A 56670-nucleotide genomic window follows, 5' to 3' on the forward strand; every position below is an offset into this window, starting at 1 on the left:
AAGACCCGGCGCATGACCGGTCGCGCGCGTGACGGACGTCTGGTGCACTTCGCTCCCGGCGACGTCGCGTCCGGTATCCGTCCCGGCGACGTGGTCCACACCGTCGTGACCGCGGCCGCGCCGCACCACCTGATCGCCGACGCCGGGGTGCTCTCGCACCGCCGCACGCGCGCCGGCGACGCCTACGAGCAGAGCCGCACGCCGACCACGGCGCCCGTGGGGGTGGGCCTCGGTCTGCCGACTGTTGGTCCCCCCGGACCCACCCCCGCACCCGCCGACGCCGGATGCGGCAGCGCGTGCGGTGGCTGAGCGTGCACGAACTCGAGATAGAAACAAAGTGAGGCGATGACGATGTCCGAGGACCCGTTCAAGGAGTATGAGAGCGATCTCCGCAAGGCGGAGCGTCGTGTGGCCGGTGAGATCGACCCCGGAGCCCGCGCGGTCGTCGTGGCCGTCGCCGTGTTGCTCGCCATGGTGTCGCTGGTCCTGCCGCACACGGGCTCCGTGACCGGTCTCGAGGTGCTGTCCTTGACACCCGAGGCAGCGGCCGAACGGGTCACCATCGTGTCGAAGATCTTCGTCTACCTGGTGGCGATCTTCGGCATCGCGATGTCGATGCTCGCGCTGCTGACCCGCCGATGGGTTCTGGCGTGGATCGCGTTGTGCGGCTGTGCGATCGCCTGCGTGGCGGGCATGCTCGCGTGGTGGTCGCGCAACACCCCCGGCGTCGGTGGCGTCGAACCCCCGTCGGGTGTGGGCGTCGGTCTGATCCTCGGCTGGATCGCGGTCTTCGTCCTCACCTTCCACTGGTCGCGCGTGGTGTGGGCGCGTTCGTCCTACCACCTGGCGATGGAGGCCGAGCGTCGCAGGCAGGCCGCCGAGCAGGAGGCCTACGCCTCCGCGCTCTACCGCAAGGACCCCGACGACCAGTCCTGAACGATCGACTCCGCAAGCTCCGTTCCCTGAGGAGGCCCGGAGCCTGCGGAGGGCCGTAAGCTCCGTTCCCTGAGGAGGCCCGGAGCCTGCGAGGCCGTAAGCTCCGCTCCCTGAGGAGGCCCGGAGCCTGCGGAGGGCCGTAAGCTCCGCTCCCTGAGGAGGCCCGGAGCCTGCGGAGGGCCGTCTCGAAGGGTCAGCGGTCGGTCACGGCGCTCTGGGCGGCCACGGCCCACTCGCGCCACTGTGCGGCCTGTTCCCGCAGTGACGCCGCATCGCGGTCCTTGCCGCGTTCGGCTGCCTTGCGGGCCTGCTCCTCGAACTGTGCGGCGCGATCCGCGAACTGTGCGGCACGTGCCTGGGCCTCGGGGTCGGTGCGCTGCCATTGCGCGTCCTCGGCGTCGCGGATGCGCTTCTCGAGAGCACGCGCGCGTGCCTCCAGCGAGTGCATCTGATCGCGCGGCACCTTGCCGATCTCATCCCACTTGTCTCGGAACGCCCGGAACTCACGGCGTGCGCCGTCCAGGTCGGCGGACGGGTTGATGGCGCGCTCGGCGGCGTCGAGCAGCGCGATCTTGGCGGTCGCATTGGCGGTGAACTCGGCGTCGCGTTCGGAGGTCGCGGCGTTGCGGGCGTTGAAGAAGACGTCCTGGGCGGCCTTGAATCGCTGCCACAGGGCTTCGTCGGTGTCGCGGGGGGCGCGGCCGGCGGCCTTCCACTCACCCAGGAGTTCGCGGAACTTCGCCGAGGTGGGTCCCCATTCGGTCGACGAGGACAGTTCCTCGGCGCGGGCGATCAGCGCCTCTTTTCGTTCCTTGGCGCCCGCTCGTTCGCGGTCGAGTTCGGCGAAGTGCGCACCGCGGCGGCGATTGAAGGCATCGCGTGCCTTCGCGTAGCGCTTCCACAGGACGTCGTCGGTCTTGCGATCGATGCCCTTGATCGCCTTCCACTCGTCGAGGATCTCGCGGAGCCGGTCGCCGGCGCTCTTCCAGTTGGTGGCCTCGGCGCCGATCTGTTCGGCCTCGGTGGCGAGGGTCTCCTTGCGGGCGATGGCGGCGGCGCGGGTCTTCTCGCGCTCGGCGCGCAGCGACTCGGCGACCTCGTCGGCGCTGCCCACGATCGCCTCCAGCCGCCGCTGCAGCGCGGCGACGTCGCCGATGACATGAGCGTTGGGCAGATCGTCGAGCAGGTGCTTGGCCGCCGCCTGCGCCTTGCGCGGATCACCTGACCGTGCGCTGAGGCGTTCCTCGAGGATCTCGACCTCGGTGGCGAGATCGTCGAAACGGCGCGCGAAGTGGGCGAGACCCTCTTCGATCGTGCCGGCCTGCCACTGGCCGATCTCACGTTCACCGTCGGCGGTCTTGAGCCAGACCACACCCGAGGAGTCGATCCGGCCGTAGCGGTGCGGGTCGCCGGCGCTGATGTGCGGAACGACAGGTTCGTGGGCTCCCGGCCGCGGGCCCGGCTTGGGGCGCGGGCCGGGTTTGGGTCCGGGCTTCGGCCCCGGCGCGCCCGTCTGGGGTGCCTGGGTGGCCGCGGAGGGATCGGTCGGGTGGGTCATGTGCACAAGTCCTGCCGCTCATTGGTGCCGCGCGTCACGGCTGCCGGTCGCTGGGTCGGTTCTCGCCGGGCATCGTAACGCCGCGGCGACAGCCGACAGTACGGATCCATTCAAGCAGTTCAGGCGCGTGCATGTGGCGTGCGTGCCGACTTGCCGACATCCGTGTCGGGGTTCGGCCGTCGGCGGCCGCGCCCGGTTCGACTAGCGTCGTGGTGTGCTTGCGGCCGTCGTCTTCGTACCGAGTGCCCCGTTGCTGGTACCCGAGTTGACCGGTCCGTCGGCGTTCGACACCGAACCCGTGCGATCGGCGGTCGGTGATGCCCTCGCCGACGCCGCGGCGACCGGGATCGACAGGTGGGTCGTGGTCGGTGCGACCGACGAGCCGATGACCGGGCCGGTCGACGAGGCGGAATCGGGCAGTTTCGCCCGGTTCGGGGTCGATCTCCGGGTGAGCCTGAGCGGTGTCGGGCCGGACGCCGAGACCGGCCCCCGGATGAGCCTGTCGGGGCTGATCGGTGCCTGGCTGCGCGAGTCGGCGTCGCTGGGCCCGACGACCGCGTTCATCGTCGGCCGGGAGACGACGCCTCGTGAGTGCGCCGCGATCGGTGCGGATCTCGCCGCGCTGCTGGGCGATTCGCCCGAGCGGGTCGGACTCCTGGTGGTCGGCGACGGCTCGACCGCGCTGACGCCCAAGGCGCCGGGCGGTGGTCGACGGGACTCCGCGGTCGCCCTCAACGACGCGATCGTCGCCGCGATCGGCGGCGCCGACACGGCAACGCTGGCCGCACTCGAAGCCGGACCCTGTGACACCGAGGGAGTCGGCGGCCGGGTGGCGTGGCAGGTCGTCGCGGCCGCAGTCGAGAACTCCGGCTCCACCCTCGTCGCGAAGACGGGCTACGCCGACGCGCCGTTCGGTGTCGGCTACGTCGTCGCGACGTGGACCGTCACCGGTGATCCGGCATGAGCGATCACTCGGCGCCGCGGCCGATCATGGTCGTCGGTCCGACGGCGTGCGGGAAATCCGACCTCGCCCTCGACCTGGCCGAGCGGCTGGACGGGGAGATCATCAACATCGACGCCATGCAGCAGTACCGCGGCATGGACATCGGGACCGCCAAGGTGCCCGTCGCCGACCGCCGCGGCATCGTGCATCACCAGATCGACGTCCTCGACGTGACCGAGGTGGCCACCGTCGCCCGGTATCAGCAGGCTGCCTCCGCCGACGTGGAGCGTCTTCTCCACGCGGGGCGCATACCGGTGATCGTCGGCGGATCGATGATGTACATCCAGGGACTGCTCGACAACTGGCAGTTCCCGGCGACCGATCCCGAGGTTCGCGGCCGCTACGAGGAGATGCTCGCCGAGCGCGGTGTCGCCGAGATGCACCGGTTGCTCGCCTCGGTCGATCCGGCGGCGGCCGCCACCATTCTCGACACCGACGGTCGGCGCATCGTCCGTGCTCTCGAGGTGGTCGAACTGACCGGGCAGCCTTTTGCGGCATCGCAGCCGACGATCGGTGAACCCCGTTGGGGTACCACGATTCTCGCGCTCGACCGGGAGACCGCGGAACTCGACGACCGGATCGCGCGGCGTACCCGGCTGATGTTCGAGACCGGTCTGACCGACGAGGTCGAGGCCCTGTGCGCCGCCGGACTGCGGGAAGGGCGCACGGCGTCGCAGGCGATCGGGTACAAACAGGTCCTCGCGGCACTCGACGGTGAGTACGACATGGCGCAGGCCGAGGAACTCACCTTCATCGGCACCCGCCGGTACGTGCGCAGGCAGCGGTCGTGGTTCCGGCGCGATCACCGCGCCGTCTGGCTCGACGCCGCCGCCCCCGATCTCGCCGACCGTGCTCTCGCGGCCGCCGCCGTGTGAGATCACCGGCAGCTGACGCTCTGCGGGACAAGTAGTCTGGTGCCCGTGAGTTCCCACCAGACCGGTCTGCGCTTCGTGAAGGGGCACGGCACCCAGAACGATTTCGTCGTGCTCGCCGACCCGGCCGCCGAACTGACCCTCGACACCGAGATGGTCGCGGCGCTGTGCGATCGTCAGCGGGGCATCGGGGCCGACGGTCTGCTGCGCGTGGCGCGCACGGGTGCGCTCGTCGAACGCGGCGTCCTCGCCGCCCTTCCCGACGGGGTCGCGGCCGACGACTGGTTCATGGATTACCGCAACGGGGACGGCTCGATCGCCGAGATGTGCGGCAACGGGGTCCGGGTCTTCGCCCACTTCGTCCGCGCCACCGGACTCACCGCCACCGACGCCTTCACCGTGGGATCGCGCGCCGGTGCGCGGCCGGTGATCATCCACCACTTCGACGACGTGCACGCCGAGGTCACCGTGGAGATGGGCGTCGCGCGCCTCGACGGCACCTCGGTGGTGCGGATCGGCGACGACGTCTACCCGGGCGCCAAGGTCGACGTCGGCAACCCGCACCTGGCGTGCGTGGTCGCCGATCTCACCGCCGACGACCTCGCGGCCGTCGACTTCACCGCCGGAGTGGTCATCGAACCGGGCGACTTCCCGAACGGAGCCAATGTCGAGCTGCTGACCCCGCCGGTCGAGGACGTCGACGGGCGGCTGTATGCACGGATGCGGGTCTTCGAACGCGGCGTCGGCGAGACGCGCAGTTGCGGAACGGGCCTGGTCGCGGCCACGCGAGCCGCTCTCGATGCACGCGGTCGGGACACCGGTGAACTGCGCATCGGCATCCCGGGCGGCGAGGTCACCGTGACCATCCGGCCCGACGGCTCCACCCTGCGCGGCCCCTCCATGCTGGTCGCCGACGGTGTCCTGCGACCCGGTTGGGACCGCTGAGCCGATAATCACGTGCTGAGCAGGGGTCGGGCGTGAGACGATGGATCCCGTATGACCGAATCATCAGCACAGATCCTTTCCTCAGCGGACCTCGACGATCGCACCGGTGACATCCGGGACGACGATCCGACGGTCGGCGAACTCCAACTCTCCGAGCGCGCGTCACTGCAGCGCGTCGCCGGACTCTCCACCGAACTCACCGACGTCACCGAGGTCGAGTACCGGCAGCTCCGTCTCGAGAGGGTGGTCCTCGTCGGTGTCTGGACCGAGGGCAGCGCCGCCTCGGCCAAGGCCAACATGACCGAACTCGCGGCCCTGGCCGAGACCGCCGGCTCGCAGGTCCTCGACGCGGTGATCCAGCGTCGTTCCAAACCGGACTCGGCCACCTACATCGGCAGCGGCAAGGCCGACGAACTCCGCGAGATCGTCCTCTCGACCGGCGCCGACACCGTCATCTGCGACGGTGAGCTCACCCCGGCGCAGCTCACCGCGCTGGAGAAGGTCGTCAAGGTCAAGGTCATCGACCGCACCGCGCTGATCCTCGACATCTTCGCCCAGCACGCCACATCCCGGGAGGGCAAGGCGCAGGTCTCGCTCGCGCAGATGGAGTACATGCTCCCGCGCCTGCGTGGTTGGGGTGAGTCGATGTCCCGCCAGGCCGGCGGCCGTGCCGGCAGCAACGGCGGCGTGGGCCTGCGTGGTCCCGGTGAGACCAAGATCGAGACCGACCGTCGCCGCATCCGTGAGCGGATGGCCAAGCTGCGGCGCGAGATCCGCGACATGAAGAAGGCGCGCACCACCAAGCGTGCGGCGCGCCATCGTTCGTCGATCCCGTCGATCACGGTCGCCGGCTACACCAACGCCGGCAAGTCGAGTCTCGTCAACGCCATGACCGGCGCCGGTGTCCTCGTCCAGGACGCGCTGTTCGCGACGCTCGACCCGACAACCCGGCGCGCCACCCTCGACGACGGCCGGGCCGTGGTCTTCACCGACACCGTCGGTTTCGTCCGCCACCTGCCGACCCAACTCGTCGAGGCGTTCCGGTCGACGCTCGAAGAGGTCGTCGACGCCGATCTCCTCCTGCATGTGGTCGACGGATCGGATCCGTTCCCGATGGAACAGATCTCGGCCGTCCGTCAGGTCATCGGCGAGATCGTCGCCGAGGAGAAGGTCGAGGCGCCACCGGAACTGTTGGTCATCAACAAGATCGACGCGATCGACGGCAACCGGCTCACCGAGCTGCGCGGTGCGGTGGGTGTCGACGCGGTCTTCGTCTCGGCACGCACAGGTGAAGGACTGCCCGAACTGTTCGACCGGGTCCGCGAGTTCGTGGGCCGCGAGGACGTCGAACTCACCATCGAGGTGCCGTTCTCGCGCGGCGACATCGTCTCGCGGATCCACAGCGAGGGCGAGGTCCTCGACTCCGAGCACACCGAGTCGGGCACCACCATGAAGGTCCGCGTCCCGGCCGCTTTCGCGGGCGAGATCGCGGACCTCACGGTGTAGACCTGCTCAGCCGGCGTCCGTTCAGTCGGCATCCAGATCGGTCTCGACGAGGGTGACGATCTTGTCGAGCGCTGCCTGATCCTCGGCGGTGACCACGACCTTGGCGCCCTTCTCGGCGCCGAGGGTCATGATCATCAGTGCCGAACCGGCGTCGACCGGGTCGCCGCCCTCGAGTTCGAGGGTCACGGTGCTGCCGGAGTCGGCGACGGCCTCGGCGATGATCGTGGCCGGCCGGGCGTGCAGGCCGACGGCCGATCCGACGGTGGCGGTGGTGCTGGGCATGGTGCCTCCTGTGTTGCTGGGGTATTCGGTTGTCGTGCTGGATGAAACGTCGGGTATGAGTGGGTCTGGGATCAGGCTGCCACGGCCTCGAGGTCGGCCGCTGCCACCTCCCTGGTCCTGCCGAATTGCTTCGCCGCGGTCACCGCGACCGCGCTGAGCACGGTGCCGGCGACGAGGGCCACGAGGAACAGCACCCAGTTGTTCATGGCGAAGAAGACGAAGATGCCGCCGTGTGGGGCGCGGAGCTCCACACCGAACGCCATGATGAGCGCACCGGACAGTGCGCCGCCGGCCATCATCGACGGGATGACGCGGAACGGGTCGACCGCGGCGAACGGGATGGCACCCTCGGAGATGAACGATGCGCCGAGAAGCCAGGCGGCCTTGCCGTTCTCGCGTTCGGGTTCGGTGAACAGCCCGGGACGCAGCACCGTGGCGAGGGCCAGGGCGAGCGGCGGGACCATGCCGGCGCACATCACCGCGGCCATGATCTGGAACTGTGCGGGACCGGCGGTCGCCGCGTCGGCGATACCGGCGGTTGCGAACAGGTAGGCGGTCTTGTTGACCGGACCGCCGAGGTCGAAGCACATCATCAGGCCCAGCACGATGCCGAGGACGACGGCCGATCCGCCGGACATGCTCTCCAGTCCGGAGTTCATCTGCTCGGTCAGCCAGGCGAGCGGCTTGCCGAGCACCATGTAGAGCAGTCCGCCGACGATCATGCTGCCGAACAGTGGGATGACGACCACCGGCATCAGTCCGCGAGCCCACTGCGGGACCGGGAGCCGCGAGATCCACAGACACGCGGCGCCGGCGATGAGACCGCCGATGAGTGCGCCGATGAAGCTGGCGCCGACGGAGAGGGACACGATGCCCGCGACGAAACCGGGGGCGATGCCGGGGCGGTCGGCGATGGCGAAGGAGATGTAACCGGCGAGGACCGGGACGGCGAGTCCCATCACCCCCGATCCGATCGCGAAACTCACCGCGCCGAGGTACTGCAGGAGCCCGCCGGACGGCAGATCCCAGACGCTGTTGTTGAGCGCGATGTAGACGGCGTCGTTCAGGGACCCGGCGCTGTCGAGGGTGCTGTTGGCGATCTCGTACCCGGCGAGCAGGAAGCCGAGCGCGATGAGCAGGCCGCCCGCCGCGACGAACGGGATCATGTAGCTGACACCGGTCATGAGTGCCTGACGAGTGCGCGCACCGAGTCCGACACCCGACGACGCGCCGGTCTCGGCGCCCTCGGTGCCGCCGTCGTCGGTCACCCGCGCCGCGTCCGGGTTCCGTCCGGCCGCAACGGCTTCGGCGATCATCGCATCGGGTTCGTTGATGGCTCGTTTGACGCCCGAGGCGATCACCGGCTTGCCGTGGAAGCGACCCTTGCCCTTCACCCCGATGTCGGTGGCGAAGATGACGGCGTCCGCGTTCGCGATGACCTCGGGGTCGAACGGCGTGGTGGCCGACGAGCCCTGGGTCTCCACCGCGAAGTCGACATCGGCACGGTCCGCGGCGTACCTGAGCGCGTCCGCGGCCATGTAGGTGTGCGCTATTCCGGTGGGGCAGGCGGTGATCGCGACGATGTGCGGCCGGTTCTGCGCCGGCGTCCGGGCGGTGACCGGGGTGTCCGTGGCCGGCGCCATCGGCGCTGCCGGGGAAGTGGTTGCGGTCGTGGTCTCGGTCTTCTTGGCGTCGGGATCGATGGCCTCGGTGACCAGTTCGATGATGCGTTCGTCGTTCTCGGCGGCGCGGAGGGACGCGACGAAGTCGGGGCGGACCAGCGAACGCGCCAGGGAGCTCAGCACTTTCATGTGCGCCGCCGCACCGCCCTCGGGGGCGGCGATGAGGAAGACGAGGTCGGCCGGCCCGTCGGGTGCCCCGAAGTCGACCTGGCGCGACAGTCGCGCCATGGCAAGGCTCGCCGTCGTCACCGATGCGGTGCGCGCGTGAGGGATGGCGATGCCGCCGGGGAGCCCGGTGGCCGACTTGGCTTCCCGCTCGAGTGCCGCGCGGGCCAGATCGGCGGGGTCGGTGGTCCGTCCGGCAGCGGCCAGGGCGTCGGCGAGGGTGGTGATGACGGCGGCGGGGTCTGCACCGGCGTCGACGTCGAGACTCACCGTCTGGGCGGTGATGATCTGCTCGGTCATGGGATGTCCTTCGGCATGGAGAGGGGCGGAGTGGTCGGGTGCCCGGTGGGGGATTCGGTTCAGTTCATCGGGGCGGCCCCGGAGAGTTCCGTGACCGTGACCCCGGACAGGTCGAGGTGGTGGGGGGTGGGGGAGGAGGTGCCCGCCAGTGCGGCGGCGGCCGAACCGTAGGCGACGGCGGACCGCAGACAGTCGGGAGCCGACGCGCCACGCGTCTGCGCGACGAGGAATCCGGCGAGGGAGGAATCACCCGCGCCGACGGTGCTGCGCGGAACGGTGGGTGGCGGCGTCGCGCACCAGACGCCCGCCGCGGTGGCGAGGACCGCGCCCCGTGCCCCGAGCGTGGCCAGCACGGCGCCGCCGATCTGCTCGACGAGCGCCGTGGACGCGGCGACGATGGGACGGAGGTCGTTGCGGGAGAGCGATTCCCGCAACTCTGCCGGATCGGTGCCGGTGAGTTCGGCGAGTTCGTCCTCGTTCGGCTTGATCAGGTCGACTCGTCCGGCGGCGGCCGCACGCAGCGGTGCTCCCGAGGTGTCCACCGCCACGCGGCAACCGGCGGTGACCAGGGCGTCGGCGACGGTCCGATACCAGTCCTCCGGTACGCCGGGCGGCAGTGATCCGCACAGCGTGACCCAGTCCGCGCCGTCCGCGTAGGTGCGGATCAGTGCGCTCAGCGCGGCCAGTTGAGCCGCCGTCAGGCTGACGCCCGGGGCATTGATCTTGGTGGTGGTGCCGTCGGCTTCGGCAATGGTCACGTTCGAGCGCACCTCGCCGTCCACGGGGACCGCGTCGTAGGGGAGTCCGAGCTCGTCGAGGGCGGCGAGCAGCGGGTCGCCCGCACGCGCCGGGAGCAGTGCCCGGGTCGGTAGTCCGGCGGCGGCGACGGTGCGGGCCACGTTGACGCCCTTGCCGCCCGGTTGGGCGCGGACCACACCGGCTCGCTGGACCTCGCCGCGCCGGAGCGGGGTGTCGAGTTCGAGGGTGCGGTCGACGCTGGGATTGGCTGTGACGGTGAGGATCATGCGATCACGACCTCGACGCCGCGGGCGGACAGGGCGGCCGAGAACCTCGGATCGATACCGGAGTCGGTGATCAGGACGTCGATGTCGTCGATGCCGGCGAATCCCGACAGCTCCTCGCGCTCCATCTTCGAACTGTCGGCGAGGACGACGACGCGTCGGGCCGCGGCAACCATCGCCGCCTTCACCGCCGCCTCGTCGGGGTCGGGCGTCGACAGACCGTGCGCTTCGCTGAGGCCGTTGGTGCCGATGAATGCGGTCGTCACGCGCAGCCGTCCCAGTGCGGCGACCGTCTCGGCGCCCACCGTGGCCTGGGTGAGTCCGCGGACGCGACCGCCCAGGGCGTGCAGACCGTCCGCATGGCGGCCGGCGAGCAACCCGGCGATCGGCAGGCTGTTGGTGATCAGCGTCAGATCGCGGTCCCGCGGCATGACCTCCGCGGCACGGAACGTGGTGGTGCCGGCGTCGAAGAGCACCGATCCGCCGTCGGGCGGCAGGAAACGGAGGGCGGCGCGGCCGATGGCGGCCTTCTCCTCGATCTGTTCGGTCTCCCGTTCGGCGATGCCGAGTTCACCGATCACCCGCATCACCTCGGGGCGGACGGCACCGCCGTGGACGCGCTGCAGGTGCCCGCCGCGTTCGAGAACGGCCAGGTCGCGCCGAACCGTCTCGCTGGTCACGTCGAACTTCGCGGCGAGCTCGGCGACCGAGGCGCGCCCTGCGACGCGAACCTCCTCGGCGATGGCCTGCTGTCTCTCCTCGGCGTACACACCGGCTCCGTTCTGATCGTTCCTGCTCACTCGGCCACCGCGAAATGTGGGAATATGTGGCTTTGAATGTTGTAGTAACTGTGTTTACGCCTTTTTATGTTGACAAGTCAAGCCAAATTTGTAACCGTGGTCACATGACGCAGATTCTGACGGGGACGCCGGTCGTCGGTGGTGTGGCTCATGGACCCGCACTGTGGCCGGGACGCCGTCCCGACCACAGTGCGGAGGCGCTCGGCGCCGGTGTCGAGATCTCCGAGGACCAGCGCCCGGAGGAGGTCGCACGATTCACTGCGGCGGCAGGCGTCGTCGCCGCGCGACTCCGTGAGCGCGCGTCGCAGAACACCGGCGTCGCCGCGGAAGTACTCGCCGCCACCGCCGGACTCGCGGAAGACCGCGGCTGGATCGGTGCGGCGTCGGCCCTGATCGCCAGGGGTACGCCGGCACCGTCGGCCGCCGTTGCCGCCACCGAACAGTTCGCCGCGGTGTTCACCAAGCTGGGCGGCCTGATGGCCGAGCGGGTCACGGACCTCAACGACGTCCGCGACCGCGTGCTCGCCGAGCTCCTGGGACTGCCCGAACCCGGGTTGTCCACGCCGGAGGTGCCCTCGATCCTGCTGGCCGACGACCTCGCACCCGCCGACACGGCCGGCCTCGACCCCACCACCACGATTGCCCTCGTGACGCGACTGGGTGGGCCCACCAGCCACACCGCGATCATCGCCCGTCAGCTCGGCATCCCGTGCGTCGTCGCGGTGTCCGGACTCGTCGGGATCGATGCGGGTACGGCGATCCTCGTCGACGGCACCACGGGTGAGATCGCCGTCGACCCCGATGACACCGCCGCGCGAGCCCGAGTCGAGGAGTATCGGCGTCACGCCGCTCGCGTCGCCGGATGGTCGGGTCCGGGTCGCACCGGCGACGGGGTGGAGGTGGCGATCCTGGCCAACGTCGCCGACGGGTCGTCGGCCCGCGCAGCAACCGATCACCCGGTGGAGGGTGTCGGACTGTTCCGTACCGAATTGGCCTTCCTCGAGCGCGCCGAGGAGCCTTCGGTCGACGAGCAGGCGGGCATCTATCGCGAGGTGCTGGACGCTTTCGACGGCCGCAAGGTGGTCATCCGCACCCTCGACGCCGGCTCGGACAAGCCGCTGCGCTTCGTGACCCATCCCGACGAGGCCAACCCGGCACTCGGTGTGCGCGGCGATCGAATCGCCTTGGCGCACCCCGAGATCCGCGCGCGCCAGCTCGACGCGATCGCCCGGGCGGCGCTGGAGGCCGACGCGCAGCCGTGGGTCATGGCCCCGATGATCGCCTCACCCGCCGAGGCGGCGACATTCGCCGCGCAGGTGCGCGAGCGTGGACTCGTCGCCGGTGTGATGATCGAGGTTCCCGCCGCGGCGATCCTGGCCCCGGCGATCCTGGCCGAGGTGGACTTCGTCTCGATCGGCACCAATGACCTCACGCAGTACACGATGGCCGCTGACCGAATGTCCGCCGAGCTCGCATCGCTGACCGATCCGTGGCAGCCGGCCGTGCTGCATCTCGTCGCAACGGTCGCCCGGGCCGGACGTGATCAGGGCAAACCGGTGGGCGTCTGCGGAGAGGCCGCGGCCGATCCGCATCTCGCCTGCGTGCTGGTCGGACTCGGGGTGACCTCGTTGTCGAGCGCTCCCGTCGCGGCGCCCGCGGTCGGCGCCCGGCTCGGCGCGGTCACCCTGGCAACCTGCGAAAACGCGGCGGCGGCCGCGCTGGCCGCCACCGATCCGGCTGCAGCTCGCGCGGCGGTCGCCGCGGTACTCGACAGTGACGAGGTCAGACTCGCCTCATCACGGTGACGACCTTGCCGAGGATGACGGCCTCGTCGCCCGGGATCGGGTCGAACAACTCGTTGTGCGGCATCAGCCAGACATGACCCTTCTGGCGTTTGAAGGTCTTGACCGTGGCCTCGCCGTCGATCATCGCGGCCACGATGTCGCCGTTGTCGGCCACGTTCTGCTGGCGGACGACGACCCAGTCGCCGTCGCAGATCGCGGCGTCGATCATCGACTCGCCGACGACCTTCAGCAGGAACAGCGATCCCTCGCCGACGAGCTCCCGGGGGAGTGGGAACACGTCCTCGACGGCTTCCTCGGCGAGGATCGGTCCGCCTGCGGCGATCCGGCCGAGCACCGGTACGAAAGTGGGTTCGGGCAGTGCTCCGCCGGTCGGCGAGGTCGGCGTCGGGGGTTCGCTCGGCGCGATGTTCACCGCCCGCGGACGGTTGGCATCACGTTTGAGAAGGCCCTTGCGTTCGAGCGTCCGCAGCTGATGGGCGACCGAGGAGGTCGAGGTGAGACCCACCTCGTCACCGATCTCGCGGATGCTCGGCGGGTAACCGCGTTCTCGCACGGATTTGCGGATCACCTCGAGAACTCCGCGCTGCCGCGGCGTCAGCGACGCCTCGGCAGCCGCCATGTCCGCCGGGGTGACGGGCTCGTCGGCGCCCCGCGCTCCGGTGCGCTTACCGCCGTCATCGCTCATGATCGGGTTCCTCTCGATTCCGAACGTGCTGGTAGATCGCTTGTCTTTCGACGAGCCTAGCCGAGAACGCCGACCGCATCAAACATTTGTTCGACGTGTCGCGAGACAATTGTCGGAGTGCCGTGCTACAAATCGAACATCAGTTCATCGAACGGATGATCGACATTCGAACAGTTCGACCGGGACGACGCGGTCCCACTCACGAACACCGTTCGACCGGATACACGGAGGGCACCATGCGCACCGCCACTCTCATCGACCCCGTCCACCTCGACCCCGCCCGGCACGACCCCGCCCGGCACGGCGGTCCCGTCCGCGGCGACGTCCTGGAGCGTCCGCGCCCGACACGTCGGGGAGACGCCCGGCGGCCCGTCGACAACCGTCCGGTGCCGGAATCGGCGGTCCGGGTCCGCCGCGTCGCGTCCACCCAGTGCGCGTCGCCGGTGGGTATGCGCGGTCGTGGACCGGTGGTCCCGGCGTGGCGTCCCGCCGAGGCGGCTCCCGCGGCCGTCATCCGCCGGCGTCGCCGCACGGCGACCGCTGTCCTCGCCGGCGTCGCGCTCGCCCTGGCCGTGTGGGTCATCGCGGTCGTCGGCCAGAACTACGCCGCGTCGGTCACGCCTGCCGCGGTCGGCACCGAGGTCGTGCACGTTCGGTCGGGTGACTCGCTGAGCACGATCGCCTCGCGGGTCGCCCCCGAGATGCCGCGTGAGGCCGTCGTCGACGAGATCATCCAGCTGAATGACCTCGCGTCGAGCGGGCTGCGCGTCGGCCAGCCGCTCCTCACCCCCCGGTACCACTGAGGCCGGGCGGTATCCTCGATGCCACAGGGACCAGCCGAGCACCGGCCCGGCATGCGGCGCGGCTGCATCAGAGCGTCCCGTGACCTGCGTGAGGATACGATGCGCTGCCCCTTCTGCAAGAACGACGACACCAAGGTCATCGACTCGCGTGTCGCTGATGAGGGGCAGGCCATCCGGCGCCGCCGCTCCTGCGTGGAGTGTGGGCGACGCTTCTCGACCGTGGAGAGTGCGGTCCTCTCGGTGGTGAAACGCAACGGCGTCACCGAACCGTTCAGTCGCGAGAAGGTGATGCGAGGTGTCCGGCGCGCATGCCAGGGGCGCCACGTCGCCGAGGACGCTCTCGCCCAGCTCGCCCAGCAGGTCGAGGACACCGTCCGCGCCAGTGGTTCGGCCGAGATCCCCAGCAATGAGGTGGGACTCGCGATCCTGAAGCCGCTGCGGGACCTCGACGAGGTCGCCTACCTGCGCTTCGCGTCGGTGTACCGGTCCTTCGACTCCCTCGAGGACTTCCAGCGCGAGATCGACGACCTCCGGGCCGCTTCAGCCGAGTCGGTCAAGAGTTCGTAGGACCCGCTTCTCCGACACCGGGAACGCGGTGCCCAGCCGTTCGGCGAACAATCCGACCCGCAGCTCCTCGACGAGCCACTGCGCCTCGTCGTTGACGTGCGCTTTCCGGTGTTCGGGTACCTGGGCCAGCCGCTGCGCCCACCGTTCGGTCACGCGGTCGATCACGGCGACTCCGGCCTGATCTCGCGCGGCGGAAGCCGGGAGTGCCGTCAACCGTGCCTCGGCGGCCGCGAGGTAGCGCGGCACGTTCTCCAGATGATGTCGCGGAGTGGCGGCCACGAATCCGTCGAAGACGAGGTTGTCGAGTTGTTCGGCGACGTCGTCGGCGGCGAGCGAACCCGCATGACGGTCGATCGCGGCGCGTACCGGCGCCACCGAGCCGAGCGACTCCACCGCGAGAGAGAAATACTCCGGAGCCGACTCGGTGATCCGTGGACGGATCTTCTCCGTCAGGGTGCGGAACGCCTCGGGTGAACGCACGGCGGACGCGGTCCCGGCGTGAAGGCCGGCGACGACGTCGCGGATCGCCCGGCGTGTGCAGTCGGCCAGCAATGTATCGAGATCCGCATAGGGACTCTGGCTCAACGCCAGCCGGCCGGCGGCGCCGAGCGAACTCGCCACGCGCCGGTGCAGTGGCGGGATCGCCAGGTCGAGGAGCGCGACGATCCCCCTCTCCGCCAGGCGATCTCGGGCCTGCTCCGACACCGCGTCGATCACGACCACCCCGCGTGTACGTCCGGCGTCGTCGGTGATCGCGTCGACGGTCGGGTACCTGGTGAGGCGCTGACCGGCGATGTCGACGGTCCGCTGCGCGGCGAGAGTGCCGATGCCGTCGTCGGTCCAGCTGCGATACAGCGTGCGTTTCACCGTCTTCGACGCCGCGGGCGTCGTCGCACGCTGAAGCTCGTCGATCGAGTCGGCACGCGCGGTGATCCGTCCGTCGTCGTCGGCGACCGCGAAATGCATCCGCAGATGGAGGGGAATCCGGTCGAGGTCGAAATCGGCGGCGGTGACCGTCATCTGGGTGATCGTGGTGAGTTCGCGGGCGAGCCCGACCGCGAGCGGTTCGCTGCGAGGCGTGAGACGGGCCAGCGCCAGGTCGGCGAACCGCTGGGCGGGGGACATCGACTTGCGCAACCTCTTGGGCAGCGATTTCACCAGTGCGGTGGCCAGTTCCGACCGCATCCCGGGCACGGACCAGTCGAAGCCCGCCGACCGGACGTGGGGCAGCAGTGCGCGCGGGATGATCACGGTGACACCGTCATCGGGTGCGCCGGGTTCGAACCGGTAGCGGAGCTCGAGTCGGGTGTCGCCCTGCTGCCACGCACCCGGATAGTCGGTCGGTGCGGCCTCGGCGGTTGCCGTGACATCCTCGGGCTTGAGGTCCAGAAGGGCAGGATCGCTGCGCCGTGCCTTCTTCCACCACGTGTCGAAGTGACGTGCGGAGGTGACCTCGGCGCCGACCCGGTTGTCGTAGAACTCGAAGAGCTGATCCTCGGTGATCACGAGTCCGCGTTCGCGCCTACGGTTCTCGACGTCGGCGGCGGCCTCGAGGAGGGCGCGGTTGCGTTCGAAGAACGGGTGCTGGGTACGCCAGTCTCCCTCGACGAGGGCATGGCGGATGAACAGCTCGCGCGAGACGACCGGGTCGATGGGACCGTAGTCGACGCGGCGACGGGCGACGAGGGTGACGCCGTAGAGGGTGACCCGCTCGTACGCCATCGCGGCGCCACGTTTCGACGACCAGTGCGGCTCGCTGTGCGTGCGTTTGACCAGATCCCCGGCCAGTTTCTCCGCCCACAACGGATCGATCCCGGCGACCGTGTGCGCGAACAGCCGGGAGGTCTCCAGGACCTCCGCGGCCATGATGAACGCCGGCGGTTTCTTGGCCAGCGGCGACGCCGGGAAGATCATGAGCGTCGTGTTCCGCGCCCCGGTGAATTCACGACCCTCGGTGTTGCGGACCGCGATGTTGCTGAGCAGACCCGACAGGATCGCGCGGTGGACGGCATCGGCGTCGACCTGCGGCAACTCCTCGCCGGCCGGACGCACGGGCCAGTCGAGATCCTTGACGATCTCGGTGAGCTGACGGTGCAGGTCCCGCCACTCCCGGATGCGCAGGAAGTGCAGGAACTCCCGCTCGCACATCCGCCGGAACCTGCTGCCGGACAACTCCTTGCGCTGTTCGTCCAGGTATCGCCACAGTTCGACGTAGGACAGGAAGTCCGACTGCGGCACGACGAATCGACGATGGGAGGCGTCGGCCGCCTCGCGATGTTCGGCCGGCCGTTCGCGCGGATCGGGCAGCGACATCGCGGACGCGATGACCAGCAGGTGGTCGAGGCAGCCGAGTTCGCGACCCGCGATCAGCATGCGGGCGATCCGCGGGTCGACCGGTATCCGCGACATCGAACGGCCGACGGGGGTGAGGCGCGGCGGGCCGCCTTCGCGGCTCACGGTGATCGCGCCGAGTTCGGTCAGCACGCCCATACCGTCGCGGATCGCGCGCTCGTCGGGCGGCTGGACGAACGGGAAATCCGCGATCTCACCGAGTTTGAGCGAGGTCATCTGCAGGATGACCGCGGCCAGGTTGGTGCGCAGGATCTCCGGGTCGGTGAACGCCGGCCGCGAGTCGAAGTCGTTCTCGCTGTAGAGCCGGATACAGACACCCGGCGCGACGCGACCGCATCGGCCGGCGCGCTGGCGGGCGCTGGCCTGCGAGACCGGTTCGATGGGAAGACGATTCACCTTGGTGCGGGTCGAGTACCGGCTGATGCGAGCGGTGCCGGTGTCGATGACGTAGCGGATGCCGGGCACCGTGACCGATGTCTCGGCGACATTGGTGGCCAGGACGATCCGTCGACCGTTCGACGGAGCGAAGACCTTCTGTTGGTCGGCGATCGACAGACGTGCGAACAGCGGGACGATCTCCGCACCGCCATCGCGGCCGGTTCCGGTGCGGCGCCGCAACGCATCCGCGGTCTCGCGGATGTCGCGCTCGGTGGGTAGGAACACCAGGATGTCGCCCCGGCCGCCGGCCCACAACTCGTCGATCGCGGCGTCGATGCCCTGGATCTGGTCGAGGTCGGCGTGCTCGCCGCCCCCGGTGTCGTCGCCGCTGTCCGGGCGTTCCTGGAGGCTCAGGGGCCGGTAACGGATCTCGACGGGGTAGGTGCGACCGGACACCTCGATGACCGGCACCGAGGCGTCGGGTGTGCTGAAATGCCGTGCGAAACGGGCGGGTTCGATGGTGGCCGAGGTGATGATCACCTTCAGGTCCGGTCGTTGCGGCAGCAGCCGGCGCAGATAGCCGAGGATGAAGTCGATGTTGAGGCTGCGCTCGTGGGCTTCGTCGATGATCAGCGTGTCGTAGCGCCGCAGCATCGGATCGGTGGCGATCTCGCGGAGCAGGATGCCGTCGGTCATCACGCGGATCAGGGTGTCGGCCCCCGAACGGTCGGTGAACCGGACCGAGTAGCCGACCGCGTCACCGAGTTCGGTGTCGGTCTCGTCGGCGATGCGTTTGGCCACCGAGCTCGCCGCGATACGACGCGGCTGGGTGTGCCCGATCGTGCCGCGGATGCCGCGCCCGAGTTCGAGGCAGATCTTCGGTAGCTGTGTTGTCTTACCCGAGCCGGTCTCGCCGGCCACCACCACGACCTGATGGTCCCGGATGGCGTCGGCGATCTCCTCACGAGCTGCCGACACGGGGAGTTCGTCCGGGAAGCGCAGCACCGGCACGCCTGCCCGGCGCCGTTCGAGGCGGTTGCGTGCCTTGGCCACGTCGGCGACGAGCTGCTCCCACTTGCGTGGGTCGGGGGTGCGGCCCAGCTTGTCGACCCGGCGGCGGAGTCGGTGAGCGTCGAGGATCCCCACCTCGTCGAGCGAGCGCAACAGCTGGGATCGGGAGATGCCGGGCTGAGGATCTCGCGGGGCTGGATCTGGGGACTCGACCGACATGATGTCTCCAGGATATGGGTCGCTGCCGGGGGTGTTCACCTCGCCCGGCATCATGGGGGCCATGGCTGATTCTTCGAGGGCACTGTCCGATACTCCTGGCGCTCTGTGGCACGGTTTCGCCGACATGGGTGCGGTGACCGCGAGTGGCCCGTTCGTCGTGACCAAGGGTGAGGGAACCCGCATCTGGGACCGCGACGGCAAGTCCTATCTCGACGCGACGGCCGGTCTCTGGTTCACCAACGTGGGCCACGGCCGCACCGAGATCGCCGACGCGGTGGCGCGTCAGCTCGGCACCATCGCGCACTATTCCAACTTCGGGGACATCGCGAGCGACGTCACGCTGCAGCTCGCCGACGAGCTGGCCGCGATCGCACCGGTGCCCGGTTCCAAGATCTTCTTCACCTCGGGCGGCAGCGACTCGATCGACACCGCGGTCAAGCTCGCCCGCCGGTACTGGGTGGAGCAGGGCAAGCCCGGCAAGCGCGTCGTCGTCAGCCGCACGAAGGCGTATCACGGCATGCACGTCGCCGGTACGTCGCTGGCGGGCATCCCCCTCAATCACGACGGCTACGGCGAGCTCATGCACGACGTGCAGAACGTCGACTGGGATGACGCGAAGAGCCTGCTCGGCCTCATCGAGCGGGTCGGTGCGGACAACATCGCCGCGTTCTTCTGCGAGCCGATCATCGGTGCCGGTGGCATCTACCTGCCGCCGGCCGGATACCTGGACGAGGTTCGCGCGATCTGCCGCGACCACGACGTCCTGTTCGTCGTCGACGAGGTCGTCACCGGCTTCGGTCGTATCGCCGGCGACTCGTGGTTCGCCTCGGCGCGCTTCGACCTGCAGCCGGACATGATCACCACTGCCAAGGGCCTCACCTCGGGCTATGTGCCGATGGGTGCGGTCTTCATCGCGCCGCGCGTCGCCGAACCGTTCTTCGCCGGCGGCGTCTGGTGGCGCCACGGCTACACCTACGGCGGTCACGCCGCCGCGGCGGCCGCCGCGCTGGCCAATCTCGAGATCATCCGCCGCGAGAACCTGCTCGCGGAGGCGACGCGGCTCGAGGGGGATCTCGCCACGGCGTTGTCCCCGCTGGCCGACCTCGATTCGGTCGCCGAGGTGCGCACCGGCCTCGGTGCGGTCACCGCGGTCCAGCTCGCCGACCCGGCATCGGCTCCGGCGGCGGTGGTGAAGCTGCGTGAGCACGGTGTCAGCACGCGCGCCGCGGGACAGGGCGCGCTGCAGATCTCGCCGGCCTTCGTGATGACGACCGACGAGGTCGGCGAACTCGCCGACCGTATGCGGGCCGCGCTGAGCTGAGCACAAGCGCCCCCTGATCCGAAAGTAGCGACCCGACCCCTCGCTCCCTGAGGTGCGAGGAGCGTAAGCGACGAGCCTCGAAGGGCTGGTGAGGATTTCGGACGCATCTCGCCAGGGCCTTCGTGGCTCGCTTCGCTCGCGCCTCAGGCAGCAGAGGGGCCGCCCGCGCGGCAGTGGATACAACAAGGCCCGGTTACCGAATCGATAACCGGGCCTTGTTGTCTGGACGCGCTATCAGGCGTTCGCGAGCACCTCGGTGGTGGCGATGGCCTGGGCCACGCCGGTCACGATCGAGGCGACCTTGAGGGCTTCGAAGATCGCCTCCCGGTCGACGCCGGCCTCGCGCAGGGTGTTCTCGTGGGCGGCGACGCAGTGCCCGCAGCCGTTGACCGAGGATACGGCGAACGACCACAGCTCGAATGCGGCCTTGTCCACGCCCGGGTTGCCGATGATGTTCATCCGCAGGCCGGGACGCAGGTCGTCGTACTTGCCGTCGAGAAAGCCGCGGCCACGGTAGAACACGTTGTTCATGCCCATGATCGACGCGGCGCCCAGGGCGGCGTTGTACGCCTCGGCCGACAGGATGTCGGCGGCCTCGTCGGCGATCTCGCTGAGCACCTTGGCGTTCTTGGTGGCGGCGGCGGTCGACAGCAGCGTGCCCCACAGCTGCTCTTCATTCAGCGCGGTGGTCCGGCTGATCGAGCCCAGGTTGAGCTTGAGGTCCTTCGCGTACTCCGGAAGGGCTTCCTTGAGGTTGTCGATACTCATCTGATCCCCTCTAGACGCCCGAGGACATGAGCTCGCCGGCGTTGATCGTCGGGTCGCCCTTCTTCCAGTTGCAGGCGCACAACTCGTCGGACTGCAGGGCGTCGAGGACACGAAGGACCTCGTCGACGTTGCGTCCCACCGAGCCCGCGGTGACCGACACGAACTGGATCTCGTTGTTCGGATCGACGATGAAGGTGGCGCGGTCGGCGACCCCGTCGGCGTTGAGAACGCCTGCAGCGGTGGCCAGTTCGCGCTTGAGGTCGCTCATCATCGGGAAGGGGAGGGTCTTCAGGTCCTCGTGCTGTGCACGCCACTGGAAGTGGACGAACTCGTTGTCGACCGAGGCGCCGAGCACCTGGGTGTCGCGATCGGCGAACTCGTCGTTCAGCTTGCCGAATGCGGCGATCTCCGTCGGGCACACGAACGTGAAGTCCTTGGGCCAGAAGAAGACGACGCGCCACTGACCGGGGTGGTCGTCGGAGGTGACGGTGGTGAAGTAGTCATCGGGCTGCTGGGCGTTGACCTTGCTGAGGTCGCCGCCGATCACGGCGGTGAGGTTGTAGGCGGGGAACTGGTCACCGATGGTGAGCAGGGCCATGTATCGCTCCTTCAGCTGAGTGAGTGAGTGTACGGAAACTGCGCGCGAACGAATTTCGCGACGTACGAGTACCATCGTGCCGGATTTTGCGCGAAAGCGAAACGTGATTAGTAGCACTACACTGATAGCCATGCCCGATAAAACTTATCAGCCGACCGTCGCCGGACTGCGCGCCTTCGTCGCCCTGGCCCAGCGCAGACACTTCGGTGCCGCCGCAACGGATTTGGGCGTGAGTCAGCCCTCGCTCTCGCAGGCCTTGTCGGCGCTCGAGGCGGGCCTCGGGGTGACGCTCGTGGAGCGCACCACGCGCCGCGTCCTGCTGACCCCGGACGGAGAGGAACTGCTGCCGCGGGCGATCGCGGCCGTCGACGCCGTCGACGAGTTCACGGCGGCGGCCGCGGGTGCCGGACGGCCGTTGCACGGGACGATCCGTCTCGGTGTCATCCCGACCGTCGCGCCCTATGTGCTGCCGGCCGTGCTGCGCGGTCTCGGTGAGAGACTTCCCGACCTGCGCCCTCGAGTCGTCGAGGAGCAGACCGCCCGTCTCGTCGAGCAACTGCGGGGCGGGACGCTCGACGTGGCGCTCCTCGCGCTGCCGCTCGAGATCCCAGGGATCGTCGAGGTGCCGCTCTACACTGAGGATTTCGTCCTCGCCCTGCCGGCCGGGCACGCTCTCGCCGGAAAGCGCCGAGTGGATCCCAGCGCCCTGGCCGACCTGCCGTTGCTGCTCCTCGACGAGGGGCATTGCCTGCGGGACCAGGCGCTGGAGGTGTGCGCGCTCGCGGGTGTGCGTCCTGATCTGGGACAGACCCGCGCGGCGTCGCTGACGACGGCCGTGCACTGCGTCGTCGGCGGTCTCGGGGTGACCCTCATCCCGCAGACCGCGGTCGCCTCGGAGACCGCATCGGGGGACCTGGCGATCGCCACGTTCGCCTCGCCGCGTCCGGGGCGCCGGATCGGGCTGGTGTTCCGGCGGTCCGCACGCCACGACGAGTCGTATCGGGAACTCGGGTCGATCATCGGTGAGCTCGTCGCCGAGACGGGCGCCGTCACGTCGGTCTAGGCGGTCAGGCCTCCGCAGCCTCGGCGGCGAGTGCCTCCCACTCGTCGACGAGGCTCGAATCGACCTCGCGGACCATGGTGCCGAGGTCGACGACGATCTGTTCGATCTCCGGCGTCACGGCGCTGGTCGGAACACCTTGGCGCAGAACCCGATAGCAGTCGGACAGGTAACGCAGCACGACGCCCTCGCTCCGGGCCAGCCCGTACGCGGAGATCAGCTCGGTGAAGGTCATGGCCTTCTCCAGCATCTCGCGGAGTACCGACTTCGGGTTGGGCGGGAACGACGCCACCCAGGGGTGGCCGCGCCGATAGATCTCGAACGCGCCGAAGATCTCCTCGAAGAGGGGTTGCGGCCAGGAGATGTCCTCCAGGCGCGACATCCGTTCCTCGTACTCGATCCCGTCGGCCTTCATCTCGGCGATCGCCGCGTCCCGGGCCACCTTGCGCTGGGCCAGCAGCAACGGCCGCGGGTTCTCCAGCGTCGACTCGAGAATCGAGATCACATCCAGTGCGTACGTGGAGGACTCCGGGTCGAGGATCTCGAACGTGGCCATCGCGAAGGCCGACAGCGGATTGGTCAGCGCGAAGTTCTCCGGCATGTCCACGCTCATCGCGATGTGCCGTCCGGTCTCATCGGGGGCGTCGAGCTGCACGACGATCCCGGCATCGCGCAGACCGCGGTACAACTCGATGGTGTGCTTGATGTGGCGCAGTTGACGATCACGCGGTTCGTGGTTGTCCTCGAGCAGGTGCCGGACGGCGGCGAAACAATCGCCGGGCCGACCCAGGACCTCGAGCAGCATCGCGGTGGTCATCTGGAAATGCGACCGCAACGGCTCGTCGGGTGCGTCGATCAGCTGGGTGAAGGTCTTCTCACCCCAGGATACGAAGCCTTCGGGAGGCTTGCGGCGCACCAGCTTCCGCAGCTTCTTGGGATCGTCGCCGGCCTTGGCGACGGCGCGGGCGTTCTCCACGTCGTGCTCGGGTGCCTGGGCCACCACATAGCCGACGGTGTCGAAGCCGGCCCGGCCGGCGCGGCCCGCGATCTGATGGAACTCCCGCGCCCGGAGGCGGCGGACGCGACGGCCGTCGTATTTGCTCAGCCCGGCGAACAACACCGTCCGGATCGGCACGTTGATGCCCACGCCGAGGGTGTCGGTGCCGGCGATGACCTTCAGCAGTCCCTGCTGCGCAAGACGTTCGACGAGCCGCCGGTATCGGGGGAGCATCCCGGCGTGATGGACGCCGATGCCCGAGCGCAGCAGCTTCGACAAGGTGTTGCCGAAGCCGGTGGAGAACCGGAAGTCGCCGATGGCCTCCGCGATCGCGGCCTTCTGCTCCTTGTCGCAGATCTTGACGCTCAGTAGTGCCTGCGCGCGTTCGACGGCAGCGGCCTGGGTGAAGTGCACCACGTAGATCGGTGCACGTCCGCGCTCGACGAGATCGGCGATCGTCTCGTGGATGGGCGTCATCGCATAGTCGTGTTCGAGGGGCACGGGACGCTGGGCGCCGGTGACCTCGACCGTGTCCCTGCCGGTCCGGCGGGTGAGGTCGTCGACGAAGAAGGAGACGTCGCCGAGCGTCGCCGACATCAGCAGGAACTGGGTGGAGGGCAGCTCGATGAGCGGCACCTGCCACGCCCAGCCACGGTCGGGTTCGCCGTAATAGTGGAACTCGTCGGCGACGAGCGTGCCGATGTCGCTGTCGCCACCGGCCGCCAGGGCGAGGTTCGCGACGATCTCGGCGGTGGCGCAGATGATCGGCGCGTCCGGGTTGACCGTCGCGTCACCGGTCAGCAGGCCGACCTGGTCGGCGCCGAACATCGCGCACAGCTCGAAGAACTTCTCGCTGACGAGGGCCTTGATCGGCGCGGTGTAGAAGGCGCGCTCACCCCGGCAGCGCGCGAAATACAGGGCGCCGGCGGCCACGAGCGACTTCCCCGAGCCGGTCGGGGTCGCCAGGATGACCTGGCTGCCGGCGAGCAGCTCGAGGAGTGCCTCTTCCTGGTGCTCGTACAGGTCGAGGCCGCGATCGGTCCACCACTGCGTGTAGGTGTCGAGCGCCTGGTCCTCGTCGTCGACGGGCGCCAGGGCCGCCGCGCTCGCGGTCAGATCGACGATTGCGGTCCCTCGTCTCCGGGCTCGTCGTCCTTCGAACTCTGCTCGGCGGCCTGTTCGGCGAGGAATCGTTCGAGTTCGGCACCGAGCTCGTCACCGCTGGGCAGCGACTCCTCGGCGGCCAACAGCGACGCGCGCTCCTCGGCGGCCTGCGTGAAGGTGTCGTACTGGGTCTCCAGTGCGGTGACGACCGACTCGATCTCGCTGTTGCCCTCGACCTCGGTGTCCACCTGTGCGCGCACCTTCGCGGCGGCGCTCTCCAGCGCGGCGAGCGGCAGGTCCAGACCGGCCAGCTCGGCGACTGCGCCGAGCAGTCGCGCGGACGCGGCCGGGTAGTTGGTCTGCGCCAGGTAGTGCGGCACGTGGACTGACAGGCCCGAGGCCCGGTAGTCGTGCTCGCTCATCCGCAGTTCGAGCAGCATCGAGGCACTGGCCGGCAGCTTCATCGCCGAACCCCAGCGGGGGAGGTTCCCCAGGGCGTCGGGGTCGCTGCCGTGTGCGGTGATCGACGGCGGGCGCGTATGCGGCACCGCCATCGGGATCGCGTTGAGACCGATGACATCCGTGACTCCGAGTCGGTCGGACAGGCGGCGCACCGCGTCGACGAACTGTTCCCAGCGCAGGTCGGGTTCGGCGCCCGCCAACAGCAGGAAGCCCTTGCCCGCGTTGTCGCGGATCGCGTGCAGCGTCAGTGCCGGCATCTCGACCTCGGTGAAGGTCTCCCCGCTGAACGAGATCGTCGGGCGCCGGGAGCGGTAGTCCATCAGTTCGTCGGAGGAGAACGTCGCGACCAGTTCCGACTCCAGGCTGTCCCGGAGATGGGTGGCCGCCAGCGCGACGGCGTGGCCGGCGTCGGCGAACCCCTCGAGCGCATGGATCAGAACCGGGCCCGTGCCATCGGCACGGGTGACCTGCGGAGCGGGAAAGGCGAGTTCGTACAGCGCGTCGTTCCGCGCAGGTTGCTCGTCCACGTCATCCCTCCTTGTACGTGGCAGCCGTGGCACAGCACGGCTGGATTCTCGTCATATGTCTCATTGTCTCGCACCGGGGTCGCGGGTGAGCACGGGCATCCGGCGAAACACCAACAGTGCAACGACATCGTCGCGCCGGGGATTCCCGAATTGGGTGTGTCACCCGCGTGGGTGAGCGGTCGCGGTGGCACAGTAGATCGCTGTGACCCCGGCAACCGTTACGCCCCGTACGTCTTGTGGCCGCCGCCTGCGCGTGTTCGTGCTGGCCGCTGCCTGCACCGTTCTCGCCGGTGGCGTCCTGTCGGCGTGCTCGATCCAGGGCGACGCCCAGTCGTCGAATCCGGACCTGTCGTCGAGGTCGGTGGCCGCCTCGGATTTCCCGGGTGGTCCGGCGAGCCCGATCCCGCCTCAGGCGGTGGCCAACGCGCTCGCCGACGTCACCGGTGGTCCGGCACCCGGACAGGGGAGCAACACCGAGGTGTCACCGGCCGAGTGCGCACCCTCACCGGTGTCCGCCGACGGCGCGGTCGCCCTTCTCGGTCCCGGGACCGCGGAACGATCGACCCTGACCACCGTCGTCGCACACGTCGACACGTCGCTCGCCGAGGTCGTGGGCCGCGCCGAGAAATGCCCGGAACTGACCACGACGACCTTCGGTGCGTCGTCGACAGTGACCACTGAGGTCCTGCCCGCACCGCCGGCACCCGACGGCGTCGCGACCGCGACCATCCGTCGCACGATCGTCACCGGTGGTGGTACCGCGCCGGTGACCACCAGCTCGCTCGCCCTGATCGGCGAGCGCGACGGGGTTCGCGTGTATGCCGAATATCGTTGGCCCGCAGCAGGTCCGGTACCCGCAGAGGATTCGGCGGCGCTCGACGAGCTGTTCACGAAGGCGGTGTCGGCGGCCTTCGGCTGAGACCCGCCGGCCTGTGGACGGGCCGCGGAGGTTGTCCACAGGTCTCCCGGCTCGCCGTCGTGGGGGCCGGGCACGACAGATGCTCTCGTGCATGCCCAGATTCTCGGCGTCCTCGCGCCTCTACCGTGACCCCATCGATCCGACGACGCTGCTCACGGCGATCCCGGCGCTGCTCGGCTTCCTGCCGGAGCGCTCGATCATCGTCGTCGCCTTCGCGCCCGACCGTGGGATCTCGGCCACCATGCGACACGACCTGGCCCTCGACGACACCGGGAACCCGACACCCGAGCTGTCCACGGTGCTGGCCGGCCTCGGGTCGATCACAGATTCCTATGGCGCCGAGGAGGTCGTGGCGATAGTCGCCGACGACCGTTTTCCGGCCGACAGTGCGCAATATCGGCGGGTGCTCGCGATCGCCGACCGGCACTTCGGCGCGATCGGGGGCGTCGCTGCCGGATTCGCGGTGGCCGCGTTCGATCCCGGGGCGCCGTGGTCGGTCATCTGGTGTCCCGACGGGCAGGCGTGGTCGATCGACGTCGTCGACGACCACGGTGGAGTTCTCGACGATCCGCAGACCTGTCCGACCGCCATCGCCGAGGCCGTGAAATCGGGCCGTCGAATCCTGCCGCGCCGGTCGGAGATGCGGGCGATGCTCGAACCCGTCGACGGCGAATGCAGCGCCTCACGGCCGGGCCCGGACTGCGACGACTGTCGGGTCCTCCCGGTCGGGTCGCTGTCCGACGCACACCTGCTGGACCTGGTGATGGACTCGATCGCCGACGCCGGGGAGTCGCTGGACTGCACCGAGGTCGCGCTGCTGGAACAGGCCGTCGTACGACCCCGCACCCGCGATGCGCTGCTCGTCCTCGCGGTCACCGACCTACGGGAGGACGCTGAGCTGGTCTGGCGGGAACTCACCCGGCGACTCGCCGGGCCCGGACGGGCCGGGGCCGCGACCCTGCTCGCGCACCTGCACTACATCGGTGGGGAAGGGGCCTACGCGGGCGTCGCACTCGACGTCGCCCTCGAATCCGACCCGGACGCGAAGCTCGCCGGACTCCTCGACGGCTGCCTGCGCTCGGGAGTCCGACCCGGCAAACTGTGGGAGATGATCGACGGTTCGTACGCCACCGCCCTGGCGCTCGGGGTGCGGATGCCGGAGATCACCCGGCGCGCCGCCGGGTGATCTCCGGATGTGACGGCCTCAGACCTTCACTGCCTCAGACTTCTACTGCCTCAGACCTTCACTGCCTCAGACCTTCTCGACGACCTTCTCGACGAACACCGAGTGCGCCATGTCCGGGGAGAGCTCCAGACCCTCGTGCCCGGGCGTGTTGATCGTGATGATGCCCGCGGAGTTGGTCACCGTCACCCGGGCATTCGGCACCACCCCGGCCTCCCGCAGCTGCGAGATGAGACCCACGTCGGACTGTGCGTGCTCCGACAGGCGCCGCACGATGACGGCCACGGTGTCGCCGGCGGGCAGATCTGCGAGACGGGTCGCGCCGTCGTCGGTAGTGGGCACCTCGACGCCGAGCAGTTCCAGACCCGGGATCGGGTTGCCGTAGGGCGAGGTCGTCGGGTACTCGAGCACGGCGAGCAGACGACGTTCGACGTTCTCGCTCATGACGTGCTCCCAGCGGCAGGCCTCCTCGTGGACCTGATCCCAGGGCATGCCGATCACATCGACCAGGAGCCGCTCGGCGAGGCGATGCTTGCGCATCACCGCGACGGCCAGCGAACGGCCGCGCTCGGTCAGCTCGAGGTGGCGGTCGCCCGCGACGCGCAGAAGTCCGTCGCGCTCCATCCGGGCAACGGTCTGGGACACGGTCGGACCGCTTTGGTCGAGGCGCTCGGCGATGCGCGCCCGCAGCGGCACGATCCCCTCTTCCTCGAGGTCGTAGATCGTCCGCAGATACATCTCGGTGGTGTCAACCAGATCGTTCACTGTGCCCAATCCCTTTCGTCCCCGCCAAGATTACCCTGTTTACCCACGGTGACCGCCCTCTCAGGGGCCGTCGTCTCGTCACCACGACCCTGACGGTACGCACGTGTGGTCGAACCGACATCGCTCACCCGGCCGCGAGTTGAACCACTAGCCTGAACGTGTGACCGACACTTCTGCGACGGCCGTCATCTGGAGCGAGGACTTCCTGTCCTACCGGTGGGCCCACACCCACCCGATGAACCCCGTGAGGCTCGCGCTGACGATGACCCTCGCCCAGAGCCTCGGCGTGCTCGACGACGTCGAGACCGTCCCGCCGCAGGCCATCGACGACGACGCGCTCACCGTGGTGCACAGCCGCGACTACATCGACGCCGTCCGCGCGGTGGGTTCCGGCACCGCGTCGCTGTCCGGTCCGCTCCTCGAGCGGCTGTTCGGACTCGGCGACGCCGACAACCCGGTGTTCGCCGGGATGCACGAGGCCGCCCGGCTCCTCGTCGGCGGCACCCTCGCCGCCGCGCAGACCGTGGCCTCCGGCGCTGCGACCCGCGCGGTCAACATCGGCGGCGGCATGCATCACGCGATGCGGGCACGCGCCGCGGGCTTCTGCATCTACAACGACTGCGCGATCGCGATCAGATATCTGCTGGACAAGGGATTCGACCGGATCGCCTACATCGACGTCGACGCCCATCACGGCGACGGCGTCCAGGTGGAGTTCGCGGCGGATCCGCGGGTGATGACGGTCTCGCTGCACCAGCATCCGGCGACGCTGTGGCCGGGGACCGGCTGGCCGACCGAGGTCGGCGACGGCGACGCGCAGGGGAGTGCGGTCAACCTCGCGCTGATGCCCAACACCGAGGATCGGCTGTGGCTGCGGGCCTTCCACGCCGTCGTGCCGTCGCTGATCGCCGGGTTCAAACCGCAGATCATCGTCAGCCAGTGCGGCGCCGACAGTCATCGCGCCGACCCGCTCACCGACCTGTCGCTCACCGTCGACGGTCAGCGCGCGGCGATGATCGCGATGCGTGAGCTCGCCGACAAGTACTGCGAGGGGCGCTGGATCGCGGTCGGCGGCGGCGGATACGGCGTGGTCAACGTGGTGCCGCGCAGCTGGACCCACCTGCTGGGCGTGGCGCTCGACCGCGAGGTGGACGTCACCGCGACCATCGACGAATCCTGGTGCGCCACAGCCGAACAGATCTCGACGCAGGTGCATTCCGACTACGCCCGGCCGCCGGTCGGGGTGATGGGTGACGGCGGTGACGTCGATTATCAGCCGTGGGACGGCGACGCCGGCCAGGAGCCGCCCGAGGGGGTGAGCGCGACGGCACAGCGACAGACCGATCGCGCCATCCTCGCGACCCGCCGCGCGGTGTACCCTCTGCACGGTCTCGACCCGGAGGATCCCCGTGACTGATCAGGACGTGTCGTCCACCCCAGAACACTCCACGACCGCGCCGCAGGCGTTGGCCGATCAGCCCGAACCCCGTGGCGCCTGGGACTATCCGCGGCACTGGATAGCCGACGTGCTGGCCTCCGACGGCGGTGTCGTGCACCTGCGGCCCATCGTGCCCGACGACGCCGACCGGATCGTCGCCTTCCATTCCAAGCTCTCCGAACGAACCCGCTACATGCGGTACTTCGGTCCGACGCCCACCCTGCCGCCCCGTGAGGTGGCGCGGATGACGACCGTCGACCACCAGCAGCGCGTCGCGATCGTGGCGGTGCTCGGTGGCGAGATCATCGCCGTCGGCATCTACGAGGGGCTCGCCTTCGACGGCAAGCCGGAGTCGGCCGAGGTCGCCTTCGTCGTCGCCGACGAACACCAGGGCCGCGGCCTCGGACCGGTCCTGCTCGAACATCTCGCCGGCGCCGCGGCCGAGAACGGTTTCACCCGCTTCGAGGCCGAGGTGCTCAGCGAGAACCCGAACATGGTCGCCGTGTTCCGGGACGCCGGCTACCAGCTGGCCCGCAGCTTCGACGGCTCGACGGTGCATGTGGAGTTCCTGATCGACGCCACCGAGGCACTGCTGTCGGTGCGCAACGCCCGCGAGAACGCGTCGGAAGCCCGCAGCGTCGCGAACCTGCTGCGCCCGACCTCGGTCGCGGTGATCGGCGCGTCGACCGACCCGAACAAGGTCGGAAACGCGCTGCTGGCCAACATCATCGCCGGGGGGTTCACCGGTCCGGTCTTCCCGGTGAACGGGCCCGCCCGAGTCGAGGAGGAACCGCCGAGCCCCGGGTCACAGCGCCCGGGCCGCCCGACGTCGCCGAACCGGCGGCGCACTCACGAACGTCCGCCGTCGGTGCGCGGCATCCGCGCCTACGAGACGGTGCGCGACATCCCGGATCCGGTGGACCTCGCGGTGGTCGCGGTCCCGGCGTCCCGGGTCAACGACGTCCTCGACGACTGCCTGGTGAAGGGCGTGCGGACCCTCGTCGTCGTGTCGTCCGGTTTCGGTGACTCCGGCGAGGAGGAGGGTCTGGAGAACGAGCGACGCCTCGTCGCGCAGGTCCGCGAACACGGCATGCGGCTCGTCGGCCCGAACGCGCTGGGCGTGGCCAACAACGACGCCGGTATCGCGCTGAACGCCACGCTCGCGCCGCGCATCCCCGCCGCCGGCCGGGTCGGGTTCTTCTGCCAGTCCGGCGCATTGGGCATCGCGATCCTCGACACCGCCGCCCGGCGCCAGATCGGGTTGTCGACCTTCGTCTCCGCCGGGAATCGCGCGGACGTCTCCGGCAACGACCTGCTGCAGTACTGGGACAGCGACGCCTCGACCGATGTGATCCTGCTCTACCTCGAGAGCTTCGGTAACCCGCGGAAGTTCTCCCGCATCTCCCGCCGGGTGTCGCGGGCCAAGCCGATCGTGGCGGTGAAGTCGGGCAGGGGAGCGATGAGCCCGGTGCGCGCGGCCCGGTCCGCGGCCAACTTCGACGACCAGATCGCGCGCATGATGCTCGAGCAGGCCGGTGTCATCCAGGTCGACACGATCCCCGAACTGTTCGACTGCGCGGCGTTGTTCGCCTATCAGCCGCTGCCGCGCGGACCCCGCGTCCGCATCATCGGCAACTCGTCGGTGTTGGGCAGCCTCGCCGCCGACCAGGCCCGCAACGGCGGCCTGGAGGTGGTCGACAACATCGATCTCGGCGCGGGGGCGACGGAGGAACTGTTCGAGGACGCCGTGTCGGCGGCGATGACCGACACCGGCGTCGACGCGATCGTCGTCGTCTTCGTGCCGCCGGTGGCCGTCGACGCCGACTGGCACGCCCGCGCGCTCATGGCCGCGGCCAACACCCCCGGTGCCGACGGTGCCAAACCGATCGTCACCACGTTCCTCGCCGTCGAGGGTATCCCGCCGGGCCTCACGAAACCCGGCCCGAACGGTCTGCCCGAACGCGGCTCCATCCCGTCCTATGCCAGCCCGGAGCGCGCCGCAGCAGCTCTCGCGCGCGCCTGGCAGTACGCCAAGTGGCGGATGCGGCCGGAGTCGGTCGTCCATCGGGCCGAGGGCACCGATCCGGAGGCGGCCCGCATGTACGTCCGCGAGGCGATGGACTCCGACGGCTCGTCGTCGGACCGTCTTCTCGGCCAGGTCGAGTCGGCGAGGCTGCTGCGGTGGTACGGCATCTCGGTCGTCCCGTTCCGTGAGGTCACGACGATGCACGAGGCGTCGGCGGCGGCCCGCGAACTCGGCTTCCCGGTCGCGGTGAAGGCGACCTCGTCGAAGTGGCGGGGACGTCTCGACCGCGAGGGCGCCCGGCTCGACCTGCCCGACGCGACCGCCGTCGTGAACGCCTTCGCCGAGCTGAGCGAGCTGACCGGCGACCACGTCCTCCACGTCCAGAAGATGGCACCGAAGGGCGTCGGCACGGTCATCCGAGTCCGCGACGACGAGTCCTTCGGTTCGGTGATCTCGTTCGGGCTGTCGGGACGGACCTTCGACCTGCTGGGCGATCACGGGTATCGCGCGATCCCGCTCGCCGAACTCGACGCGCGAGAACTGATCGACGAGCCGCGATCGGCGCCGCTCCTCAACGGCTACCGCGGTGAGGAGCCAGCCGACAAGGAGGCGCTCGTCGACCTGCTCCTGCGGATCTCCACCCTGGTCGACGACATCCCCGAGGTGCGCGAGGTGCTGTGCGACCCCATCCTCGTCTCGGTGGACGGCGCATCGGTACTCAATGCCCAGATACGCGTCGGCCCGGTGCCCGACAGGCGGGACACCGGACCGAGGCGGTTGAGCTAGGAGGCTCTCGAACCAGAGGACGTCAGCTGGCGTAGGCGCGCAGACGCTCGGCACGATCGCCGGCGCGGAGCTTGCCCATGACCTCGCGCTCGATCTGTCGCACGCGCTCGCGCGACAGCCCGAACATGCGGCCGATCTGATCGAGGGTGCGCGGCTGACCGTCATCGAGGCCGTAGCGCATCCGGATGACCTGCTGTTCGCGCTCGTCCAGGGTCGCCAGTACCGCACGGATGTCCGAGTGCAGCAGACCGGCGATGACGGCGTTCTCGGCGGAAGTGGCCTCGGCGTCCTCGATGAAGTCGCCGAGCGGGGCCTCCTCGTCGCTGCCGACCGGCATGTCCAGGCTCACCGGGTCGCGGCTGTGGTCGAGCAGATCGGCGATCTTCTCGGCCGGGATGCCCGACTCGCTGGCCAGTTCATCGTCGGTGGCCTCGCGACCGAGCTGCTGATGAAGCTCCCGCTTGATGCGGGCGAGCTTGTTCACCTGCTCGACGAGATGGACGGGGAGCCGGATGGTGCGGCTCTGGTCGGCCATGCCGCGGGTGATCGCCTGGCGGATCCACCACGTCGCGTAGGTCGAGAACTTGAAGCCCTTCGCGTAGTCGAACTTCTCCATGGCGCGGATCAGACCCAGGTTGCCCTCCTGGATGAGGTCGAGGAGCGGCATTCCGCGACCGGTGTAGCGCTTGGCCAGCGAGACGACGAGACGGAGATTCGCCTCGAGCAGATGGGACCGTGCGGCCTCACCCTCGCGGACGATGGTCGCCAGGTCGCGCTTCTTGGTTGCCGAGAGGCGCTTCTTGGTTGCCAGGACGTGCTTGGCGTAGAGGCCGGCCTCGATCTGCTTGGCGAGTTCGACCTCCTGCTCTGCGTTGAGGAGAGCGGTGCGTCCGATCCCGTTGAGGTAGACGCGGACGAGGTCCGCGGCGGGCGACTGGGCGTCGAGATCCTGTTCCGTCATCGCCGGGCGGGTGCCCGGGGCGGACGGATCCGCGAAACCTGTGGTCGGGGTCGAACGTGCAACTGTCGAGCGTGACATGCGGCCTCCTGACTTGAATACGTTCACTGGGTCCAACGTCCATGCGTTGGCGATAGTTCCCGAAAGTGATTCGTCGCAAACCCGGAGGAGGCTTGGTGACCTGCGAAGACTTTCACCGATTCGCAGGGACGGCTGAGAAGTTGCTGAGATGTCGGGCCGCGGGGGAACCCGCTGCGGTCCCGCCCCGTCGGTCGTCGGGATCGACGGTGACTCAGTCGTCGTCGGGGTCGACCACGTGACCGTCGACGGTGCGGTGGGGGAGTTGCTGTTCGGTGCGCGAGAGGGCGGGAGGGCCGACGACGTGATGATCGGCGCCGTACTTGTAGAGAGGTACCTCCCCCCGCTTGCGCGGCGGCCGGTCGTTGGCGATGAGCACCGCCATCCAGGGCAGCGGGATGGAGACGGCGACGATGGCCAGCGCAAGAAGCCCCGAACCGGTGAGCGAGTAGGCGACGCCGGCGATGATCAGCGCGGGGACGCGGAACGCCATCATGATCAGGTACTTGCGGACACGGGCCTTCTGCTGCGCCTCGAGGGAGTCCTGGGCGTCGGTGATCAGGAAGGTCTCGGCGGGCACGGCCGGATGTTCCGACCTGCCGAAGCGCTTCGAGTCCTCGTGGTGGCCGTGCGGCTCATTGCCGTTCGCGCCCATGGAATCCCTTTGTTCGAACACCCTCTCCACTGTCCCACTTTCGGTTGCTCTTTGCACTCACGGATTCCGGGCCCGGGCGCCGCCCTGTGCCGGATGCGCAGCGGCCTCTCTGTGCCCCGGGTGCCCCGGTGACGCACAATAGAGCAATGGCAACTGAAACCATCGAACGCCCCGATCTCGACGAGTGGACCGACACCGAGACCGACGAGCGGTCCGAAGCCGACGCCACCGACAGCAGTGACGACGACCGGCCCAAGTTCTTCCACTACGTCAAGAAGGACAAGATCGCGGAGAGCGCCGTGATGGGCAGCCACGTGGTCGCGCTCTGCGGCGAGACCTTCCCGGTGACCCGGGCGGCCAAGCCGGGTTCGCCGGTGTGCCCGAAGTGCAAGAAGATCTACACCAAACTGCGCAAATAGCCGAGCGGGCGCCGGGACCGGTCAGTCGCTCCCGCGGTCACGCGTGGGCCGGCGGATCGGTCCCGACGACAGCCGGTCGGGGATCGTCTTGAGCTGACCGGTGATGTCGGAGGTCTGCGAGTTGACCCAATGCCGGACCTGGGTCGTCGTGGACGCCTTGGCCGGCCAGAACTGCTGCACCGCCGCGTTGAACTCGGCGCCGATGACGATGCCGAAGCCGAGCGAGAAGGTGAACAGCAGGAAGGCGATGGGCGTCGCCAGCGCACCGTAGGACACGCCGGCCTCGGTGATCTTCGTCAGGTAGATGCGCAAGACGTAGCTGGCGACCCAGAAGAAGACGCCCGCGACGATCGCGCCGCCGATGAGCCGGTGCCACGGGAGCGGATTGGGCAGTGCCAGGTGGTAGAGCGTCGTGAGGACGAACAGCAGCAGGACGGCGACGAACGGGAAGTAGCCGTAGTCGATGAGTGTGGTCACGAACGATCCCCAGGACGCGGGCACGATGGCCCGCAGATAGTTCGGTCCGAGGGCGACCAGCGGCAGCAGGAAGACCGCCACGAAGAGGAAGCCGACATAGAGGAACAGCGCGAAGAAGCGCTGCCACACCGGATGTCGGACCTCGTGCTGGTCGTGCGCCTTCGCGATCGAGGCGATGAAGCACGACATCGCCGAGGAGCCCGCCCACAGCGACAGGATGAAACCCACCGACATGAGTCCGATGCGGCCCCGGCCCAGCACGCTGTCGACGGTCGGGGTGATCAGGTCGTCGACGACGGTCTCGGTGAAGGTGCGCTGCGCGAATTCGATGATGCGGTCGTAGACGATGTCGACGGTGCCGGGACCGAACCAGCCCGCGACGTAACCGACCGAGCCGAGGAGCCCGAGCAGTAGCGGGGGCAGGGAGAGCGCCTGCCAGAACGCGGCCTGCGCCGCCCAACCGATGATCCCGTCGTCCCAGGATTTCACGATCGTGCGCCACACCACCCGGTGGATGTTGGGTAGTACCGGGGGGCCGGGTTCGTCCTCGGTGCCGTCGGAGTCGGGCGCCTTCGCGCGGCTCGCGGGGACGGGTTCGTCGACGCCTTCGGGCTTCGCCTCCTTCTCGGCGTCCTCGGGCTCCGCCCGCTTCTCCGCTCCGGTCGTCGTCCTGGGGGATTCGGGCATGACGGGGACGTCTCGTGATGCAGGAGCGGTGTCGCCGGACGCCGAGGTGTCCCCGACGAACGGGGCGGGCCGGCGAGGAGTCCGAAACGTGGTGTCGAGTGGACTGGTGTCGCGTTGACCGGCGTCGAGCGGCGCGGTCACGGCGTTCGACGGATTCGGACACACGGCAGCCACCGGCGACGTCGCGTCGCCGGCCAGCGGTACCGGGTTCCTCTTTCGCGTTGTGATGAGTTCAATATCCCCGATCAAGGGCCCGGAAGGGTACCCGGGTCACCAGGCGCGTCGTTCGGAGTGACCACGCGGGGATGCGCACGCGGCTGTCGGCGAGCCGCGACGAGGGGGTGTCGCGATGCGGGGGCGGGGCGGCCCCGGCGGTACGATTGCCGGGTCCCCTTCGGCGCGGGTCCTCCCAACGCGAGGGGTCATTTCATGCCCGGTAGGGAATCCGTACGCCGTCAGGAGCAGCACACACGTGACGTCAGCCGAACCCTCCACCAGCGCCGGGACCGATGCCGCGGCCCCCAACCGGCCTCAGCTGCGTGCGTGGCAGCGCCGTGCACTCACCAAGTACCTGACGCGCAAGCCGAAGGACTTCCTCGCGGTGGCGACCCCCGGTGCCGGTAAGACGACGTTCGGTCTACGGGTCGCCCGCGAGTTGCTCGACGACCGCACCGTCGAGCAGATCACCGTCGTCGCGCCGACCGAGCACCTCAAGCACCAGTGGGCGGAGGCGGCCGCGCGCGTGGGTATCGCACTGGATTCGCGTTTCTCCAACTCGGCCGGTCAGACCAGCTCCGACTACCACGGCGTGGTCCTCACCTACGCCCAGGTCGCGGCACACCCGACCAAGCACCGGGTCCGCACCGAGAACCGGCGGACCCTCGTGATCCTCGACGAGATCCACCACGGCGGCGACGCCAAGTCGTGGGGCGAAGCGATCCGCGAGGCCTTCGACGACGCCGAACGCCGACTGCTGCTCACCGGTACGCCGTTCCGCTCCGACGACTCGCCGATCCCGTTCGTCGTCTACGAGCCCGAACCCGGCGGAAACCAGCGTTCCAAGGCCGACCACACCTACGGCTACGCCGACGCCCTGAAGGACGGCGTCGTCCGTCCGGTGGTGTTCCTCGCGTACTCGGGTGAGGCGAGCTGGCGGACCAGCGCCGGTGAGGAGTTCACCGCTCGGCTTGGTGAGCCGCTGTCGGCCGAGCACACCGCCCGGGCCTGGCGGACCGCCCTGGATCCCCACGGCGACTGGATCCCCGCGGTCCTCACCGCCGCTCACACCCGACTCGGCCAGCTGCGTGCCAGCGGCATGCCCGACGCCGGCGGTCTGGTCATCGCGACCGACCAGTCGACCGCCCGCGACTATGCCGAACTGCTTACCGCCATCACCGGCAAGCAGCCGACCCTGGTCCTCTCCGACGACCCCAAGTCGTCGTCGCGGATCGCTGAGTTCTCCGCGTCGAAGGACGAGTGGATGATCGCGGTGCGCATGGTGTCCGAGGGCGTCGACGTGCCGCGGCTCGCGGTCGGCGTCTACGCCACCAGCTCGTCGACGCCGCTGTTCTTCGCGCAGGCGATCGGTCGATTCGTGCGGTCGCGGCGCCCCGGCGAGACCGCGAGCGTGTTCCTGCCGTCCGTCCCGGTGCTGCTCGACCTCGCGAGCCAGATGGAGGCCCAGCGCGACCACGTCCTCGGCAAGCCGCACCGCGAGAGCGACGGTCTCGACGATCAGCTGTTGATCGATGCGAACAAACAGAAGGACGAACCGGGGGAGGACGAGCCGGCGTTCCAGTCGCTGCACGCCGACGCCGAACTCGACCAGGTCATCTTCGACGGCGCGTCGTTCGGCACGGCGACCTTCGCCGGCAGCGACGAGGAATCGGACTATCTCGGCCTGCCGGGGCTCCTCGACGCCGATCAGGTGCGGGCACTCCTGCAGAAGCGTCAGGCCGAGCAGGTCGTGTCCCGGACGTCGGCCCCCGCGGCGGAGTCCGCGTCCGAACAACCGGAGCCCGGGCGCGGTCCCGGCACCACCGGGGAGAACCTGCACGCGCTGCGCAAGGAACTCAACACCCTGGTCGCCATGCACCATCACCGCACCGGCAAGCCGCACGGCATGGTGCACAACGAGCTCCGAACCAGGTTGGGTGGTCCGCCGACGGCGATGGCCAGCGCCGAGCAGCTCAAGGAACGCATTGCCGCTCTGCGGACGTGGCGCTGACCGGCACCGGACCCGAACACGAGAGAACCCGGCCGGATGATCCGGCCGGGTTCTTCTTCGTCTGTGGCTGTCGCCCGTCAGGCCATGACGAGTGTCAGACCAGTTCGCCCGCGGCTTCGACCACGGTGGCGCTGAGCTCCACCAGGCGCGCTTCGTGCTCGTTGAAGTGATGACGGCAGAAGAGAAGCTCGCCGCCCTTGGGCAGGACGGCACGTACCTTGGCTGCTGCGCCGCAGCGATCACAGCGATCGGCGGCGGTGAGCGGCAGGTAGATCGGGGCTGTGGTGGCGATGTCAGTCATGGTTCCTCCGTCCCGGTCCGGCGCCGGTGTCCGGTCGCCTTCCCTTCGAGCCGACACATCCGGGCGATGCGTCAACCTCACTCTGTCAGACGTTCGGCGGGTTCGTATTGTTCCGGCAGGTGCCATCGGTGTGTCGTCACTCACCGTTTACCTCGGGCAACAATGTGACAACGTCTGCCGGAAACCGTTTCAGGCTGCTGTCAGCCGGCTGGGGTCGGCGACTGGGAGCCGGCGACATCGGAGTCCGCATCCGGCACCTGCGCATCGGTGTCGGCGCCGACGAGCGCCACCTCCTGCTCCTCGCGGAAGTGGGTGATCGCGTCGGAGGACTCGTTCTCGCGGTCGCGCAGGTATTCGCGGAGCGAGTAGGCGAAGGCGGCCGCCCACCCGACGGCGATGACGACATAGAAGATGTTCCGCACACCGCCGGGGGCGTCGATGAAGTCGCTCTTGAGCAGGCTGCGCGTGTTGGTCAGGACGATGAGGCCGCCGACCGAGGCGCCGAGCAGGCGCGGCGGGATGTGGCGGACCAGCCAGGCGGCGATCGGGGCCGCGATGACACCGCCGACGAGAATGGCACCGACCCACGCGAAGTTGATGCCCTGGGAGCCGAGGCTGAACAGGAAGCCGAGGCTGGCAGCGACGGCGATGATGAACTCACTGGTGTCGATCGAACCGATCACCTTGCGGGGCTCGAGCCGGCCACTGGCCAGGATCGCCGGGGTACCGACCGGCCCCCAGCCGCCGCCACCGGTGGCGTCGACGAAGCCGGCGACGAAGCCCAGCGGGCTCAGGAAGCGCTTGCGCAGCGGCTTGCCGAGGTTGTGTCGGGGGATGCCCTGGAAGGTGAAACGGATCAGGATGTAGAGCCCGAGCAGCAGCAGGATGACGGCCATGAGGGGTGCGGCCGCCTCGGTCGACAGATTGGCGAGAATCGTCGCACCGAGGAAGGCGCCGATGGCACCCGGGATGGCGATGCGGCGGACCACGCGCCGGTCGACGTTGCCGAACTTCCAGTGGGAGACACCGGACACCAGCGTGGTGCCGATCTCGGCGAGGTGGACGGTGGCCGACGCCGCGGCCGGGTTGGTGCCGATCGCGAGGAGCAGCGTGGTGGTGGTGACGCCGTAGGCCATACCGAGGCTGCCGTCGACGAGTTGGGCGGCGAGGCCGACGAGGCCGATCAGGACAATCGTTCTCATGGAGGATCTTTCGGGGCTGGCACGCGGTCAGGGCGCGCCGAGGCTGGGACGAGCGCACGAAGGGCTCGCGATGACGGGTGGGGACAGGACGGTCCCGGGTGGGGTCGGTCGCATCAGCGACACAGCATCGAGGCCACCCGCAGCAGATCGACGGCGGGGCGGGTCACCAGAAGGGGACCACTCGCCGAGAGGGGACCATGGGGGCTGCTCCCGGACGACGTCAACGCATACGGCACCGGGTCAGCGTACGCAGCAACCTGCGGAAACAGAATCTGTCGGCCCGTCTCGGAATCTCTCCGCGTACAACCCTTGACAGAAGTCGACATGCCCTGCTCGATCTGCGAACCCGGAATTCGGCCCCGACAACGCGTTCGCCCCCGTCGCCGAGTGACGGCAACGGGGGCGACGGAGAGTGCGTGACTAGTCCAGGTAGTCCCGGAGGACCTGCGACCGCGACGGGTGGCGCAGCTTGGACATCGTCTTCGACTCGATCTGGCGGATGCGCTCACGCGTGACGCCGTAGACCTGGCCGATCTCGTCGAGGGTGCGCGGCTGGCCGTCGGTGAGACCGAAGCGCAGACGCACGACACCCGCCTCGCGCTCGGAGAGCGTCTCGAGCACCGACTGCAGCTGGTCCTGGAGGAGAGTGAAGCTCACCGCGTCGACCGCGACGACTGCCTCGGAGTCCTCGATGAAGTCGCCGAGCTGGCTGTCGCCTTCGTCGCCGATGGTCTGGTCGAGAGAGATGGGCTCCCGGGCGTACTGCTGGATCTCCAGCACCTTCTCCGGGGTGATGTCCATCTCCTTGGCGAGCTCCTCGGGCGTCGGCTCGCGGCCGAGGTCCTGGAGGAGTTCACGCTGGATCCGGCCCAGCTTGTTGATGACCTCGACCATGTGCACCGGGATGCGGATGGTGCGGGCCTGGTCGGCCATCGCGCGGGTGATGGCCTGGCGGATCCACCACGTGGCGTAGGTCGAGAACTTGTAACCCTTTGTGTAGTCGAACTTCTCGACCGCGCGGATCAGACCGAGGTTGCCCTCCTGGATGAGATCCAGGAACGCCATGCCGCGGCCGGTGTAGCGCTTGGCGAGCGAGACGACCAGTCGGAGGTTGGCCTCGAGCAGGTGGTTCTTCGCACGGTTGCCGTCACGGGAGATCCAGTTCAGGTCGCGCTTCTGCGCGGTGCTGATCTTCTCGCCGGAGTCCATCATGCGGCGAAGACGTTCGGTGGCGAACAGGCCGGCTTCGATGCGCTTGGCCAGCTCGACCTCTTCCTCGGCGTTGAGGAGGGCGACCTTGCCGATCTGCTTGAGGTAGGCACGCACGCTGTCGGCCGACGCGGTGAGCTCGGCGTCCTTGCGGGCCTGGCGAAGTGCCTCCGACTCCTCTTCGTCCCAGACGAAGTCGCCGGACTTGGCGGCGGGTTCGGTCTTCGCCGACTCCTTGGCCGGGGTCTTGGCGCCGGCGGGTGCCGTTTCGGCTTCCTCGTCCTCGTCGTCGGAGTCTTCGGCGTCGTCCTCGTCGTCGACCTCGAGGTCGTCGTCGATCTCCACGTCCTCGAGATCGGCGTCGGGACCGTCGATGTCGTCGATCGAGTCCGGATCGTCGGGCTCGGCGTCGGTGTTGTCCACACCCTCGGCGGAGGTGGCCTTCTTGGCAGCCTTCTTGGGGGCTGCCTTCTTGGTGGCCTTCTTCGCTGCTGCCTTCTTCGCAGGCGCCTTACGGGCAGCGGTCTTCTTCGCAGCCTTCTTGGCGGTCCGCTTGGCCGGGGCTTCGGTCGAGGCGGTGGTCGACTGGGTCTCGTCGGCCTCGGCGTCCCCCTGGCGGGTCTTGATGGCTGCCACGTACAACCTTTCGAACTTCTCTTCTGCGGTGTCTTTGTCGAGTCTTGTGAGACGTGACACGGCAGCACGAGCCGCCGTGGACAAGGGCTTGGTTTCTCGGTTCAGATGACCGGTGACGACCATTGTAACGACATCGGCCGGTCCGATGTGACAAAGCCCTGGTCAATCCAGGCGCGGCCTAGGTTTTGAGGCCTTGTGAGACGGCCATCGCCGCGCCGACGATCCCGGCGGTGTTCAACAGCGTGGCCGCCACGACCGGGGTCTGGTTGGTGAGCAGCGGGATCCACTTGTCGGCCTTGCGGCTGATGCCGCCGCCGGCGATGAACACCTTGGGCCAGAACAGTGCCTCGTAGGCCTTCAGCACGTCGGAGACCTTCTCGGTCCACTTCTCGTAGGACCAACCCTTCTCCTCCTTGATCCGCGAGGACGCCTGGTGCTCGGCCTCTTTCTTGCCGACCTGCATATGGCCCAGCTCGGTGTTGGGCACGAGGTTGCCGTTGATGAGGATCGCCGACCCGATGCCGGTGCCGAACGTCAGCAACATCACCACGCCGTCGACACCTTTGCCGGCGCCGTAGGCGTCCTCCGCCATCCCGGCCGCGTCGGCGTCGTTGAGCACCGACACCGCGCGACCCCCGAGGTGCCGGCTGAACAGTTCGTAGACGTCGGTACCGATCCACCCCTTGTCGATGTTGGCGGCGGTCCGCATGATGCCCTCGGTGACCACGCCCGGCAGGGTGATGCCGACGGGACCCGCCCAGTCGAAATGGGCGACGACCTCGGCGACGGCGGCTGCGACCGCCTCCGGGGTGGCCGGCTGCGGGGTGAGCACCTTGAATCGATCGCCGACGAGTTCACCGGAGTCGAGATCGACGATGCCGCCCTTGATTCCGGAGCCGCCGACGTCGACGCCGAAGCCCAGATGAGTGGGTGACGGCGAATCGTCGGTGGCGGGCGTTTCGGTCATGGCGGAGTCCCCTTCCGGGCCGGCGGTGATCGACACCAGGCTATCGGCGCCCGCAGCCGCCCGCGCGGCATCCTCCGGATGCGGCACTTCACGTCACCGGTGAGCGGCCCCGGCCGCCGATGTGCTGACATGGAACACGTGGATCAGACAATTCCGGTGGACGAACTGGCCGCCATCGCGGTGGACGTGGCGCAGGAGGCGGCCGCCCACGTGCGCCGCCGCCGACCCGAATTGTTCGGTGCGACAACGCCGCCGACAGCGGACGCGGCACCCGTCGATTCGGCCGCCGTGAACCCCGTCTCGACGAAGTCGACGGAAACCGACCCGGTCACCGTCGCCGACACCGAGACCGAACGGCTGATCCGGCAGCGCCTGCACGAGTCCCGGCCCACCGACGAGGTCCTGGGGGAGGAGCACGGTGGGAGTCGCGCCGTCCCGTCCGGAGTGCGCTGGGTGGTCGACCCCATCGACGGCACGGTCAACTTCATGTACGGGGTCCCGGCCTACGCGGTGTCGGTCGCCGCGCAGGTCGACGGCCGCTCGGTCGCCGGTGTCGTCGTCGACGTGGCGCGCGAGGTGGTCTATGGCGCCACTCTCGGTGGCGGTGCCTGGGTGGCCGACGGCGACGGCCTGCGCGTACCGCTGCGGTGCAACCCCGTCGATCGTGCGGAACTCGCCCTCGTGGCAACCGGTTTCGGCTATGCCGCGGACCGTCGGCGCGCGCAGGGACGGATCGTCGCGGACCTGCTCCCGCGGGTGCGGGACATCCGGCGGATCGGTGCCGCGGCACTCGACCTGTGCATGGTGGCCTCCGGCGCCGTCGACGCTCATTACGAGCACGGTCTCAGTCCCTGGGACTGGGCGGCCGGTGGTCTCATCGCCGCCGAGGCGGGTGCGGTCGTGGTGACGCCGCCACCGGACTCGCGCGCGGACGAGGGGCACATCACCGTGGCGGTGGCGCCGGGGATCGCCGACGAGTTCCTCGCCCTGCTCGATGGGGCCGGGGCCCGGGAACCGCTGACCTAGCGGGGTCGGTGGGGCCGATTCAGCACGGAGCCGAGTGGACCGCCTTCACCAACGCGGGATCGGCGCCGGTCTCGGGGTTCTTGGGGTCGGCCGACCGCAGCGCCTCGAGTGCCGCCTGCGCGTCCTGGGAGAGCTCGCCGCCCGAGTGATAGGTGCCGAGGGCGACATCGACCCCGGTGCCACGGCGTCCGTCGTCGACGAGCTGGGCGCAGGGGAACGCGAGCCAGGTCGCCGCCGCGGCGGCACGGCCGGCGGGCCCGAACCGGATCTGCGCCACGCAGTTGAGATCTCGGTTCGCGTAGACGGGATCGTCGGCGAACGGGGTGTCGGCGGCCGGCGTGAATCCCTGCGCCGCGAGGTCCTCGGACACCGACCGGGCAGCGCCCCGTTCCTCGGATGCGTTGAGGACCCGGACCTGGAAGGTCGACAGTGCGGCCGGAGCGACCTCCAGCATCTCGTCGCGCGGGACCTGGGTGAGGACGGGCGGTTCGGCCGGCTGTTGTGCGCCGGGTTCGACCGCGGTCGACGGAGTGGGCTGATTGCATGCGGTGGGGACCGATTCGCTGTTGTCGCCGCCGAGGACGATCGCCCAGACGACGACGCCGAGGACCAGCAGGACCACCACCGTGATGATCGCCGGGGCGTACCGGCGCCGCGGATACGGGCGGCCCTGTTCGTCGGTCGGGTAGCCGGTCGTAATCTTCGAGACCACCGTGGAACGACTCCTCACTGGGATTTCCCACTCGACCACGCCGTGGGCGCACTGCTCGAGCGGATGTACTTCACCGGGAGCGACGCCCCGCGCAATCTCCGCAACACTCTAGAGGGTCGATCCCACGGTGGGTGCGAGCCTCGCCGCGGGAGCCGTGTCTCGCCGTCTCCGAGGCGTCCGACCTGCCTGAATCGCGAGATTCCGGACGAGTTCGCGTTGCCACATTGACGATTGACCGGGCATGGTCTATTCTTCGGGCGCCCGCGCTTCCAGCCTCGGGGTGCAGCCGACATCAAATCGTGACCGAAGTCACACAATACGCCGGATTCTTGGGTACGAATCGTGCTCGAGACGACGTTGTAGTGACCCCACCGGCAAGACAATCCCGGCGGAGTCGTGCGCACACCCTCAGGTGACGGCCACGAGCCGGAACCGAGAGCGCCCCCTCACTCTCTGAACAAGTAAGGCACACAATGGCTACTGATTACGATGCGCCACGACGCACCGAGGCCGAGGACCTCAACGAAGACTCGCTCGAGGAACTGAAGGCCCGCCGCAGCGAGGCGCAGTCCGCGGCGGTCGACGTGGATGAAAGCGACACCGCGGAGTCCTTCGAGCTGCCCGGTGCGGACCTCTCCGGCGAAGAGCTGTCGGTTCGGGTCGTCCCGAAGCAGGCCGACGAATTCACTTGTACCAGCTGCTTTCTCGTCTACCACCGCAGCCGGCTGGCGGAGGAGAACGGCAACTCGCTGATCTGCGTCGACTGCGCATGAGATCCGCGGGACACCCGCGGAAGTGAACGACGACTCCCTGACCCACAGGGCCTGACGACGAAGGGGCCGCGCCATCAGGCGCGGCCCCTTCGTCGTATGGGGGTGCGGGTCGATCGGTCAGGCGCCTGCCGACGGGCGGTCGGCCGCGGCATCCGGGAGGTCGAGGGCGGCCAGCAGTTCGGCGGGGCGCCGGGTGGACACCAGCCAGTAGGGGGTCGGGTCGTCGGGGTCGTCGAGTACGACGAGGACCATCGTCTTCACCCAGAAGCGGTGCACCAGATAGGCGGCGGGGTCGAGCTGACGGCCGAGGGCGGCACTCTTGGCGGTCGCCGGGATGGAGGCCCCGCGGGCGACGACGGCCCGCGGCAGGCGGGCGCGATGTGCCTGGAGTTCGCGGTCGGCGGTCACCCGGACGCGGGTACGGCTCATCGACCACAGCACCAGGACGCTGAGGATCGCGGTGACGACGTAGCCGATCACGCTCCACTTGCTGCCGTGGGCGGACAACTGGATCTCGTAGCCCACCACACCGGTCACGACGGCGGCGGCCAGCCACCACCACCACGGCACGGTGAGACGCTCGTCGAAGAGGTCCGCGGAACCAGCGTCCCGGCGAGCCGCCGGATTCTCCGACGTGCCGCCGGTGTTGTCAGGCGATTGGGGTGCGGTCACGGTGACCAGCGTAGTCTGCGTGCGTGACCACAGCTCTTCCCCCTCTGCCGCCCATCGCGGTACGTCGACTCGACCCCGATCTGCCGTTGCCCACCCGAGCACATCCCGGGGATGCGGGCGTGGACCTGTGCTCGGCGATCGACCTGGAACTGCCGGCGGGACGACGTCAGTTGGTCGGTACCGGGATCGCGATCGCGTTGCCGTTCGGCACCGTCGGCCTGATCCACCCGCGCTCCGGACTGGCCGCGCGCGCCGGCCTCTCCATCGTCAACACCCCGGGCACCGTCGACGCGGGCTACCGCGGGGAGATCAAGGTGTGCCTGATCAACCTCGACCCCGAGCAGTCCATCACCATCTCGCGCGGTGACCGGATCGCGCAGCTGATCGTGCAGCGCGTCGAGCTTCCCGATTTCGTCGAGGTCGAGGAACTCGACGACACCAGCCGCGGCGACGGCGGATACGGATCCAGCGGCGGCCACGCCATCCTGAGCTGAGCACGACACGCCGAGGTCGGTCCGACGCCGCGTCGATTACTGTTCACACGGAACGCGGATTGACGAGGAGTAGACGATGACGAAGAACGGTTCGGATGAACTGCGGGTCGGTCAGGCGCTGGGCCCCTACGACATCGACGCCCTCGCGACGGAACCCCACGAGCTGGAGAACTCCCACCTCGACCTGGGGTCGGTGCTCGTCCCGGTGGTCGAGGGCGGGCAGGTCACCGTCGAGATGTCGGAGGCGCACCAGCCGCAGAACGTCTATCTGGTCACCCCGATCGGCCGGATCTCGGTGAGTGCGTTCGCGGCGCCCAAGTCGCCGGGTACGTGGCGCGAGGTGGTCCGCGAACTGGCCGAGTCGTTGCGTGACGGCGGCGCTACGACCAGCATCGAGGACGGCCACTGGGGCCGGGAGGTCGTGGCCGAGGTCGAGGGCGCCACGCATCGCTTCATCGGCGTCGACGGCCCCCGGTGGCTGGTGCGCTGTGTCGGTAGCGGGCCGTCGGAGAGCGCCGAGGACCTCGCGCGCCTGAGTCGTGCCGTGCTGGCCGAGACCGTCGTGCGTCGCGGTTCGGATCCGCACCCGCCGCGGGAACCGCTTCCGATCGTCCTGCCGCCGGTCCTCGCCCATCAGGTGGCCGCCGCCCAGCAGCAGATCTTCGCCGAGGCGGAGGCGGGCGCGGAGGCCCCGGGCGGACCCCAGACACCTACCGGCGAGGTGGCCGGCTCCGACGACGAGTCGGAGGCCGTCGCCGGGGGAGCGCTGGACCAGGTGGCGCACGCCGCGGTCTACGGCGAGAACACTTATACCGACGCCCCGGCCGAGGGCGGTTCGGGCGGCCACGACGATCCGTCGGTCACCGCCGACCCGGACCCCGAGGACGACGCCCCGCTGCCGCCGTCGTCGGGCTCGGCGATGCAGCGCTTCTTCCGTCGTCGCTGAATCCGCTGCGGACGGGGTCTCACCTCGACAGGCGCGTGTATGCGGCGAGGCAACTGTCGCCGAGGAGCGCGGGATCGCGGCCCCACCCCTCGAGGGTGACCTCGACCAGTGCCGAACGCGGCGCGGCGTCATGCCAGGTGCGGGCGACCGCGATCGGGTGGATGGCGTCGTCCGGGGCCGCGACGAGTGCCAGTGGAACGGTGAGTCGGGTGATCTGCTCCGGTGTGGGCGCCGAGTAGTCCGCGGCATCGCGTAGCTGTCCGATGACCTCGGGGTGCAGGCGTCCCCAGGAGCGGGAGAGTTCGGCGGCCAGCCAGTCCGGGCTGCTCGCGGCCATCGCGGTGACCGTTGCGTCGAGCCCGTCGCGTTCCATCGCATCGGCCGTCGCCCGTGCGCTCGCCGCGGCGAGCGCGGAATCGGCGTCGCCGCTCCAGGCGGGCAGGGCCGCGAACACGCCCGCACATCGGTCGCCGGTGTCGGCGAGTGCCCATTCGAGGGCGATGGCGGCGCCGATCGACACCCCGCCGACCAGAACCGAGTCGTGTTCGACGGCCGCACGTTCGAGACCACGCCGATGGCCGGCGACCAGATCCGGCGTCGGCTCGAGCGCCACGAGCTCGACTCCGAGCATCGCCGCGGCGTGACCGAAGGCACGTGTGACGTGGTCGGCATCGGAGCCGGTCCCGGGAATCACCACCAGCGCGGTGGGTGTTCGTGTGGACGGACGGTCCATGTGGGGCATCAAAAGTTCATCCGGATGCAGGGCACCTGGAGATCATCCCCTAGGGTGTCCCGGGACTGCGGGTGAGCCCCGGTCGTCCACGTTGTCACCGGCCGATGCCGGGTCTACGCTGGCGGACAGTCACCGATCAATCGTTCGGTGGCCACGGACGCTGACGCGAAAGCCTGGTGCCCGGCTGAAATCCATTGGGAGGTTGGGATGCCCACCACTGCTGGTTATCTCAAGCGTCTGACCCGCCGACTCACCGAAGATCTCGGGAACGTCGAAGCGGAGCGAATCGCGGAGGAGTCGAAGGCGACGGGCGCACAACGCGCGTCGGACTGCACTCGCGGCGAGGAGGTCACCATGCACGGTGAGCTGCGTGCGGTGGAGACGTGTTCACGCGCGGCCAAGGCCGGCGTGAAGGCGGAGTTCTTCGACGGCTCCGACATCGTCATGCTCAAGTGGCTGGGCCGCAATCGCATCGCGGGTATCGAACCCGGCCGCAAGGTGACCGTGCGGGGACGTCTCGCCCTGCAGGACGGTCACAAGGTGATCTACAACCCCTACTACGAGCTGCAGGGCAGCGACGACGAGTGACACCCACGAGCGACACCGGCGAGCCGGGTGACGAGTCCATCGGCCACGACGTCGAACCGGATTCGGGTCCCGCCCCGACCCCGACGGTGCTCGAACAGATCGGCGGCGTCTCCGGGCTGATCTACTCCACGGTTCCGGTCGTGGTGTTCGTACCGGTGAACTCGTTCCTCGGCCTCCGGGCCGCCATCGTCGCCGCGCTCGCCGCCGCAGCCCTCGTCTTCGGCGTGCGGATCATCCGCCGCGAAGGTCTCACCCCGGCGATCTCCGGCCTCCTCGGCGTCGCGATCTGCGTGTTCATCGCCAGTCGCGTGGGGGACGCGAAGGGGTACTTCCTGTTCGGGATCTGGACCACTCTCGTCTACGCGGTGCTGTTCGTGGTCTCCATCCTGGTGCGCTGGCCCCTGATCGGCGTCGCCTGGCATCTGGTGAACGGGCAGGGGACCGCCTGGCGAAGGCATGGCCGGACGCTGCGCGCCTATGACATCGCCACCGCCCTGTGGGCACTGGTCTTCGCGGCACGCTATCTCACCCAGTCCGAGCTCTACGACCTCGGCGCCACCGGATGGCTGGCCTTCGCGCGGATCGCGATGGGATGGCCGCTGACGGCCCTGGCGGTGCTCGCGACCGTCCTGCTCGTCCGCCGCGCGGTCCGCGAGGAGGAGACCGTCAGCGCGTGATCCGCATGGCGTCGTAGAGCGCGGGTTCCGCCTCGGCCGGCGCGATGAAGACCAGTTCGTCACCGCCCTCGATCGGGTCGTCACTCTGCGGCACGATGACACGCCCGCCGCGCAGGATCGCGACCAGTGCCACGTCCCGCGGTAGCTCGAGCTTGCGGACCGGCTTGCCCGCCACCGGTGTGTTCGCGGGCAGGGTGAGTTCGACGAGATTGGCCTGGCCCTGTCGAAAGGTCATGAGCCGGACCAGATCCCCCACCGACACCGCCTCCTCGACGAGGGAGGCGAGCAGGCGCGGGGTCGAGACCGCGACGTCGACACCCCAGTCGTCGCCGAACAGCCATTCGTTGCGCGGGTCGTTGACCCGGGCAACGACCCGGTTGATCGCGAACTCGGTCTTGGCGAGCAGGCTCACGACCAGATTGGCCTTGTCGTCACCGGTCGCGGCGATCATCACGTCGAAGGTCTGCAGTTGCGCGTCCTCGAGCTTCGTGAGCTCGCACGCGTCGGCGAGAATCCACTTCGCGCCCGGCACCGCGTCCGGGTCGACGTGGTCGGCCTTCCGCTCGAACAGGGTGACGTCATGCGAGTTGACCAGGAGTTCGCGGGCGATCGAGCGCCCGACCGCGCCGGCTCCGGCGATGGCGACCTTCACGGATGACTCCTCGTCACTCAGGATTCGGGATGGGTGAACGGTTCCGCGGCGACTCGGCGCGCGTTGACCAGATTGTCGAGCAGGACGGCGACATAGATCACGTCGTCCTGCTGGAGAACGGTTTTGGCGTCGGGCAGGACCGGTCGGCCGACCCGGTTGAGGAAGGCTACGCGGGCACCGGTCTGTTCCTGGAACCTGCCTACCGAGACCCCGATCCACGACTCGTGGACGTCGACCTCGGCGACCGCGAGCGAACCCGACGGGTCACGCCACTCAGCCGTCGCCGTCTCACCGAGCGCGGAGACGAACCGCTCGGTCGTCCACGGCACCGTGGCGACGGTCGGGATGCCGAGCCGTTCGTAGACCTCGGCGCGTTTGGCGTCGTAGATGCGTGCCACGACACGTTCGACGTCGAAGGTCTCCCGGGCGACCCGCGCGGCGATGATGTTGGAGTTGTCACCGGAGGAGACCGCGGCGAAGGCGTCGGCGTGCTCGATCCCGGACTTCACGAGGATGTCCCGGTCGAACCCCACGCCGGTGATCGTGCGGCCCGCGAAGTCGGCGGACAACCGCGAGAAGGCGGACGGGTCCCGGTCGATGATCGCGACGTCGTGTCCGCGTTTCTGCATCGCCATCGCGAGCGACGATCCGACCCGCCCGCAACCCATGATGACTACCTGCACGACATTCCTCTCCCGATGCGGCGTGCGTGCCGCGAGTCGAACCTACCCGCCGCGACGCGGACGCTCTAGGGTTGCCTGGTGTCCACCGTCTCCAAGGTGTCCGTTGCGACGAAGCGACTCCTGCTCGGCAGGCCCTTCCGCAGCGACAAGCTGGGCCACACCCTGCTACCCAAGCGCATCGCCCTCCCGGTCTTCGCCTCCGACGCGATGAGCTCCGTGGCGTATGCGCCACAGGAGATCTTCCTGGTCCTCTCGGTCGCCGGGATCACCGCTCTCACCTTCACCCCGTGGGTTGCGATCGCCGTCGCCGTGGTCCTCGCGGTGGTGGTCGCCAGCTACCGGCAGAACGTGCACGCATATCCGTCGGGTGGTGGCGATTACGAGGTCGCCACCGTCAACCTGGGACCCAACGCGGGCCTCACCGTCGGCAGCGCCCTGCTCGTCGACTACGTCCTGACCGTAGCGGTGTCGGTGACCTCGGCGGCGGAGAACATCGGTTCGGCCGTTCCGTTCGTCAACGAGCACAAGGTCTGGTTCTGCGTCGGGGCGATCGTGATCCTGGCGGCGGTGAACCTGCGCGGCATCAAGGAATCCGGAGCGGTGCTGGCCATCCCGACCTATGCCTTCATCGTCGGCGTGCTGGGCATGCTCATCTGGGGCTTCACCGAGATCTTCGTCCTCGGCGAGGAGATCCGTTCGGAGACCGCCGACTTCGGAATCGTGGCGGAACAGGACAACCTCACTGGGCTCGCGCTGGCGTTCCTCGTGGCCCGATCGTTCTCCTCCGGGTGTGCCGCGCTGACGGGGGTCGAGGCCATCAGCAACGGCGTACCGGCCTTCCGGAAACCCAAGTCGCGCAACGCCGCGACCACGCTGCTGATGCTCGGTGGCTTCTCGATCACCCTGCTGCTCGGCATCGTCCTCCTCGCCCAGGAGATCGGCGCGAAGTACGTGATGGATCCCGCCAAGGACCTCGTCGGCGCCCCCGAGGGTTATCAGCAGAAGGCGATGATCGCGCAGCTCGCGCACGCGGTGTTCGATTCGTTCCCGGCCGGTTTCTTCTTCGTCGCGACCGTGACGGCGCTGATCCTGTTGCTGGCCGCGAACACCGCGTTCAACGGCTTTCCGGTGCTCGGTTCGGTGCTGGCCCAGGATCGATATCTGCCGCGGCAGCTACACACCCGTGGTGACCGGCTGGCGTTCAGCAACGGCATCCTGTTCCTGGCGGTCGCGGCGATCATCTTCGTGGTCGCGTTCGGCGCGCAGGTGACCGCGCTGATCCAGCTCTACATCGTCGGCGTGTTCGTCTCGTTCACGCTGAGTCAGACCGGCATGGTGCGGCACTGGACGCGTCTGCTGCGCACCGAGACCGACCCGAGTGCCCGGCGCCGGATGGTGCAGTCGCGGGTGGTGAACTCGATCGGCCTGGTGATGACGGCGACGGTCCTCGTGGTGGTCCTGATCACGAAATTCACCGCGGGCGCGTGGATCGCGGTGCTGGCGATGGTCTCGATCTTCGTCCTGATGAAGCTGATCCACCACCACTACGCGTCGGTACAGCGTGAACTCGATCGGGCCGAGACCGACGACGAGGGCGTGCTGCCCAGCCGGACGCATTCGATCGTTCTCGTGTCGAGTCTGCACATGGCCTCCAAGCGTGCCCTGCGCTATGCCCGGGCGACGAGACCGGACGTCCTCGAGGCGATCACGGTGAACGTCGACGACCGCGACACCCGCAAACTCGTGTCCGAGTGGGAGGCCAGCGACATCACGGTCCCGCTGAAGGTCATCGCCTCCCCGTACCGTGAGATCACCCGGCCGGTGATCGACTACGTGCGGCGGGTGCGCCGGGAGTCGCCGCGCGACGTGGTGACCGTGTTCATCCCCGAGTATGTCGTCGGACACTGGTGGGAGCAGATCCTGCACAACCAGTCCGCGCTGCGGCTCAAGGGGCGCCTGCTGTTCGAGCCCGGGGTGATGGTGACCTCGGTGCCCTGGCAGCTCACGTCGTCGGATCGCCGCAAGGAGACCAAGAGGTACTGGGCGCCGGGTGAGACCCGCCGCGCCCTCGGCGAATCGGAGCGCACCCCATGACGCCGTCGCCTCCGGCGCGCCGGGTCGAGGTCGCCGTCGACAGTCCGGCGAACGGCGGGGAGGCGGTCGGCCGTGCCGACGGCCGGGTGCTGTTCGTACGCGGCGCGATCCCCGGTGAGCGTGTGGTCGCCGAGATCACCGACGACCGTCACGACTCGTATTGGCGGGCCGAGGCCGTGGAGATCCTCGACCCGTCGCCGCATCGGATTCCGGTGGCGTGCCCGGCGGCGGCCGGGGGAGCGGGATGCTGCGACCTCGGGCACATCGAACCCGGGCATGCGCGCGATCTGAAGCAGGCCGTGCTGCTCGACGTCCTGAGCCGGGTCGGCCATCTCGACGAGGCGACGATCGCCGACACCGACCTCGCGACCCGCGGGGTCGACCGGTTACCCGGGGCCGACACCGGCTGGCGCATCCGGACGAGGCTGGCCGTCGACGGACGTGGTCGCGCCGGGCAGCGCGCGTTCCGCGGTTCCGCGGTGATCCACGACGTCTGCGTACAGCCGGCGGCGGGGATGGTCGACGACCTCGCCAGTCGCCGGTTCACGCCGCACGCCGAGCTGGCGGTGGTCCTCGACGCCGACGGCACCCGTCACATCACCGAACTCGCGCCGATCGCCGAGGTTCGTCACGGCGACCCCCGCCGGCGCGCTCAGCAGAACCGTCGGCGCCGTTCCCGACCCCGCGCACAGGTCGTCGTCGAGGGCGCCGAGTTCGCGGTGCACCGCGTCGGCGGCCGCTCGTGGAACATCCCGGTGACCGGATTCTGGCAGGCGCACCGCGCCGCGCCGCAGACCTACGCGGACACGGTGGTCGGTTTCGTCGGTGAACATCTCGACTCCGCCCCCCGGGTCGCGTGGGACCTCTACGGCGGTGCGGGGGTGTTCGCCGGCGCGCTGCTGGACACCTTCGACACGGGCCTCGACGAGGTCCACATCGTCGACTCCGACGCCGGTGCGCTGGCGGCCGCGTCGGAGACCTTCGCCGACGACGGCGACCGCGTGGTCACCCACCGGGGTGAGGTGGCGGCCCGGATCCACGCCCTCGGCGAGGCGCCCGACATCGTCGTCCTCGATCCGCCGCGCACCGGTGCCGGCGAGCGCGTCGTCGACGCGATCACCGCCGCCCGACCGGCCGTGGTGGTGCACGTGGGCTGTGATGCGGCGCGGTTCGCGCGTGATCTCGGTCTCTTCGTCCGTTCCGGATATCGCGTCGCGCAGGTCCGCGGCTTCGACGCTTTCCCGCTGACACACCATGTGGAGGCGGTCGCGTGTCTGGTGCCGGCCTGAGCCGTCACCCGCGGTGTGGGTCGGTCGACCATCCGCGGGGCGGGGTGGATCCGAATGCTTCCGTAGACTGACGGGTTATGGGCCGGGGGTGTCTCCGGCGGCGTCGCGCGATGGAGGAAACGATGAGTGTGCTCGACCGGATCAGCTCGCCGGCCGATCTGCGGTCACTGTCGGAAGCGGAGTTGGAGACTCTCGCCTCCGAGATCCGGACGTTCCTGATCGAGAAGGTGGCGGCCACCGGCGGCCACCTCGGACCGAACCTCGGGGTGGTCGAACTGACCCTCGGGATCCATCGTGTCTTCGACTCACCGCACGATCCGATCCTCTTCGACACCGGCCACCAGTGCTACGTCCACAAGATCGTGACCGGCCGCAAAGACGGGTTCGACAGTCTGCGCCAGCGTGGCGGCCTGACCGGCTACCAGGAGCGCGCGGAATCCGAACACGACTGGATCGAGTCCTCGCACGCCTCGGCGGCCCTTTCCTACGCCGACGGCCTGGCCAAGTCCTTCGAACTGACCGGGCAGCCGGACCGAACCGTCGTCGCGGTGGTCGGCGACGGTGCGCTCACCGGCGGTATGTGCTGGGAGGCGATCAACAACATCGCCGCGTGCAACCGGCCCGTCGTGATCGTCGTCAACGACAACGGCCGGTCCTACGCGCCGACCATCGGCGGCCTGGCGAGCCACCTCTCGGGTCTGCGCCTGCAGCCCGCCTACGAGAAGTTCCTCGACGAGAGCAGGCGCGTCGTCAAGCAGATGCCCGTGGTCGGCGAACCCGCCTACGCGGTGCTCCACGGTGTGAAGAGCGGCCTCAAGGACCTGCTGGCGCCCCAGGCGATGTTCACCGACCTCGGCCTCAAGTACGTCGGACCCGTCGACGGACACGACATCGGTGCTGTCGAGTCGGCTCTGCGGCATGCCCGTGACTTCGGCGGCCCGGTCATCGTGCACACCGTCACCCGCAAGGGCATGGGCTATGCCCACGCCGAGAATCACGTGGCCGATCAGATGCACGCCACCGGGATCATCGACCCGGTCACCGGCCGGCCCACGAGCGTCGCCCCGCAGGACTGGACCAAGGTCTTCTCCGCGGCACTCCTCGATGCCGGCGCCAACCGTCCCGATGTCGTCGCGATCACCGCTGCGATGCCCGGACCCACCGGACTGACGCCGTTCGGCGAGCGCTACCCGGACCGCATGTTCGACGTCGGCATCGCCGAACAGCACGCGATGACCTCGGCGGCGGGCCTCGCCCTCGGCGGCCTGCATCCGGTCGTGGCCATCTACTCGACCTTCCTCAACCGCGCGTTCGACCAGCTGCTGATGGACGTCGCGCTGTTGAGACAACCGGTCACCCTCGTCCTCGACCGGTCGGGCATCACCGGACCCGACGGGCCCAGCCACCACGGCATGTGGGATCTGTCGCTCATGGCGATGGTTCCCGGCCTGCGGGTGGCCGCGCCGCGTGACGCGGTCCGGCTGCGCGAGGAGTTCGACGAGGCCCTCGGCGTCGACGACGGCCCGACCGCGCTCCGTTTCCCCAAAGGTGCGGTGCCGGAGGACATCCGGGCGGTCGAGCGACTCGACGACGGTGTCGACGTGCTGCACCGCAGCGACCACGATCTCGGTCCGGCGACCGGCGACGTGCTCATCGTCGCGGTCGGCGCCTTCTGCAGCCTGGCCGTCGACACCGCAGAGCGCCTGGCCCGGCAGGGCATCGAGGCCACCGTCATCGACCCGCGCTGGGTGCTGCCGGTCGCGACCTCGGTGGTCGAGGTCGCCCGTCGTCACCGCCTGGTCGTGACCCTCGAGGACGGATGCGTCAGCGGTGGTGTGGGATCGGCTGTCGCGGGAGCACTCTCGGCGGCCGAGGTACCGGTTCCGGTGCAGATCAAGGGCATCCCGCAGACATTCATCGAGCACGCCTCGCGCGGGGAGATCCTCGGCGAGCTCGGTCTGACCGCCCAGGACCTCGCCCGTTCGATCACCGCGACGGTATCGGGGATGCAGGCCGGTCCCGCGCTGGAACGCCAGCTCGAGAACCCCGCCGATCCCGCGGAGAGCCGCGCCGAGGACTGACATCGGAGGACACGTGGCCGGGCTGCCGCCGCTGGGTGTCGAAGAGGAATTCGTCCTCGTCGACCGCGAGACGGCACGTCCCGTCGCACGCAACCGCGAGGTGGCCGCGGCGGCCTCGGCTCGTGGACTCGACCTCGCCCTGGAGCTCACCTCCTGTCAGGTCGAGATCGCCACGCCGACCTCCGACACCGCCGAGGAGATCGGCGATCACCTGTACCGACTGCGGAGCATCGTCGCGGCGGCCGCCGACGACGTGGGGGTCGACGTCGTCGCATGCGGACTGCCGCCGCGGGTCCCGGAATCCTTCCCGGTGACCGACACGCCCCGGTATCGCGCGATGGCCGGACGATACGGCATGCTCGCCCACGAACAGGGCATCAACGGTTGTCACGTCCACGTCGGCGTACCCGACCGGGACGCCGCCGTGGCGGTGTGCAACTGGCTGCGCCCGTGGTTGCCCGCGCTGCTCGCCCTGACGGCCAACTCCGTGATCTACCGTGATGCCGACTCGGGTCACGCGAGCTGGCGGTCGGTGTTGTGGTCCCGATGGCCGGCCGCGGGTCCGCCGCCGCACCTGCGATCGGCGGCC

At 69.2% G+C, this 56670-nt stretch carries 51 protein-coding genes (2 of these 51 running past the window's edge); 27 read left to right on the plus strand and 24 right to left on the minus strand.

All coding sequences use genetic code 11. The features are described 5' to 3' along the window. Both miaB and BPODLACK_RS05050 read left to right on the plus strand, forming a co-directional pair. A protein-coding gene (gene miaB, locus BPODLACK_RS05045) for a tRNA (N6-isopentenyl adenosine(37)-C2)-methylthiotransferase MiaB (RefSeq protein ID WP_159404867.1) crosses the window boundary here: on the plus strand, positions 1 to 309 show its 3' end. Its footprint begins 1239 nt before the window's first position; the window shows 309 of its 1548 coding nt (coding positions 1240-1548); the start codon falls outside the window, past its left edge; its stop codon occupies positions 307 to 309. 36 nt (positions 310 to 345) lie between these two features. Beyond that, entirely contained in the window at positions 346 to 936 is a 591-nt protein-coding gene (locus tag BPODLACK_RS05050; protein WP_096273859.1) for an Rv2732c family membrane protein, read from the plus strand. A 193-nt stretch (positions 937 to 1129) separates the two neighbouring features. Here BPODLACK_RS05050 and BPODLACK_RS05055 read toward each other — a convergent pair whose 3' ends face one another. Next, complete coding sequence (locus BPODLACK_RS05055) at positions 1130 to 2494, minus strand: DUF349 domain-containing protein (protein ID WP_024498488.1); 1365 nt, start codon at positions 2492 to 2494, stop codon at positions 1130 to 1132. 214 nt (positions 2495 to 2708) lie between these two features. Here BPODLACK_RS05055 and BPODLACK_RS05060 point away from each other — a divergent pair, with 214 nt between their 5' ends. Genes BPODLACK_RS05060 through hflX form a run of 4 tightly spaced genes read left to right on the plus strand, consistent with a single transcriptional unit; the run spans position 2709 to position 6820 of the window. Beyond that, positions 2709 to 3458, plus strand: a complete 750-nt coding sequence (locus tag BPODLACK_RS05060) for a hypothetical protein (protein ID WP_159404835.1) — start codon at positions 2709 to 2711, stop codon at positions 3456 to 3458. Continuing rightward, a complete protein-coding gene (miaA, locus tag BPODLACK_RS05065; RefSeq protein ID WP_159404836.1) occupies positions 3455 to 4372 on the plus strand; it encodes a tRNA (adenosine(37)-N6)-dimethylallyltransferase MiaA in 918 nt (305 codons plus the stop codon). Before BPODLACK_RS05060 ends, miaA begins: the two co-directional genes overlap by 4 nt. A gap of 39 nt (positions 4373 to 4411) precedes the next feature. Then, positions 4412 to 5314 (plus strand): diaminopimelate epimerase, encoded by a 903-nt coding sequence (gene dapF / locus BPODLACK_RS05070; RefSeq protein WP_159404837.1) that lies wholly within the window; start codon positions 4412 to 4414, stop codon positions 5312 to 5314. 51 nt (positions 5315 to 5365) lie between these two features. Next, positions 5366 to 6820, plus strand: a complete 1455-nt coding sequence (gene hflX / locus BPODLACK_RS05075; protein ID WP_159404838.1) for a GTPase HflX — start codon at positions 5366 to 5368, stop codon at positions 6818 to 6820. Positions 6821 to 6841: 21 nt separating this feature from the next. Here the strand turns inward: hflX and BPODLACK_RS05080 are convergent, their stop codons facing one another. From BPODLACK_RS05080 to BPODLACK_RS05095, 4 genes are all read right to left on the minus strand, one after another. Beyond that, positions 6842 to 7102, minus strand: a complete 261-nt coding sequence (locus BPODLACK_RS05080) for an HPr family phosphocarrier protein (RefSeq protein ID WP_006436465.1) — start codon at positions 7100 to 7102, stop codon at positions 6842 to 6844. Positions 7103 to 7173: 71 nt separating this feature from the next. Beyond that, positions 7174 to 9249, minus strand: coding sequence for a PTS fructose transporter subunit IIABC (locus tag BPODLACK_RS05085; RefSeq protein WP_024498493.1), 2076 nt, complete (start codon positions 9247 to 9249; stop codon positions 7174 to 7176). A gap of 59 nt (positions 9250 to 9308) precedes the next feature. Beyond that, positions 9309 to 10274, minus strand: coding sequence for a 1-phosphofructokinase (pfkB, locus tag BPODLACK_RS05090; protein ID WP_024498494.1), 966 nt, complete (start codon positions 10272 to 10274; stop codon positions 9309 to 9311). After that, complete coding sequence (locus tag BPODLACK_RS05095) at positions 10271 to 11041, minus strand: DeoR/GlpR family DNA-binding transcription regulator (protein ID WP_024498495.1); 771 nt, start codon at positions 11039 to 11041, stop codon at positions 10271 to 10273. The genes pfkB and BPODLACK_RS05095 overlap by 4 nt, the downstream gene beginning before the upstream one ends. A 134-nt stretch (positions 11042 to 11175) precedes the next feature. Here BPODLACK_RS05095 and BPODLACK_RS05100 point away from each other — a divergent pair, with 134 nt between their 5' ends. Continuing rightward, positions 11176 to 12876: a phosphoenolpyruvate--protein phosphotransferase gene (locus BPODLACK_RS05100; protein ID WP_024498496.1), complete on the plus strand. Its 1701-nt coding sequence runs from the start codon at positions 11176 to 11178 to the stop codon at positions 12874 to 12876. Here the strand turns inward: BPODLACK_RS05100 and lexA are convergent. After that, entirely contained in the window at positions 12854 to 13561 is a 708-nt protein-coding gene (gene lexA / locus BPODLACK_RS05105) for a transcriptional repressor LexA (RefSeq protein WP_006436470.1), read from the minus strand. The genes BPODLACK_RS05100 and lexA overlap by 23 nt on opposite strands. Positions 13562 to 13797: 236 nt before the next feature. On the opposite strand from lexA, the gene BPODLACK_RS05110 reads away from it, so the two are divergent. Both BPODLACK_RS05110 and nrdR read left to right on the plus strand, forming a co-directional pair. Continuing rightward, on the plus strand, positions 13798 to 14364 hold the full coding sequence (locus BPODLACK_RS05110; RefSeq protein ID WP_024498497.1) for a LysM peptidoglycan-binding domain-containing protein: 567 nt from the start codon (positions 13798 to 13800) through the stop codon (positions 14362 to 14364). Positions 14365 to 14463: 99 nt separating this feature from the next. Then, positions 14464 to 14931 carry a transcriptional regulator NrdR gene (gene nrdR / locus BPODLACK_RS05115; RefSeq protein WP_006436472.1) on the plus strand — a complete coding sequence of 156 codons (468 nt, stop codon included), beginning with the start codon at positions 14464 to 14466 and terminating at the stop codon, positions 14929 to 14931. On the opposite strand, the gene hrpA is transcribed toward nrdR, so the two are convergent. After that, positions 14905 to 18891 carry an ATP-dependent RNA helicase HrpA gene (gene hrpA / locus BPODLACK_RS05120; RefSeq protein ID WP_024498499.1) on the minus strand — a complete coding sequence of 1329 codons (3987 nt, stop codon included), beginning with the start codon at positions 18889 to 18891 and terminating at the stop codon, positions 14905 to 14907. The genes nrdR and hrpA overlap by 27 nt on opposite strands. Before the next feature lie 61 nt (positions 18892 to 18952). Here hrpA and BPODLACK_RS05125 point away from each other — a divergent pair, with 61 nt between their 5' ends. Continuing rightward, positions 18953 to 20212 carry an aminotransferase family protein gene (locus tag BPODLACK_RS05125; protein ID WP_051349601.1) on the plus strand — a complete coding sequence of 420 codons (1260 nt, stop codon included), beginning with the start codon at positions 18953 to 18955 and terminating at the stop codon, positions 20210 to 20212. A gap of 234 nt (positions 20213 to 20446) precedes the next feature. On the opposite strand, the gene BPODLACK_RS05130 is transcribed toward BPODLACK_RS05125, so the two are convergent. Beyond that, the gene (locus BPODLACK_RS05130; protein ID WP_024498501.1) at positions 20447 to 20980 is read right to left on the minus strand and encodes an alkyl hydroperoxide reductase; all 534 of its coding nucleotides are present in this window, start codon (positions 20978 to 20980) and stop codon (positions 20447 to 20449) included. A 10-nt stretch (positions 20981 to 20990) separates the two neighbouring features. Continuing rightward, positions 20991 to 21578 (minus strand): peroxiredoxin, encoded by a 588-nt coding sequence (locus tag BPODLACK_RS05135; RefSeq protein WP_024498502.1) that lies wholly within the window; start codon positions 21576 to 21578, stop codon positions 20991 to 20993. 130 nt (positions 21579 to 21708) lie between these two features. Here BPODLACK_RS05135 and BPODLACK_RS05140 point away from each other — a divergent pair, with 130 nt between their 5' ends. Then, positions 21709 to 22641 (plus strand): hydrogen peroxide-inducible genes activator, encoded by a 933-nt coding sequence (locus BPODLACK_RS05140; RefSeq protein ID WP_024498503.1) that lies wholly within the window; start codon positions 21709 to 21711, stop codon positions 22639 to 22641. Positions 22642 to 22645: 4 nt separating this feature from the next. On the opposite strand, the gene BPODLACK_RS05145 is transcribed toward BPODLACK_RS05140, so the two are convergent. Further along, positions 22646 to 24751 (minus strand): DEAD/DEAH box helicase, encoded by a 2106-nt coding sequence (locus BPODLACK_RS05145; protein WP_159404868.1) that lies wholly within the window; start codon positions 24749 to 24751, stop codon positions 22646 to 22648. Then, positions 24748 to 25728 carry a PAC2 family protein gene (locus tag BPODLACK_RS05150; protein ID WP_024498504.1) on the minus strand — a complete coding sequence of 327 codons (981 nt, stop codon included), beginning with the start codon at positions 25726 to 25728 and terminating at the stop codon, positions 24748 to 24750. Before BPODLACK_RS05150 ends, BPODLACK_RS05145 begins: the two co-directional genes overlap by 4 nt. 253 nt (positions 25729 to 25981) lie before the next feature. Between BPODLACK_RS05150 and BPODLACK_RS05155 the strand changes: the two genes are divergently transcribed. Then, complete coding sequence (locus tag BPODLACK_RS05155) at positions 25982 to 26647, plus strand: hypothetical protein (protein WP_024498505.1); 666 nt, start codon at positions 25982 to 25984, stop codon at positions 26645 to 26647. A gap of 91 nt (positions 26648 to 26738) precedes the next feature. After that, entirely contained in the window at positions 26739 to 27833 is a 1095-nt protein-coding gene (locus BPODLACK_RS05160; RefSeq protein WP_024498506.1) for a DUF4192 domain-containing protein, read from the plus strand. Positions 27834 to 27899: 66 nt separating this feature from the next. Here BPODLACK_RS05160 and BPODLACK_RS05165 read toward each other — a convergent pair whose 3' ends face one another. Next, the gene (locus BPODLACK_RS05165) at positions 27900 to 28595 is read right to left on the minus strand and encodes a metal-dependent transcriptional regulator (RefSeq protein WP_024498507.1); all 696 of its coding nucleotides are present in this window, start codon (positions 28593 to 28595) and stop codon (positions 27900 to 27902) included. 160 nt (positions 28596 to 28755) lie between these two features. Between BPODLACK_RS05165 and BPODLACK_RS05170 the strand changes: the two genes are divergently transcribed. Then, positions 28756 to 30012, plus strand: a complete 1257-nt coding sequence (locus tag BPODLACK_RS05170; RefSeq protein ID WP_024498508.1) for an acetoin utilization protein AcuC — start codon at positions 28756 to 28758, stop codon at positions 30010 to 30012. Then, entirely contained in the window at positions 30005 to 32845 is a 2841-nt protein-coding gene (locus tag BPODLACK_RS05175; RefSeq protein WP_201450592.1) for a bifunctional acetate--CoA ligase family protein/GNAT family N-acetyltransferase, read from the plus strand. The genes BPODLACK_RS05170 and BPODLACK_RS05175 overlap by 8 nt, the downstream gene beginning before the upstream one ends. A 22-nt stretch (positions 32846 to 32867) precedes the next feature. On the opposite strand, the gene BPODLACK_RS05180 is transcribed toward BPODLACK_RS05175, so the two are convergent. Together BPODLACK_RS05180 and BPODLACK_RS05185 are read right to left on the minus strand one after the other, a co-directional pair. After that, positions 32868 to 33806 carry a sigma-70 family RNA polymerase sigma factor gene (locus tag BPODLACK_RS05180; protein ID WP_174324729.1) on the minus strand — a complete coding sequence of 313 codons (939 nt, stop codon included), beginning with the start codon at positions 33804 to 33806 and terminating at the stop codon, positions 32868 to 32870. Between the two features lie 289 nt (positions 33807 to 34095). Continuing rightward, complete coding sequence (locus BPODLACK_RS05185; RefSeq protein WP_024498510.1) at positions 34096 to 34536, minus strand: DUF3099 domain-containing protein; 441 nt, start codon at positions 34534 to 34536, stop codon at positions 34096 to 34098. A gap of 146 nt (positions 34537 to 34682) precedes the next feature. Here BPODLACK_RS05185 and BPODLACK_RS05190 point away from each other — a divergent pair, with 146 nt between their 5' ends. Next, a complete protein-coding gene (locus BPODLACK_RS05190) occupies positions 34683 to 34955 on the plus strand; it encodes a DUF3039 domain-containing protein (RefSeq protein WP_159404839.1) in 273 nt (90 codons plus the stop codon). 21 nt (positions 34956 to 34976) lie between these two features. On the opposite strand, the gene BPODLACK_RS05195 is transcribed toward BPODLACK_RS05190, so the two are convergent. After that, entirely contained in the window at positions 34977 to 36293 is a 1317-nt protein-coding gene (locus tag BPODLACK_RS05195; RefSeq protein ID WP_024498512.1) for a YihY/virulence factor BrkB family protein, read from the minus strand. A 298-nt stretch (positions 36294 to 36591) separates the two neighbouring features. On the opposite strand from BPODLACK_RS05195, the gene BPODLACK_RS05200 reads away from it, so the two are divergent. Then, on the plus strand, positions 36592 to 38346 hold the full coding sequence (locus BPODLACK_RS05200; protein ID WP_024498513.1) for a DEAD/DEAH box helicase: 1755 nt from the start codon (positions 36592 to 36594) through the stop codon (positions 38344 to 38346). 94 nt (positions 38347 to 38440) lie between these two features. On the opposite strand, the gene BPODLACK_RS05205 is transcribed toward BPODLACK_RS05200, so the two are convergent. The 4 genes from BPODLACK_RS05205 to ppgK all read right to left on the minus strand — a co-directional run bounded on the left by BPODLACK_RS05205 (position 38441) and on the right by ppgK (position 42661). Continuing rightward, positions 38441 to 38647 (minus strand): DUF7455 domain-containing protein, encoded by a 207-nt coding sequence (locus BPODLACK_RS05205; RefSeq protein WP_006436490.1) that lies wholly within the window; start codon positions 38645 to 38647, stop codon positions 38441 to 38443. Between the two features lie 200 nt (positions 38648 to 38847). Then, positions 38848 to 39849, minus strand: a complete 1002-nt coding sequence (locus tag BPODLACK_RS05210) for a sulfite exporter TauE/SafE family protein (RefSeq protein ID WP_159404840.1) — start codon at positions 39847 to 39849, stop codon at positions 38848 to 38850. Positions 39850 to 40269: 420 nt separating this feature from the next. Continuing rightward, entirely contained in the window at positions 40270 to 41817 is a 1548-nt protein-coding gene (locus BPODLACK_RS05215; RefSeq protein WP_081712414.1) for an RNA polymerase sigma factor, read from the minus strand. A 55-nt stretch (positions 41818 to 41872) separates the two neighbouring features. Next, the gene (gene ppgK / locus BPODLACK_RS05220) at positions 41873 to 42661 is read right to left on the minus strand and encodes a polyphosphate--glucose phosphotransferase (protein WP_024498516.1); all 789 of its coding nucleotides are present in this window, start codon (positions 42659 to 42661) and stop codon (positions 41873 to 41875) included. A gap of 129 nt (positions 42662 to 42790) precedes the next feature. Between ppgK and BPODLACK_RS05225 the strand changes: the two genes are divergently transcribed. After that, positions 42791 to 43687 carry an inositol monophosphatase family protein gene (locus tag BPODLACK_RS05225; protein WP_024498517.1) on the plus strand — a complete coding sequence of 299 codons (897 nt, stop codon included), beginning with the start codon at positions 42791 to 42793 and terminating at the stop codon, positions 43685 to 43687. 19 nt (positions 43688 to 43706) lie between these two features. On the opposite strand, the gene cei is transcribed toward BPODLACK_RS05225, so the two are convergent. Beyond that, positions 43707 to 44399, minus strand: coding sequence for an envelope integrity protein Cei (cei, locus tag BPODLACK_RS05230; protein ID WP_159404841.1), 693 nt, complete (start codon positions 44397 to 44399; stop codon positions 43707 to 43709). Positions 44400 to 44872: 473 nt separating this feature from the next. Between cei and BPODLACK_RS05235 the strand changes: the two genes are divergently transcribed. Beyond that, the gene (locus BPODLACK_RS05235; protein ID WP_006436496.1) at positions 44873 to 45172 is read left to right on the plus strand and encodes a DUF4193 domain-containing protein; all 300 of its coding nucleotides are present in this window, start codon (positions 44873 to 44875) and stop codon (positions 45170 to 45172) included. A gap of 117 nt (positions 45173 to 45289) precedes the next feature. Here BPODLACK_RS05235 and BPODLACK_RS05240 read toward each other — a convergent pair whose 3' ends face one another. Continuing rightward, positions 45290 to 45844, minus strand: a complete 555-nt coding sequence (locus BPODLACK_RS05240; RefSeq protein ID WP_024498519.1) for a DUF3093 domain-containing protein — start codon at positions 45842 to 45844, stop codon at positions 45290 to 45292. A 23-nt stretch (positions 45845 to 45867) separates the two neighbouring features. Here BPODLACK_RS05240 and dut point away from each other — a divergent pair, with 23 nt between their 5' ends. Next, on the plus strand, positions 45868 to 46338 hold the full coding sequence (gene dut / locus BPODLACK_RS05245; RefSeq protein WP_024498520.1) for a dUTP diphosphatase: 471 nt from the start codon (positions 45868 to 45870) through the stop codon (positions 46336 to 46338). A gap of 76 nt (positions 46339 to 46414) precedes the next feature. After that, positions 46415 to 47284, plus strand: coding sequence for a DUF3710 domain-containing protein (locus BPODLACK_RS05250; RefSeq protein WP_024498521.1), 870 nt, complete (start codon positions 46415 to 46417; stop codon positions 47282 to 47284). Positions 47285 to 47303: 19 nt separating this feature from the next. Here BPODLACK_RS05250 and BPODLACK_RS05255 read toward each other — a convergent pair whose 3' ends face one another. Then, positions 47304 to 48026, minus strand: coding sequence for an alpha/beta hydrolase (locus BPODLACK_RS05255; RefSeq protein WP_024498522.1), 723 nt, complete (start codon positions 48024 to 48026; stop codon positions 47304 to 47306). Positions 48027 to 48224: 198 nt separating this feature from the next. On the opposite strand from BPODLACK_RS05255, the gene BPODLACK_RS05260 reads away from it, so the two are divergent. Further along, on the plus strand, positions 48225 to 48605 hold the full coding sequence (locus tag BPODLACK_RS05260; protein ID WP_006436501.1) for an OB-fold nucleic acid binding domain-containing protein: 381 nt from the start codon (positions 48225 to 48227) through the stop codon (positions 48603 to 48605). After that, positions 48602 to 49282, plus strand: a complete 681-nt coding sequence (locus BPODLACK_RS05265) for a DUF3159 domain-containing protein (RefSeq protein ID WP_024498523.1) — start codon at positions 48602 to 48604, stop codon at positions 49280 to 49282. Before BPODLACK_RS05260 ends, BPODLACK_RS05265 begins: the two co-directional genes overlap by 4 nt. Here BPODLACK_RS05265 and BPODLACK_RS05270 read toward each other — a convergent pair. Both BPODLACK_RS05270 and BPODLACK_RS05275 read right to left on the minus strand, forming a co-directional pair. After that, a complete protein-coding gene (locus BPODLACK_RS05270; protein WP_006436503.1) occupies positions 49272 to 49934 on the minus strand; it encodes a potassium channel family protein in 663 nt (220 codons plus the stop codon). The genes BPODLACK_RS05265 and BPODLACK_RS05270 overlap by 11 nt on opposite strands. Before the next feature lie 17 nt (positions 49935 to 49951). Beyond that, the gene (locus BPODLACK_RS05275; RefSeq protein WP_006436504.1) at positions 49952 to 50617 is read right to left on the minus strand and encodes a potassium channel family protein; all 666 of its coding nucleotides are present in this window, start codon (positions 50615 to 50617) and stop codon (positions 49952 to 49954) included. A gap of 78 nt (positions 50618 to 50695) precedes the next feature. Here BPODLACK_RS05275 and BPODLACK_RS05280 point away from each other — a divergent pair, with 78 nt between their 5' ends. From BPODLACK_RS05280 to BPODLACK_RS05295, 4 genes are all read left to right on the plus strand, one after another. Continuing rightward, on the plus strand, positions 50696 to 52711 hold the full coding sequence (locus BPODLACK_RS05280; protein WP_024498524.1) for an APC family permease: 2016 nt from the start codon (positions 50696 to 50698) through the stop codon (positions 52709 to 52711). After that, entirely contained in the window at positions 52708 to 54000 is a 1293-nt protein-coding gene (locus BPODLACK_RS05285) for a class I SAM-dependent RNA methyltransferase (RefSeq protein ID WP_024498525.1), read from the plus strand. The genes BPODLACK_RS05280 and BPODLACK_RS05285 overlap by 4 nt, the downstream gene beginning before the upstream one ends. A gap of 122 nt (positions 54001 to 54122) precedes the next feature. Further along, complete coding sequence (gene dxs, locus BPODLACK_RS05290; protein WP_159404842.1) at positions 54123 to 56081, plus strand: 1-deoxy-D-xylulose-5-phosphate synthase; 1959 nt, start codon at positions 54123 to 54125, stop codon at positions 56079 to 56081. Between the two features lie 13 nt (positions 56082 to 56094). Then, on the plus strand, positions 56095 to 56670 hold the 5' portion of the coding sequence (locus tag BPODLACK_RS05295; RefSeq protein WP_159404843.1) for a carboxylate-amine ligase. Its footprint extends 522 nt past the window's final position; 576 of the gene's 1098 nt are visible here — the first part of the coding sequence; it begins with the start codon at positions 56095 to 56097; its stop codon lies off the right edge, out of view.

This window comes from Gordonia sp. YY1 (assembly GCF_009872315.1).
GTDB lineage: Bacteria > Actinomycetota > Actinomycetes > Mycobacteriales > Mycobacteriaceae > Gordonia > Gordonia amicalis.

Excerpts from the sequence above, each read along its gene's own strand:
- ppgK (WP_024498516.1), bottom strand. The coding sequence starts at position 42,661 with ATGACCGAAACGCCCGCCACCGACGATTCGCCGTCACCCACTCATCTG.
- BPODLACK_RS05210 (WP_159404840.1), bottom strand. The coding sequence starts at position 39,849 with ATGAGAACGATTGTCCTGATCGGCCTCGTCGGCCTCGCCGCCCAACTC.
- dxs (WP_159404842.1), top strand. The coding sequence starts at position 54,123 with ATGAGTGTGCTCGACCGGATCAGCTCGCCGGCCGATCTGCGGTCACTG.
- BPODLACK_RS05135 (WP_024498502.1), bottom strand. The coding sequence starts at position 21,578 with ATGGCCCTGCTCACCATCGGTGACCAGTTCCCCGCCTACAACCTCACC.
- BPODLACK_RS05050 (WP_096273859.1), top strand. The coding sequence starts at position 346 with ATGACGATGTCCGAGGACCCGTTCAAGGAGTATGAGAGCGATCTCCGC.
- BPODLACK_RS05180 (WP_174324729.1), bottom strand. The coding sequence starts at position 33,806 with ATGACGGAACAGGATCTCGACGCCCAGTCGCCCGCCGCGGACCTCGTC.
- BPODLACK_RS05215 (WP_081712414.1), bottom strand. The coding sequence starts at position 41,817 with ATGGTCGTCACCGGTCATCTGAACCGAGAAACCAAGCCCTTGTCCACG.
- hflX (WP_159404838.1), top strand. The coding sequence starts at position 5,366 with ATGACCGAATCATCAGCACAGATCCTTTCCTCAGCGGACCTCGACGAT.
- nrdR (WP_006436472.1), top strand. The coding sequence starts at position 14,464 with ATGCGCTGCCCCTTCTGCAAGAACGACGACACCAAGGTCATCGACTCG.
- BPODLACK_RS05250 (WP_024498521.1), top strand. The coding sequence starts at position 46,415 with ATGACGAAGAACGGTTCGGATGAACTGCGGGTCGGTCAGGCGCTGGGC.
- BPODLACK_RS05255 (WP_024498522.1), bottom strand. The coding sequence starts at position 48,026 with ATGCCCCACATGGACCGTCCGTCCACACGAACACCCACCGCGCTGGTG.
- miaA (WP_159404836.1), top strand. The coding sequence starts at position 3,455 with ATGAGCGATCACTCGGCGCCGCGGCCGATCATGGTCGTCGGTCCGACG.
- BPODLACK_RS05100 (WP_024498496.1), top strand. The coding sequence starts at position 11,176 with ATGACGCAGATTCTGACGGGGACGCCGGTCGTCGGTGGTGTGGCTCAT.
- BPODLACK_RS05285 (WP_024498525.1), top strand. The coding sequence starts at position 52,708 with ATGACGCCGTCGCCTCCGGCGCGCCGGGTCGAGGTCGCCGTCGACAGT.
- BPODLACK_RS05235 (WP_006436496.1), top strand. The coding sequence starts at position 44,873 with ATGGCTACTGATTACGATGCGCCACGACGCACCGAGGCCGAGGACCTC.
- BPODLACK_RS05260 (WP_006436501.1), top strand. The coding sequence starts at position 48,225 with ATGCCCACCACTGCTGGTTATCTCAAGCGTCTGACCCGCCGACTCACC.
- BPODLACK_RS05205 (WP_006436490.1), bottom strand. The coding sequence starts at position 38,647 with ATGACTGACATCGCCACCACAGCCCCGATCTACCTGCCGCTCACCGCC.
- BPODLACK_RS05225 (WP_024498517.1), top strand. The coding sequence starts at position 42,791 with ATGGAACACGTGGATCAGACAATTCCGGTGGACGAACTGGCCGCCATC.
- lexA (WP_006436470.1), bottom strand. The coding sequence starts at position 13,561 with ATGAGCGATGACGGCGGTAAGCGCACCGGAGCGCGGGGCGCCGACGAG.
- BPODLACK_RS05160 (WP_024498506.1), top strand. The coding sequence starts at position 26,739 with ATGCCCAGATTCTCGGCGTCCTCGCGCCTCTACCGTGACCCCATCGAT.
- BPODLACK_RS05110 (WP_024498497.1), top strand. The coding sequence starts at position 13,798 with ATGCGCACCGCCACTCTCATCGACCCCGTCCACCTCGACCCCGCCCGG.
- BPODLACK_RS05185 (WP_024498510.1), bottom strand. The coding sequence starts at position 34,536 with ATGGGCGCGAACGGCAATGAGCCGCACGGCCACCACGAGGACTCGAAG.
- BPODLACK_RS05080 (WP_006436465.1), bottom strand. The coding sequence starts at position 7,102 with ATGCCCAGCACCACCGCCACCGTCGGATCGGCCGTCGGCCTGCACGCC.
- BPODLACK_RS05140 (WP_024498503.1), top strand. The coding sequence starts at position 21,709 with ATGCCCGATAAAACTTATCAGCCGACCGTCGCCGGACTGCGCGCCTTC.
- BPODLACK_RS05055 (WP_024498488.1), bottom strand. The coding sequence starts at position 2,494 with ATGACCCACCCGACCGATCCCTCCGCGGCCACCCAGGCACCCCAGACG.
- BPODLACK_RS05190 (WP_159404839.1), top strand. The coding sequence starts at position 34,683 with ATGGCAACTGAAACCATCGAACGCCCCGATCTCGACGAGTGGACCGAC.
- hrpA (WP_024498499.1), bottom strand. The coding sequence starts at position 18,891 with ATGTCGGTCGAGTCCCCAGATCCAGCCCCGCGAGATCCTCAGCCCGGC.
- BPODLACK_RS05130 (WP_024498501.1), bottom strand. The coding sequence starts at position 20,980 with ATGAGTATCGACAACCTCAAGGAAGCCCTTCCGGAGTACGCGAAGGAC.
- BPODLACK_RS05085 (WP_024498493.1), bottom strand. The coding sequence starts at position 9,249 with ATGACCGAGCAGATCATCACCGCCCAGACGGTGAGTCTCGACGTCGAC.
- pfkB (WP_024498494.1), bottom strand. The coding sequence starts at position 10,274 with ATGATCCTCACCGTCACAGCCAATCCCAGCGTCGACCGCACCCTCGAA.
- BPODLACK_RS05125 (WP_051349601.1), top strand. The coding sequence starts at position 18,953 with ATGGCTGATTCTTCGAGGGCACTGTCCGATACTCCTGGCGCTCTGTGG.